The sequence below is a fragment of the Arthrobacter sp. BE255 genome, assembly GCF_031457335.1.
Lineage (GTDB): Bacteria > Actinomycetota > Actinomycetes > Actinomycetales > Micrococcaceae > Arthrobacter.
This window is the reverse complement of the sequence record NZ_JAVDWK010000009.1, coordinates 113,420-169,550: the sequence shown is the minus strand read 5'-3', so window position 1 is coordinate 169,550 and position 56,131 is coordinate 113,420. Positions and strand designations below refer to the sequence as shown.

Sequence of the window (56,131 nt, the reverse complement as noted above, 5' to 3'; positions counted from 1 at the left end):
CTGGACTCCAGCTTCCACGCCGCGATCGCCCGCGCCAGCGGCAACAAAGTGTTCGCCAGCGTGGTCGCGGATATCCGGGGCGCCCTGGCCTTCCAGTCAGAAACCCTGAACATGGTGGCCGACCGGCAGCACGCCTCGGACATCGAGCACCAGCAGATCCTCGCCGCCATCGAGGCCGGCTCCGCGGACGCCGCGAGCAAAGCCATGGCCGAACACTTGCGCGCCGTCGGCGTTGCCCTCGACTCCATCCTCAACAAGTAACCCCACCCCTAGGACTCCATGCCAGCCCCTGCCATGCCCGCTGCCCAAGACGCTGCCCCCGGCACCTCCGCAGCCGAATCCGCGACGCTCCCGCAGCACGCACCCCTGGTGGTCGCCACCCGCGACGGCCTCGTGGAAAGCGTCCACTACGGCTCGGCCATCGCCACGGCACCGGATGGCTCAACCCTGGCAACGGCCGGCGACCCTCTGGCGCCGTTCTACCCGCGCTCTTCACTCAAGCCGCTGCAGGCCGTGGCCTTGGTCCGCGCCGGCCTGAACCTCCCCGCCGACCTGCTGGCCTTGACCGCCGCCAGCCACTCCGGCGGAGCCAAGCACCGCGGCGGCACCCAGCGCATCCTCGCCATGCACGGCCTCACCGCCGCCGACCTCGAGAACAGCACCGACCTCCCATACGGCACCACCGAGCGAGAGGACTGGCTGCGCTCCGGTTTCCACGCCACCCAGGTGACGCAGAACTGTTCCGGCAAGCACGCCGCCATGGCTGCCACCTGCGTCATCAACGGCTGGCCGGTCAAGGGCTACCTGGACCCCGCCCATCCGCTCCAGCGGCTCGTGGCCGCCACCATCACCGAGCTGACCGGCGAGGAACCGTTTGCCCTCAGCACGGACGGCTGCGGAACACCGCTCTTCGCCCTGACCCTCCGCGGCATGGCCCGTGCCTTCGGCCGCATCGCCATCGCCGCCGGGAACGCCGCAGGCAGCACCTCCGACGACGGCGGAAGCGTCCCGCCGTCTGCGGAAGCCGCCGTCGGACTCGCCATGCGGCAGCACCCGGACATGGTTGCCGGCGAACGCCGAGACGTCACCGACCTGATGCGGCTGCTCCCCGGGGCTGTGGCGAAGGACGGTTTTGAAGGTGTGCAGCTGGTGGGCCTGCCGGATGGTCGCGCAGTGGCCGTCAAAATCTCCGACGGCGGCGACCGCGCCCGGATGCCCGCCACCGTCCGCCTGCTCGAATCCCTCAGCGTGGACACCGCACCGCTCGCCGGCATCGCCACCGCCCCCGTCCTGGGCGGCGGCCGCAAAGTGGGGCTGCTTCAGCCCACAGACTTCCTCTCCACGCCCATCCCCACCCAGTAACTCCCCAGCCCCGAACGCCCAACCTCAACAACCAGTCCCAGACCGCCCGACCGCTCCGAAGGACACCCTCATGACGAATCCCCCCATCCCTGACCACCTGATCGACGGCGGCCATGCGCACGCCAGTGAGTCGTCGCTGCACGCGGAGGACAAGGGCTATCACAAGAACCTCAAACCGCGGCAGATCCAGATGATCGCGATCGGCGGTGCGATCGGCACCGGCCTGTTCCTGGGCGCCGGCGGCCGGCTCAACGCCGCGGGCCCGTCACTGGTCATCGCGTACGCCGTCTGCGGTTTCTTCGCGTTCCTGATCCTGCGGGCCCTGGGCGAACTGGTCCTGCACCGGCCCTCGTCGGGCTCGTTCGTCTCCTACGCCCGTGAATTCTTCGGCGAGAAAGCCGCGTTCGTCTCCGGCTGGTTCTACTGGATCAACTGGGCCACCACCACCATCGTGGACATCACCGCCGCCGCCCTGTACATGAACTTCTTCGGCCACTACATCCCCTGGATGGCGGCCGTCCCGCAATGGGCCTGGGCCCTGATCGCCCTGCTCGTGGTCCTCGCCCTGAACCTCGTCTCGGTCAAGGTCTTCGGCGAACTCGAATTCTGGTTCGCCCTGATCAAAGTCGCCGCCCTGGTCGTCTTCCTCATCGTGGGCACCTACTTCGTCATCTTCGGCACCCCCGTCGACGGCCAGCCAGTAGGCATCAGCCTGCTCACCGACAACGGCGGGATCTTCCCCAACGGCCTGCTGCCCATGATCATCCTCATGCAGGGCGTCCTGTTCGCCTACGCCTCCATCGAACTGGTCGGCACCGCCGCCGGCGAAACCGAAAACCCCGAAAAAATCATGCCCAAAGCCATCAACTCCGTGGTCTTCCGCATCGCCGTGTTCTACGTCGGCTCCGTCATCCTCCTGGCCCTGCTGCTGCCCTACACCTCCTACGAAAAAGGCGTCAGCCCCTTCGTGACGTTCTTCGGCTCCATCGGCATCCAGGGCGTGGACGTCATCATGAACCTCGTGGTCCTCACCGCCGCACTCTCCTCCCTCAACGCCGGCCTGTACTCCACCGGCCGGATCCTCCGCTCCATGTCCGTGAACGGCTCCGCCCCCAAATTCGCCTCCCGCATGAACAAAGCCGGCGTCCCCTACGGCGGCATCGCCATCACCGCCGGCGTATCCCTGCTCGGCGTCCCGCTGAACTACCTCGTCCCCGCCCAGGCCTTCGAAATCGTCCTGAACATCGCCTCCGTCGGCATCATCATGACCTGGGCAACCATCGTCCTGTGCCAAATCCAACTCAAACGCTGGGCCGACAAAGGCTGGCTCACCCGCCCCTCCTTCCGCATGTTCGGCGCCCCCTACACCGGCTACCTCTCCCTGCTCTTCCTCCTCAGCGTCCTGATCATGGTCTTCATCGACTCACCCCTGACCATGCTCGTCACCGCCATCGCCTCCGCCCTCATGGTCGCCGGCTGGTACGCCTGCCGCCAACGCATCCGCGACATCGCCGAAACCCGCGAAGGCTTCACCGGCACCGCCCCCGTCATCGCCAACCCGCCCGCGGAAACCTTCAAGAAGTAGCCTCCCGCCAGCCGGGAGAAACGGCCCGACGGCGGCACCCCAGGTTCTGTTTGCGCGGAACCGGGGGTGCCGCCGTCGAACGTTAACAGGGCATTGACCGCCCCACTGCGCAGGCGTAGTTTACGAAGAGGCGGGCCCGCTGCAGTGCCCGGCTCCCGGCTGCCGTCACGCAGCCTGACTGTCATGAAGCACGCCACGGTGGAGCGTGGTGCACCGGTCTCGCAACTTCTCAATCGGGCATGGCCAGCTGGCGGGGCCGTTGTGCCTGGACACCAAGCAGACAGCTTCGGAGTTCACCATGAACAGCAGTTCGCTGCAGTCCCTGCAGGAAAAAGTACGCGGGCCCCTCATCACGGCAGACCACGCCGGCTACGACACAGCCCGCGCCGTTTACAACGGGATGATCAACAAACGGCCAGCCGCCGTCCTGCAGGTTTCCCAAGTGGCCGATGTGATGGCGGCCGTGAATTTCGCCCGGGACGCGGGCATGGATGTGGCCCTCCGCGGCGGCGGACACAGCGCCCCCGGCTTCGGCACCTGCGAGGGCGGCCTGGTGATCGATTTCGTCAACCGCCGCGGGGTTCGGGTGGACCCGTCCACCGTCACAGCACGGGCTGAGGCCGGCGCCACGTGGGCGGACTTCAACCACGCAACCAACGCCTTCGGCTTGGCCACTACCGGCGGCATCATCGGTTCCACCGGGGTGACCGGCCTGACCCTGGGTGGCGGCATCGGCTACCTCGCGCGGAAATACGGACTGTCCTGCGACAACCTGACGTCCGCGGACGTGGTCACCGCCGACGGGAAATTCCGCATCGCCAGCGCCACGGAAAACGACGACCTCTTCTGGGCCCTGCGCGGCGGAACCGGCAACTTCGGGGTGGTGACTTCCCTGGAATTCGACCTGCATCCGGTGGACGTCATCTACGGCGGCGTGGTCATTTACCTGCTCGAACACGCCGAGGCCGTGGGGCAGCTCTACCGGGAAACCCTCGCGTCGGCACCCGAAGACCTGGGCATCTTCCTCGGCGTCCACCAGGGCCCTGAAGTACCCTTCCTGCCGGCCGAACACCACGGACGTCCCGTGGTGGTCATCGTGGGCGGCTGGACAGGCCCGCAGGACGAGGGAGCGCGGCAGTGGCAGCCGTTCCTGGACGTCGCCCCCGTGGCAGGCTCCTTTGTAGGGCCGCTCCCCTACCCCGTCCTCAACACGCTGTTCGACGAGTCCCTGCCCAAAGGGCTGCAGGCGTACTGGAAGGCCGAATTCCTGCCCACCATGAGCGATGAGGTCATCAAAGTGGCCAAGCAGTTCGGCGAAGGTGTGCCCAGCCAGCAGACGGCCAACCACTTCTACGCCATCAACGGCGCAGTACAGAGGGTGCCAAAGGACGCCACGGCCTTCCCGTACCGCGATGCCGACATCGCAGCCGTCATAGCCGGCATGTGGGAGGACCCTGCCGACAATGACGCGAACGTCAAATGGGTGCGCGACTACAGCGCCGGGCTCCACGCGTACAGCGCCGGCGGCGCGTACATCAACTTCATGGACGCCGATGACCAGTCCAGGATCAAGGACAACTACGCCGGAAACTACGGCCGGCTGGCCAGCATCAAGGCGAAGTACGATCCGGACAACCTCTTCCACATCAACCAGAACATCCGGCCAGCCGCCTGAGGCGTCCGGACCCTGCTGTCATGCAACGCTCCCGCAACCCTGTGCCGCGGGCTGATCGCCTATGCTCAGCAGAGTGCTTCACCACGCTGCTGAGCCGTTAAGGTCCACAGCCAGACGACGCAGTTCAACGACGAACCACCCGGGAGACACGGCATGACCAACTGGCGGATCAGGGATTTCCACTCGGCGGACCTGGACGGGATCCTGCATCTCTGGGAATCCCTCAAGGCCACGAACGTGGAGCCCGTCTATGCACTCTCCGAGGTCCTGGCGTCGTGCGAAAAGGACCACGCGGTGGTGGCGGTCCAGGGCGACATGGTGGTGGGCGCCGCCGTCGGCCGCGCGGCCCACGACCAGGGCTGGATCGTTTTCCTGGCCACGTTGCCTGAGTACCGGGGCCGGGGGATCGGCACGTCGCTGCTCGCCGCCGTCGAAAACCGGATGGCCCCGCACGGGCTCAATAAACTGTCCGCACTGATGCCTGAGTCCGAAACCCGGGTGGAGGCGTTCCTCAGCCGCGGCTTCGCGCTGAAGAAGAACCTGCGGTACTTCGAGCGGACCATTCCCGTGCAGCGCCAGGAACTGGGGGCCCTGGGCCAGCTCGGCGGCCGCATCCTGGCCCGGGACCTGTGGGAGAACGTTGCCGGGATGCGGAACGAGAAGGAGCTGCTGGAGCGGCGGCTGGTGCTTCCCCTGGCCGAAGCCGACCTCGCTGATGAGTACGGCGTGGTGCCGCCGCGCGCAGTTGTGCTTTTTGGTCCTCCCGGAACGGGCAAGACCACCTTCGCGAAGGCGATCGCGTCCCGGCTTGAATGGCCGTTCGTGGAGGTTTTCCCGTCCCGGCTGGCCTCAGACCCCAAGGGCCTCGCCGGTGCGCTGCGCGAGACATTCCTGGAGATCGCCGAGCTGGAGCACGCCGTGGTGTTCATCGACGAGGTGGAGGAGATCGCGTCGCAGCGGTCGGGCGAGCCGCCGTCGCCCCTGCAGGGCGTGACGAACGAGCTCCTGAAGATCATCCCGGCGTTCCGCGAACAGCCCGGCCGCCTGCTGGTGTGCGCCACCAACTTCATCCGCGCCCTGGACACGGCGTTCCTTCGCCACGGCCGGTTCGACTACGTCATTCCCATCGGCCTGCCCGACCGCCAGGCCCGCGAAGCCATGTGGCAGCGCTTCATCCCGGCTACCGTGGTGGACGATGTTGACGTGGAGCTCCTGGTGGAACGGACCGAGGGCTTCTCCCCCGCGGACATTGAGTACGCCGCCCGCAGCGCCTCCCAGCGTGCGCTGGAAAAGGCAGTGTACGACGACGGCGGCGCGGCTTCCGGCGGCAGCGTTTCCGTCCGCGAGGCGGTCCGGAAGGGGCCCTCCACCCAGGACTACCTGGACGCGATCGGGGAAACCCGGACTACCGTCAGCGTTGAGGTCCACCAGCAGTTCCTCGAGGACATCGACGCGCTCGGCCGGGTCTGACCCCCGGCCCAAGGGCGCCGGACGCGGCTCCGACACAGTGGAGCCGGGACCTCGCCGACGGTACGTTTGAACCATGTCCTCAAACCCACTTCGGCATGCCTTCTCCCGCATGGGCGGCCGGGATCCGCATGAGAAGCACCGTGCAGCCACGCCGCTGGAACTCTTCTTCGACCTGACGTTCGTCATTGCCTTTGGCGTGGCCGGCAGCCAGTTCGCGCACGAGATCGCAGAAGCCCACTTCGGTGCCGGGCTGCTGGGCTTTTCCTTCGCGATGTTCGCGGTGATCTGGGCTTGGATCAACTTCACCTGGTTCGCTAGCGCCTACGACACCGACGACTGGGTATTCCGCGTCGTCACCATGGTCCAGATAGTCGGCGTCCTGATCCTGGCGATGGGTATTGAACCCATGTTTCACTCCATCGTTGAAGGTGACCACGTCGACAACAGGGTGATTGTCGGCGGCTATGTGCTCATGCGCCTGGCCTTGGTGACGCAGTGGGTGCGGGCGTCCAGGCAGGACCCTGCCCGCCGCGACACCTGCCTGCGCTACGCGAAGTACCTGGCCGTGGTTCAGCTTGGCTGGATCGTGGTGCTGATCATCGAGGCGGACGTCGCCACCACGTTCCTCATGACAGTGCCCTTGGTGGTACTGGAGATGGCCACGCCATACGCCGCCGAACGCAAGGCCAGGACGCCCTGGCACGCGCACCATATCGCCGAGCGGTACGGCCTCCTGGCCATCATCGCGTTGGGCGAGTGCCTCATCGGCGCCATCGAAACCCTCCGCGCCGTCGTTGCCCACCATGGCTGGAGCGTCGATGCGGCGCTCGTGGGATTCGGCGGCACAGCCCTGGCCTTCGGCATGTGGTGGATCTACTTCATGCTTCCCGCGGGGCGCGCACTGCACCTGCGCCGGCACCGGTCATACCTCTTCGGCTACGGTCACATCCCCGTCTTCGCTGCCATCGCCGCAACCGGCGCCGGACTGCACGTGGCGGCCTACTACATCGACCACGAAGCCCACATCAGCGCCGCCGTGGCCGTGGCAACTATTGCCGTCCCAGTCGCGTTGTTCAAACTCTCGCTGACGTGGCTTTACAGCGTGATGGTCGGCGCCGACCGCACCATTATCACCGTGGCCGCAGGGGTGCTGGTGGCGCTGGCTGGCTCAATCGGCCTGGCGGCAGCCGGTGCCTCAATGCCCGCGTGCCTGCTGGTCATCGTGCTGGCCCTCGCCGTTTCGATCATCATCGATGAGCGCCGTGGCGCTGAACGGCTGCATCAGGCACTCGAAAAACTTGAGGCCGGGACTACCGCTCCGCGTCCCTAGCACTGTCTGCCGGCTCTGGTGTCTGGAACAGTTCGACCACCGGGGCAGTCCCGGCCACCGGGGCGTCGTCGTAGGCCAGGTTCTCGTAGTCGGTGTCGTCCTCGTCATCCAGTCTGTCGTCCAGTTCCTCCAGCAGCCAGGGATTTACCCGCGCCAGGATCTTGCGGATTTCCTCCACCTCGACGGCGGCATAAAGCACCGGACGGGCATCACGGTACTTCGTGACGGGTGGCTTGTCCGGCCACTTCTCCGCCAGCGCTTTGACCCGCTCGGGCAGTGAGTTGTGGGCGTTGTCTGCGATCTTGACCAGCGCGGCGTCGTGGTCCTCGGCGATTTCCAGGATTCCGGAGGCGTAGTCGTCAGGATTCTCGTGCAGCCGGTTGGTAACCCGCTCAATGATCCCCACGGCACGCTCGGAGACGCCCATGTCCAGCAACGCCTGCCGGGTAATGGGAGTGTCTTCGGCGATGTCGTGCAGGTACCCGGCGATCCGGATGTCGTCGTCGAAATCAGCCAGCGCATCCCCCACCGCGATCACATGGTCCCGGTACGGCCGCTTGAGCTTGTCCTTCTGGCGGTTATGGGCCACTTCCGCCAGGACCTTGGCGGTCTCAACGGTGAATCTGGGCGCGGAGCTGTGCTCCGTGGGGTGCTGGTCTGACATCCCTCAAGCCTACGCGCCCGGCCAGACCCAGGCCTCCCGGGGGAGGCTGTCCGGGCGGAACGCGGCGAGTGCCTGATCCAGCGTTCCGGCCGGCAGCCCGAGGGACGCCAGAAGGTGGTCCCGAACGCGGGCGACAGATACGCCGGCGAGTGCGAGGTCGCCCAGCGTGACCGCGCCGTCGCGCTTGGCCAGCCGGACGCCGTCGGCATTGACCACCAGCGGAACGTGGACATATTCCGGAACGGGCATATCCAGCAGCGAAGCGAGATATGCCTGCCGCGGCGTGGACGGCAGGAGGTCGTCCCCGCGGACCACCTGGTCAATGCCCTGGGCGGCGTCATCGACCACCACAGCCAGGTTGTACGCCGTCACGCCGTCGTTGCGGCGGAGGACAAAGTCGTCCACAATGCCGGTGAACGCGCCGTGGAGAATGTCGCTCACGGTGTATTCCGTGACTCCGGACCGGAGCCTCACGGCGGCCGGCCTCATGGACCGCTTGAACGCGACCTCTGCGGGGTCGAGGTTCCGGCATGTTCCCGGATAGGCGCCCTGGGGGGCGTGCGGAGCCGACGGCGCCTCCTGGATCTCCCGGCGGGTACAGAAACACTCATAGGTCAGGCCTGCATCCGTCAACCGCCCGATCGCGTCGGCGTAGCCGGCACCGCGGTCGGTCTGTCGTACGACGCCGCCGTCCCAGTTAACGCCGACTGCCCCAAGGTCGCGGAGCTGCCCGGCCTCTGCCCCGGCCCGCGCGCGGTCCAGGTCCTCGACCCGCAGCAGGAAATTGCGGCCGGTGGACCGGGCGAACAGCCAGGCGAGCATTGCCGTGCGGAGGTTGCCTACGTGCAGTTCACCGGAAGGGCTGGGGGCAAAGCGGCCGGCGGAAGTCATGGATCAACCCTATGCCGGACAACACAAAAGCCCCTCAGCTACCGACGACGTCGCAGGATCCGACGTCGGGGGCTCAGGGGCTCTTGCCGTGTTTGCTTCAATGACCGTGGTGTGAACAAGTGTCAATCAGCGGCGGCCTCCTTGCGGGAGGCGGTGTCCAGTTGCCGGGTGGTGTGCCGGGAGCCTGTAGCCTGCGGGGATCGGCGGTAGCCTCTGCCCTTGTTGCCACAATTTGAACAGAAGCCATACAGTTGGCACAACCGGCAGGCGGTCGGTTGGACAATCTGACTAAGAGCCGCCACCCGAACCGACAGGAACTGATCAGATTGCAGCAACTGGACGCCACCGATAAGCGGATCCTCAATGCCCTCGACGAGGACCCGCGCGTTCCCATCATGGTTCTGGCCCAGCGGCTTGGCCTGGCGCGCGGGACGGTACAGTCGCGCCTGGAGCGGATGACGGCGTCGGGAGCCCTCCGGCCCAACAGCAGCCGGGTACTCCCGTCAGCCCTGGGGAGGGGCGTGGCGGCAGCCGTGAGCGCGGAACTGGACCAAAGCCACCTCAATGAAGCCATCGCTGCCCTCCGGGAAATTCCCGAGGTCCTGGAGTGCCACGCCCCTGCCGGTGACACCGACCTGCTGATCCGGGTGGTGGCCACCAGCCCTGACGATCTCTACCGGGTCTCCGAGGAAATCCGGCTGTGCCCGGGAATCGTGCGCACCTCCACCAGCATGTTCCTGCGCGAGGTCATCCCGTACCGGACCACCGGGCTGCTGCGGGACTGACCGGACCGTTCAGCGCCGGGCACCCACCCTGCACGGGGAGCTCTCCCCATCGCCCTCCCCGACCCAACGCAGCTAGGCTGGCACGGGAATCCATTCAGGGGGAAACATGGCGGGGAACTTTTACGGCGGCGACGTGGCCCAGCTGCGGCGGCTTGCCAAGGACCTGGCAGGCGGTGCCAACAGGCTGACCCTGCTCGGCCAGCAGCTCAGCGGTGCCATCAGCACCGGCGCCTGGAAAGGGCACGACGCCGAGCGGTTCCGCAGCGACTGGACGTCATCGCATATGAAACTGCTGAAGTCCGCGACGGCGGGGCTGGAGGCGGCATCCAAGACGCTTTTCGCCAATGCCGACGAGCAGGAAAAAGCCAGCAGCGGCGGCGGTTCGGGCGGCAGCGGCCCGGGGGGCGGCGGAAATGGCGGCAACGGCAGCGGCCCGGCAGAAGGCGCCGCCCAGGACCTGACGGACCGGCTGAACAGCATGAGCGCCGAAGAACGCCTGGAGTATCTCGGCAGCGACGAATTCAAGCAATGGGCCGCGGACAACCCTGAGGGCGCCAAAGCCGCCATGGACGCCGCCGCCGACTCCGGCCTGATCGGGAAGAACTCAGAAGAATACGCGGATTTCCTCAATTCCTATTGGAACAACCAGGCCATGCTGGACATGGGCATCGACCCTTCCAGCTGGGACACGTCCAAGGGGACAGAGCACAACTGGGAGACCATCAAGAAGGTCTACGACTTTTACGGCCAGGCCTACCTGTCCAACCCGGACCTGCAGTGGGCCGGGATGGCCAACATGATCGGCCCGTCCTTCGCCGGCGGCTTCAAGGACATGGCCATGCTGCGGGACCTCGCGCAGCAGATCGCGGACAATCCGGCCTCGGACGTCCCGCTTCCCATCCTGGACCAGATCGAACAGCTCGCCGGAATGACCGACGCGGAGATCCGTTACTACGAAACCAGCATGCTGGACATGAACAAGGAGATTTTCCTCGACCAGGCCCGCCAGCACGAGGCCTACATGAACGGCGGAATCGACGAGATCAACCGGCTGCAGGACTCCGGCGCCATTGATTCCAAGACTGCGGAGGCCTGGACCAAGATCGATTCCGGCGATCCCGACCTTATCCGGGAGGGAAACACCTCCCTGCTGTACCGCGAGCAGAACGAGATCATCGCGGACGACTACGACAACATGCGAAACCACCCTGGCGGGGAAGCCGTGACGTACCTGGTCACCCTGGCCGGCGAGCCGTCCATTCCCGGGGCGAAGAGCTACGCGGAGGTCTTCCCCTACAGCTTCAGCGTGGAGAGCCCCGGGCCGGAAAACGTCCCGTTCACCAACTGGGACAACCCCACCCAGTTCCGCACCGACTTCACCACCGGGTTCCCGGACGGGAACATCTCCAACGCCGACCAGCGCTGGGAACTCATCCGGCAGGACACCCTTCCGGCCTACCAGGACCTGCTGGCGACGGATCCCGCACGGGCTGAGCAGATTATCGCCTCCGACTTCAACGACCGCGTGGACCAGCACCGGCCAACCAACAACATCCCCGGGATCATGGACCGCTTTGTGGATGGCTTCGGCGCGGAGGTGCACCAGTGACGTCCGCAACCGCATCCTCGCGCCTGGGGCGGCAGGCCGCCGTCGTACTTCTTGCACTGTCAGCTTGCCTCGCCATGCCCGGCTGCCAGATCAGCGGCACCACCACCGAACCGACCTCTCAAGGGAGCACCATGAGCACCTCGGAATTCTCCACCCTCGACGCCGCCGGAGTGGCCGCCATCCGGGAGGCCAAGAACGCACGGCTGGACATGAGCTCGGGACGGCTGGAAAAGGCGGCCGTACGGGTCACCGAAGACAGCTACGGACCGGAGATCAACACCCGGGACTCAGGAAAGATCAAATTCACCATCGTTGCGCCGACCGGCGAGATCAGCGGGGAAACGGACCGGATCCGGTTCAACACCACTGACAAACGTCCGGACTTCAGCGAGGTCACCTACTTCCTCACCGCTGGCTCGGCGGACGAGTACTTCGGGCTCATCCGGGACGGCGTGGAGCGGTACGGGATCGACGCCGACTCCGCAGAACGCTGGATCGCCGGCGCCCAGCGGGACCCGGAACGAAAGAGCGACTTCTCCATCACCTCCGGCACCGCCACCGGGCTGGAAGTGAACTACGACCTCCGCTTCGACGGCACCAAGGACACCCAGGTGATCATCGTGCATGTCAGTCCTGCGGCGTAGCTAAAGCGGCGCGGCTAAACCGGCGGGCCGGCGTTGGACTTCAGGTTCTTCATCACCAGGGTGGACGTCAGCCGCTCAACACCCGGCAATGATGTGAGCTCGGCGTCGTAAAAGCGCTGGTACGCCGGCAGATCCTCGGCGATGACTTTCAGCAGGTAGTCCGGCGAACCGAACAGCCGCTGCGCCTCCACAATGTTGGGGTTGTCCGCCACCCGGTTCTCGAAGATCTCCATGGTGGGGCGGTCCACCTGACGCAGCGTCACGAACACAATCGCCTCGAACCCCAGCCCCACGGCCGCCGGATCAATGTCCGCCTTATAACCGCGGATCACGCCCGAGGACTCCAAATCGCGCAGCCGCCGGTGGCACGGGGCGACGGTCAGGCCCACCTTTGCGGCGAGGGCCGTGGCAGTCATCCTGCCGTCCTCTTTGAGGTAACGCAAAATACTTCTGTCAATGTGGTCAATCACGCAATAACCTTACCGAACCGGCCCCTTCCTGCGAGAAAAAGGGGAGCACTTATGGCATCAAAGTTCATAGGGTTTGTCCTGTAGCCATCTGACAGGAGTAACCCGTGAACGCCCAACTGTTTTTCGCCTTTATCGTGGTGGCTGTCGCCCTCGCCTGCACGCCCGGCGTTGACTGGGCATACTCCATTACCGCGGGCCTGCGGCAGCGCAGCTTTGTGCCGGCAGTGGCCGGACTCTGCGGCGGTTACGTGCTCCACACCCTCCTGATGGTGGCGGGCCTGGCGGCCCTGCTGGCCGGCATGCCTGGAGTCCTGGGCTGGATCACGGTAGCCGGCGCCGGCTACCTCCTGTGGCTTGGCGTCAGCACCCTCCGCTCGTGGCGCGGCGCCTCCTTCACTGCGGCAGACGCCGTCGGAAGCCCCTCCGCCAACCAGTTCCGGACGTTCCTCCAGGGCATGGGGACCAGCGGCATCAACCCCAAGGGCCTGCTGTTTTACGTGGCCCTGGTGCCGCAGTTCGTCAGCCCGGACGCGTCGCTGCCCGTACCCGTGCAGTCGGGGCTGCTGGGCCTGACGTTTGTGCTCCTCGCCGGCATTGTCTACACGTGCGTGGCACTCCTTGCCCGCAAACTCCTGCAATCCCGGCCGGGTGCAGCACGCAAGGTAACGCTCGCCAGCGGCGTGATCATGGTTGTCCTTGGCGTGGTGCTCCTGTCCGAGCAGCTGGTCCCGCTGTTCATCTCCTGACCCGCAACCGGTGCGGCTCCGGAATGCTACGGGCGGCGCTCCATGAACCACTCCGTAAACTCCGAGGCCCGCCCGTCGGGAACCAGCCGGATGACCCACAGGTTGTCATAGCTGGGCCTGTCCCCCAGGTAATGCGTGTACCCCTGCACGAAGGCCAGGTCGCCGTCGGAGCCCAGCAGCGTCCACTCGAACGTCCACTCGTCAGGCTCATCGCGGGCAGCCAGCCAGCGTTCCACAATCTGCTCGCGCCCGGTCCACGGGTCCCTGTCGTGCGGGCGGGTGGCGTAGACGGCGTCCTCGGTGAACAATGCCCGGATGTCGTCGGGCCCGTTCGTGGTCCATGCGCTGATGTACTTTTTCATCCAGGACCGGGCTGCGTCGCTCATTTCTCCGTTGTACTCCCGCCCGGGTCGCCCCACAAGGGCGCCGCCGCGGAACGGCTTATTCGCCGTCGAGTTTCTCCCACTCCTGTTCCCACAGCCGGCGCTCCTCCACGTCCTTGCGGATGACTTCGAAGGTTTCGAGCTCGGCCGGCCTGCCCCGCAGCCAGTCCCGCGGATTGAGGGATTTCATGCCGTTGTCCAGCAGCAGGAAGGCGCGGTCGGTCATGGCGTCGTTTCGCAGCATCATGTCGGTTTTCCGGCGGCGAAGGACTTCCCCCAGGGTCTCCTCAGACTTGGTCCGGGCACCCAGGCGCCGAAGCGCGCGGGCACGTATCAGCAGCAGGGCGGCGGAAAGGTCATCGGAGTTGAGCAGTCCCTCAGTCCAGATCACCACCTGCTTGTCCCGGCCCAGCGCAAACGCCGCCGAACAGCGTGCCAGGGCAGCAGGCAGTGACGGCGGCAGCTGGGCAGAGGTCTGCAGGGCGGCTTCCTGCTGGCCCGTTTCCCGCAGGCAATGCGCGAGTGCCAGGAATACTGCTTCCTCGCTGAACAGAACGGGAACCTCGACGCGTTCGGCGACTTCGACCCTGGTGACCACCCGGGCAAGGTAGACAGTGGCGTACTGGTTGGCGTCGTCGCCGTTCCTGATGGACAGCCCGCGCTGCAGGAGCTCGGAGGCGCGCAGGTAGCCGCCGTGCTTGTAGGCCAGCAGCCCGGCCATGAGGTAGCAGAGTCCGGCCCACGTGGGATATGTGCGGGCCAGCGCGATAAGCCGCTCGGGCTGCCTGGCCCCGAAGATGGCTTCGTGGACCGCCTTGGCCGTCTTTCCGGAGAGCATTTTGAGCCGTGGAACGTTGCCGTCAACGGAAAGGAACGCCTGGTTCCGGACGCCGAGGACGCTCTGCAGGATCCCGCCGACTCCGTCAGCCAGGTCACGGACCGCCGTACGCAACTGGACCGGTCCGAAGGGCGTCAGGTCCCGGGTGTCCCGATAGATCGGTGTTAAAGCATCCCCCGCGGTCATTTCTCCATGCTAGCCGGGAGCTGCGGCCGGCCGGGGAACCAGCGGCACCCGTCAGGAGGTGGCCACGGAAACCCAGAGCCCGATCACCCACGTGCTCGCCGCCAGGCAGGCCAGCCCGAACTCCACCAGCATGCCCAGCCCGGTGGCCTTGAGGGCCGCCCAGCTGGTGGTGGTGGCAGTGCCGAAGTTCCGCGTGCGGACCAGTTCGCTGAGCAGCAGGCCGGCGGCGAAACCCACAAACAGCCCCACCACAGGAATGATGAACATGCCGGCAACGCCGGCCACCAGGCCGATCACCACACTCCGGCTGGGGATGCGGTGTTCCCGGAGCTTGCGTCCGGTCAGCACGGCACTCGCCGCCATTCCTGCAAGGACAAAGACCAGGCCAATGCCAAAAACCACCCAGCCGGCCGTTCCCGCCCCGCCCCAGATGGCCCACGCCAGCAGGCTGAGCCCGATCAGGATGCTGCCGGGAAGAACCGGGATGATGGTGCCGGCCACGCCTACCAGGATTGCCAGGCCGCACAGGATGGTCACCACGGTTTCCGAGTTCATGCCCCTCAGTCTAGGGCGGCCGCCCTGCCGGCCCGGACCGGCGGTCTTAACCCCCGACGGCGGCACTTCTCCCGGGAGGGGAGGCACCGCCGTCGAACGTTATGGCAGGCTGCGGCTGCGGCGGTTACTCCGCTTCCACTGCCGCGGCGACAGCTGCGGTCACTGCCGGGGCCACGCGCGGGTCCAGCGGGCTGGGCACGATGTAGTCCGCCGACAGGTCATCTTCGGCCAGTTCCGCGATGGCGCGGGCCGCTGCGATCTTCATGGCGGGCGTGATCCGGCGGGCGCCGGCGTCCAGTGCCCCGCGGAAGATTCCGGGGAAGGCGAGCACGTTGTTGATCTGGTTGGGGAAGTCGCTGCGGCCGGTGGCCACTACGGCTGCGTACTTGGCGGCAACCTCGGGCAGCACTTCGGGGTCCGGGTTGGAGAGCGCGAACACGATGGAGTCGGCGTTCATCAGCTTCAGGTGCTCTTCGTCCAGCTTGGAGGAGGAGACGCCCACGAAGACGTCGGCGCCAAGCAGGGCGTCGCCGGGGCCGCCGTTGATGCCGCGAGGGTTGGTGCGCTGCGCGAGCTGGGCCTTCTTGCTGGCCGGGTCGGCGGCGATGTCCGCACGGTCGCGGTTGATAACGCCCTTGGAGTCGAGCAGGACCACGTCCTGGATGCCGGCGGCGAGGAAGATTTCGGCAACGGCGATGCCGGCGGCTCCGGCGCCGGAGACCACCACGCGGAGGCTTTCCAGTTCGCGGCCGGTCACTTTGGCTGCGTTGGTCAGCGCGGCCAGGGCCACCACGGCGGTACCGTGCTGGTCATCGTGCATGACCGGGCAGTCCAGCGCCTCGATGAGCTTTTCCTCGAGTTCGAAGCAGCGGGGCGCGGAGATGTCCTCGAGGTTGACGGCGCCGAAGCTGGGGCGCAGCCGGACCAGCGTCTCAACGATCTCGTCCACGTCGGTGGTGTTCAGCACCAGTGGGATGGAATCGAGGTCGCCGAACGTCTTGAACAGCGCGGACTTGCCCTCCATGACCGGCAGGGAAGCGCTGGCGCCGATGTTGCCCAGGCCCAGCACAGCGGTGCCATCGCTGACCACAACCACCAGGCGCTGGGCCCAGGTCAGGGTCTTGGCCAGTTCCGGGTTGGCGTGGATGGCGCGGCTGACCTCAGCCACTCCGGGCGTGTAGGCGATCGAAAGGTCGCGCTTGTTGGACAGCGGGACGGTGCTGGTGATCGAGAGCTTTCCGCCCTGGTGGGCGTCGAAGATCTCCGCTTCGGTCAGGGCCGTTGCTGCGGAATTGTCGGTGGATGCGATTGCGTCAATGGACACGTCGTTGTCTCCTGGGGCTAGCCGTGGGCGCACGGCGCAGAAAGGCTCAAGCACATGGAGGCTCGAGGTGGTGGATTCGGCGCTTCGCGGGCCCAAGGGTGGCGGGCCCGGGGTGAAGCCCTTGCAGGTGCGGGTTGCCAGCCACTCCGGTTCTGCAATGGTAAACACGCTGAGCCGGCCGAAATTGCCGCGCAATCCTGTCCGCGGCATGACAAAACGATTATTCAGCCAGATTTGTGATCCGGATCACGCCAATAAGGCTGATTTAAGCCCACATTGGTCTAGACCGGTTACGCGGATTTGTGCACGGAATACGACCCGGACGACGCGGGAACCACCAGTGAGCAGGCCTTCTTCAGGTCTTCTTCGGCTTCAAAGAGGGACAAGCGCCGGTTCCGGACGGACTGGACCAGACCAGTGACAGTCAGCAGCAGGACCCGGGCCGCGGTGTCGTTGCTGGCCGTCGCCACGGCTTCCTGGCTCAGCGCGTCAATCTCCCGCAACAGCACCGTGGTGTCCCGGTCCTTGAGGTATACGCCGCGGGTGAGGCACTGCTCCACCGCCGGCTGCATCACGCGCATGTGGAAGATCTCCATCACCACACCGGACACGGCGCGCCCCCGGAAGCGGGCCGATTCGCTTCGCGTGCCGGCCTGGAGCTCGTCCAGCTGGTGGCGGTACAGGGCCAGCATCAGGTGGGTGGCGGACGGAAAATACCGGTAGAGCGTGCCGAGCGGCACGTCTGCCTTGGCTGCAACTTCGGACAGCTCCACTGCATCCAGCCCTTTGCGGGCGAAGCCGCCGGCGGCTTCCAGGATCCTGGCGTAACGCAGTTTCTGGCGCGGGGCAGAGGGCCTTGCGGCCATGGGCGGATGGTCTGAAATGGTCTCGGGCATCAGGATTCCGGGGTTGTGTTCCTATGGTGAATCAGCAGGGAGCGTCCCCATCCCGTGCCGCCTGCAGTCCGCTCCAACTATACGGATATGCCCGAGGGGTGGCTAGCCGGTTCGATCGTTGGAGTGAGACGATATGGATGCCATGATGTCTGGGGATTTAATGGCGGGCCCCGGTGACCTTATGAAACGGGACCGTGCGGAACACCGGTTCTTCTGTCGGGGAACTCCAAGGGCTGGTGCGAAGGATCCTGGATGCCGGTGCAGGCTGGAGTGCACCCGTTACCAGGAGCTGCTGGAGTCTTTATCACCGGCGGCTGCAGCTACTTTTCAAAACTGAAAATGAGGTCTCAGAATGAGCAGCATCATAAGTGCGAAATGGGCAGCACGCCTGCTGTCCGGCGCAGCCGTGGCAATTGCGGCCGCTTTCGCCGTTTCCGGAGCGGCCAACGCCAACAATGACCCGGATAATCCCGTGATCAACGGGCAGCCTTTCGTCGGATCAACCCTGACAGTGGAGATCGACCCGACGTCCTACCGGGGCTGCGGGGCAGCCGCCGGTCCGGACTACCGCATCTATTGGACCCGCGACGGCGAGATCATGCCAAGCCACGGAACGTGGTGGTTTTACCATCTGAGCGAAGAGGATCGTGGCAGCAAGATCGAAGCGCACGTGGCCAGCAACTACCCCTGCGAGCCCATGGTTGTCCACAGCGGGCCAACGCCTGCGATAGCGGCCTCCAACCGTGCCAACGGATTCACGGGCCGTGGCGCATCTGAACTCCTGGCCCGCACGTCCAGCGGCACGCTGAACTTGTATTCAAAGGTGAACGGCGCCTGGGAAGCGCCACGGACAGTCGGATGGGGCTGGGACGTATTCACGCAGCTCCTCTCCCCTGGCGACTTCGACGCTGACGGCAACAGCGACGTTCTCGCCCGCGACGGCGCGGGCCGGCTTTTCCTGTACGGCGGAACGGGCGACGGCGGGATGTTTCCAGGGGAGCAGATCGGCAGCGGCTGGAACGTGTTCGAATCAATATTCAGCCCAGGAGACTTCAACGGCGACGGCACCAACGACGTCCTTGCCACCGGCTTCGATGGAACACTTTATTTGTATCCCGGAGACGGAGCCGGGGGCTGGCTGCCGCCATCGGTAGTGGGCAGTGGGTGGGGTGTGATGGACGCCATTCTCACCCCAGGCGATTTCGACGGCAACGGCACCGTGGACTTGGCTGCCCGCGACGGAAGCGGCGCGCTGCATCTGTACAACACGGACGGGACGGGCGGCTGGGGCGGCATCAGCACCATCGGCCAAGGGTGGGATGTCATGCGCATCATTGGCGGCGCCGGAGACTTCAATGTCGATGCAACCAACGACGTTTTCGCCATCGGCTCAGACGGACGCCTGTTTGCCTACTATGGCAACGGCGCTGGTGGCTGGACAGGCGTTGAAGCCATAGGACAGGGGTGGCAGGTCTTTACGGCAGTCTTCTAGCGAACCTGCTGGCCTACTGTAAGCAATTCAAGGGGATTCAATGGTTTACTGCGGCTCATGGGTTAAAGGACGTTCACCACGCAAGGGCCGCGCACGGCTCCGCGAAGGACCGTCACGCGGCACTGTACGAGGCACGACGGCGGCGCTGCTCTGCGCGCTTTTGATCGCCTTCGCCCTGGTCCCGCTGACGCCGGCTGCAGCCCTGGCGAGACCTGTGCTGACGCACTTCGAGCGCACCTCCCCGGACACCATCAACGCCGGGGATACCCTGACCATCGAGTTCAGCACTGATATCCCGGTGGCCTCCGGGACCCTGAAACTGTCTAACGGGCTGTACCCTCACCGGGACTTCAATTGGGGAAACGAAGAAGGGCCCGAACTGACTCAGCACGTCATCATCGTGCCCACCGATGCCGGCTCGTGGCTGGGCCGCCGCTATCTGGTGGAATCCTTGTCGTTCCGGTATAGCGACACGCATCTGGGTGCAACGATTCACCGGAGCCATCCTGGGGGCGAGTCGTTCGCCGCCGCAGATTTCACCGTCATCAATTCCGAGCTCACTGCAGACCGGCCCGAGCTGGCTGAAGTCGAGGTCACCTCGGACTACGTGCTCGCTCCGGGTGAGGCCGCGGTTGTTGCTTTCGGCCTCACGGCACCCGCTCAGAGCGTCAAACTCCATTACAAGGACGAGTCCTTGCTGAACAGCAAGGTCCTCGAATGGACGGGGAGTCCCGGACCCGGCCCGTTTACGGGCGAGGTGAGCATGCCCATCGAGGCCGGCTTCTTCGAGAGTGAATATGAGCTCCATTCTGTTCAGGTGTTCTACCTTGGCGGCCAGGCCCAATACAGTTTCGCCCGGGAGTCCTGGCCAATTGGGGGTGGAGACTTTTTCGTGGTGAACCCCGATAATCCGCTGCAAACCTTCGAGAATCTCACTCCCCCTGAGATTTCGATTAATGATCCCGCGAACGCCGAAAACCGCTTGGAATTCACCCTCGGTCATACATCAGGCACCTGGTCAAAGACGCCGACATCATCGTTTGGCAGGTGGCGACGGGATGGCGCATATCACTGCGGTTCCATGTTTTGTAATAGCGCCTATTATGTGACATCGGCCAGCGACCTGGGATCGGTAGTGGACTTCGAACTGACCGTGATGCTGGAAGGTCACAAGGCGTTGACGGTCCTGTCGAATCCGATGTACTTCTCCCGTACGGGGCCCGCAACTGTCGTCGGCAGCAACCGCGTCGGGAGTGAGCTCAGGGCCAGCTTCGATCCTTCGACCGTCACCCCTATGCCCGAGGGGGCGGCCCGTGCGGTCGTGTTCGAATGGAAGGATGCCGCGGACCCGGCGAACGTCCTGGCCACGGGCGACACCTACCAGCCGACCCTGGCGGACGTCGGACGCACCGTCCATGCCGTGGCCGTCGTCGAGTTCGATGGCCAGACCGTCGCCCGGGTGGTCAGCAACAATATTGGCCCGATTGCACAGGCATCGCGGCTCAGCGACTTCAATAACGACGGATCCAACGATCTTTTTGCTGTGGCCCAGAACGGTGTCATGCGGATGTATGGGGCCAGCGCGTCCGGCTGGGCATCTCCTGCGGAGGTCGGCTGGGGCTGGGACATTTTTAGTCTCGTCTTCTCACCGGGTGACTTCAACGGCGACGGCAACGTCGACGTGATGGCACGGGACTCCGGCGGCGATCTGTTGCTCTATGAGGGAGATGGCCGCGGCGGCTGGCTGCTGCAGGCCTCAGTCGTGGGAACAGGCTGGTCCGTGATGACGGACATCATGGGCCCCGGAGATTTCAACGGGGACGGGACAAGCGATGTCCTCGCCAAAGACAGGGACGGCAGGTTGCTGCTGTATCCGGGAAACGGCGATGGCGGCTGGCTCGCCCCCAGCCAAGTGGGTTACGGGTGGAACATCTTCAACAAGGTCTTCGCCCCCGGCGATTTCGACGGCGACGGCGGACCTGACGTCATGGCACGCGACGGCAAGGGCGACCTGGTCCTGTACCAAAATGACGGAAACGGGAACTTTGTTGGCCTCTACACCATCGGAACAGGCTGGGACGCGCTGGCCACTTTCGGGAGCATCGGCGACACCGATGGCGACGGCTGGCTCGATCTCTACGCCATCGACCATGGTGGACTCCTGATGGCCTATCACCACAACGCCACCGGCTGGGAAGGCCCTCATCCCATCGGCCCTGGCTGGAACACCCTGAAGTTCGTTTTCTAGCTAGCCGCCGGCAAACAGCGGTGTCTTTCGCTACAGGGTGTCAGTCATGGGGCGCTCTGCATCAGTCAACGCCCTTAATCTTCACCACAAAGACCGCGCCGAGCAGGCCGATCACGGCGGCCGTGACGAACAGCGTGAGGTACCCGCCGAAGTACGTCACGGCAAGGAAGGCCAGCACCGGGGCGAACACCTGCGGAAGGGAGTTCGCAACGTTGATAATGCCCATGTCCTTGCCCCTGTCGGCGGCCTCTGGAAGGACCTGCGTCAGCAGCGCAAAGTCCACTGCCAGATAGGCGCCGAACCCCACACCCAGGATGCCGGCGCCCACGAGCGCGCCGGTCCAGACCGGGAAGAATGCCATGGTCAGTCCCGCCGCGGCAATGATGGCGGAGGACCCGATGACAAACGGCTTCCGCCGGCCCAGCCGGTCGCTCCAGGGCCCCGCCAGCACCGCAGTGATCATCACCATCACCGCATAGATGCCGGTCAGGGTCAGGACTCCCAGGGCCGGGTCGTCGTGCTTGAGGACGTCCCGGAGGAAAAAGAGCAGGTACACAATGGTCATCTGGTTGCATACATTGACCAGGAAGCGGGTGAGCCAGGCCCAGGCGAAGTCCGGGTGGCGGACGGGGCTGATCCAGAAGCTCCGGACAAATTCACCCAGCCGGAAGGGAACCTTCTGCGACTCCGGCAGCCGGGGATCATTGCTGTGGAACAGATAAGGCAGGACCGAGACTATGAGCGCCGCGGCGCACAGGGCATACCCCACCATGTAGTTGCCGCTGACCACGGCACCGAACACGGCACCGATCAGGATTCCCACCGTCTGGCCCATGGCAGCCAGGCCGCCCACTCCGCCGCGCTGCAGGACGGGGACACGGTCCGGGACAGCAGCCGTGATGGCGGCGTAGGCGGCGTTGGCCCCCAGCTGCACCAGGCACCAGAACAGCACCATCAGGGCTACCGTCGTGGCGCCCGACAGGGCCAGGAGCGCAGCCGTTGCCAGGATTGCACCGGCCAGGACCCACGGTGACCGGCGGCCGAAGCGCGAGGTGGTGCGGTCCGAAAGAGCGCCAAACAACGGATTGGCCACCAGGGACACCGCGGCGCCGCAACCCGTGACGAGGGACAGGATGGCTTCCTTGTTGGCCTCGTCAATGCCGATGGCCTGCTGGCCGATAAAAACGTTGATGGGCCCAAAGAAGGCGGCGTTAATGCCAACGTTGACCAGCACCAGCCCGGTGACCCAGCGGGCGGTGACCTTTGTCGTGGGCTCGGCGAGCGCCGCCGTCGTGCCGTCCGCCGCAGCGCCGGGATCCGGCGGTGCGGGTGTGTTGGACAGGCTCATGGCTGGTTCCCCCTGAACGGTTGGCGATTCTGAAAATCAGACTATCGTGGGCATCATCGCCCCGCTTGTCGTACGGCAAACTTCCTGCCGATACAGCCGGAAACCCCCGAGGAGAACGCATGACTACAGCCCCAGGAAACCAGGCCGGCCAGGCCGTCAACACGGCCGATCTTTATGACGAGCGCGGGGAGGAACTCGCCTCAATATCGCTCCAGTTCCAGCCCCTCGGCGGCCGCTCCCACTTCAGCGGACAGGTCCGGACCATCCGCTGCTTCCAGGACAACGCCCTGGTGAAGTCGACCCTGGCCACCCCCGGACACGGCAATGTCCTGGTGGTGGACGGCGGGGGTTCCCTGGCCACGGCGCTGATGGGGGACATGATCGCCGAAAGCGCCGTGGCAAACGGCTGGGCCGGCGTCGTGATCAACGGCGCCATCCGCGACCGGGAGGCCATCGCCCAACTGGACCTCGGCGTAAAAGCCCTGGGCAGCAACCCGCGAAAGAGCTCGAAGGCCGGTGCCGGCGAAGTTGACGTGGACGTGGTGATCGACGGCGTGACCATCCGGACCGGTGCCATGATCTGGTGCGATCCGGACGGCATCCTCGTGGAGCAATAACGCCCGTCGCGGACATGACTGCAAAAGAAATCTGTGGCCCGGGGAATGAAACGGGACGTAACATAGTTACCGAAAGCAACTATCAAGCTTGATCCCATTTCTTCCCTGGAGCAGTCATGTCCAAAACAACCGCCGTGCGAGCCGCCGGCGAAACCCTGACACAGCGTCAGATCGTCACCGTCATGGTGGGACTCATGCTGGGCATGTTCCTGGCATCCCTGGACCAGACCATCGTGTCCACCTCGATCTACACCATCGCCAACGACCTGGACGGGCTCTCGCTCCAGGCGTGGGCCACCACCGCGTACCTCATCACCTCCACGGTCAGCACCCCGCTGTACGGCAAGCTGAGCGACATCTTCGGCCGCCGTCCGCTGTACCTGATCGCGATCGTGATCTTCCTGGCCGGTTCGCTGTACGCCGGCTCCGTCCACTCCATGACGGAACTGGCCATCGCCCGCGGCGTCCAGGGCCTGGGTGCCGGCGGGCTGCTGGCCCTCGCGCTGACCATCATCGGCGACATCGTGTCCCTGAAGGAGCGGGCCAAGTACCAGGGCTACTTCATGTCCGTGTTCGGCATCTCCTCCGTGCTCGGCCCCGTGGTGGGCGGCGCGTTCGCCGGCTCGGCCAACATCCTGGGCTTTGACGGCTGGCGCTGGGTGTTCTTCATCAACCTGCCCATCGGTCTGGCCGCACTGACCGTGGTCTTCCTGTTCCTGCACCTGCCGGCCAAGCACGTAAAGCAGAAGATCGACTACTTCGGCGCCGCCGCCATCACCCTGGCCATCGTCCCGCTGCTGCTGGTGGCGGAACAGGGCCGCAGCTGGGGCTGGGCCTCCATGAACTCCTTCCTCTGCTACGGGCTGGGCGTTGCGGGCATCGTCTGGTTCCTGCTGGCCGAAAAACGTGCCGGCGACTACGCCCTGATCCCGCTGCGGCTCTTCCGGAACGCCACGTTCGGCCTGTCCTCGCTGCTGAACTTCATCATCGGCATCGGCATGTTTGGCGCCATCGCCATGCTCCCGATGTACCTGCAGCTGGTGAAGGGCCTCACGCCCACCGAAGCGGGCCTGATGATGATCACCTTCACCCTCGGCATCCTGACCGGCTCCATCACCGCCGGCCGCACCATCTCGTCGTCGGGCACGTACCGGGTCTTCCCCATCATGGGCACCGCCATCCTGACCGCCGCGGCGCTGGTCATGGGCCTGTCCCTCGGCGTCGACACCGGCCTCTGGGTTCCCGGCGTGATCGCCGTGTTCTTCGGCATGGGGCTGGGTTTCTGCATGCAGCCGCTCACCCTGGCCATGCAGGTGTCCGTGCCGCCAAAGGACATGGGCGTGGGCACGTCCTCCGCCGCCTTCTTCCGTTCCATGGGCGGCGCGGTGGGCACGGCAGTGTTCATCTCCATGCTGTTCAGCGTGGCCGCGGGCCGGATCGCGGACGGCATGAAATCGGCTATGGGGAGCGCCGACTACCAGGCAGTCCTCAAGGACCCTGCCGTCGCAGGTGATCCGGCCAACGCCAAGCTCTACGAGTTCTTCCAGAACGGCGCCTCGAACGATTCGCTGAACGACACCAGCTGGCTGCACTCCGCCAACAGCGTGCTCACCCGGCCCATCACGGAGGGCTTCGCCTACGCGATCGACACCGTGATGCTCACCGCCGCTGTGCTCACCGGCATCGCCTTCCTCATCAGCTTCGCGCTGCCGAACAAGAAGCTGACCGATCCGAAAGCCGCTAAAGAGCCGGTAGCGGCCCACTAAGGTCCCCGGCTCTGAAACAGAGGACGACGACGGCGGCGCACCCGCCGTCGTCGTCTTTCTGTTTCAGGGGGCAAAGGCCCTGAGTGGAACCGCGGGCGGTGACGTGCCACACTGTGTAGCGCGTGTGCGCCGGCCGTCTGGGCCGGTACCGCAGCCGACGACGTCCGCACCGCATCCAACCAAACCCCAAACCCAGGGAGCACCATGTCCACCGCCAAGGAGCAGACAACCGCCAAAATCCCGCAGCGGGTGATCTGGCTGGCACTCGCAGGCGCGGTGGGTGGCTTCCTGTTCGGCTTCGACTCCTCCGTGGTAAACGGCGCAGTCGATGCCATCAAGGACGAATTCGCACTCTCTGAGGCCGTCACCGGCTTCGCCGTGGCCATCGCCCTGCTGGGCTGCGCCGCGGGCGCCTTCCTCGCCGGCAAGGTTGCCGACCGCTACGGCCGCATCCCTGCCATGAAGCTCGGTGCGCTGCTGTTCCTGGTCAGCGCCATCGGCACCGGCTTCGCGTTCGGCGTCTGGGACCTGATCTTCTGGCGCCTGGTGGGCGGCCTGGGCATCGGCCTGGCCTCGGTGATCGCGCCGGCCTATATTTCCGAGATCTCGCCGCGCCAGGTCCGCGGCCGGCTGGCCTCGCTGCAGCAGCTCGCCATCACTACGGGTATCTTCGCCGCGCTCCTGTCCGACGCCCTGTTCGCCACCAGCGCCGGCGGCGCGGACCAGGCCTTCTGGCTGGGCCTCGAAGCCTGGCGCTGGATGTTCCTCGCTGCAGCTGTCCCGGCCGTGGTTTACGGCTGGATCGCCTACACCCTGCCGGAATCCCCGCGGTTCCTGGTGTTCCAGGGCAAGGAGGACGAAGCACGCACGGTGTTCGACTCCATCGCCCCGTCCGAGGACACCGACCGGCACATCCGCGAGATCCAGGACGCGATCGAGGAGGACAAGCTGGCCGGCCAGAAGGGCTCGCTCCGCGGCAGGACCTTCGGCCTGCAGGCAGTGGTCTGGATCGGCATCATCCTCTCCGTCCTGCAGCAGTTCGTGGGCATCAACGTGATCTTCTACTACTCCACCACCCTGTGGAAGGCCGTCGGGTTCCAGGAAAAGGACTCGCTCACCATCTCCGTGGCAACCTCCATCACCAACATCCTGGTGACCCTCGTGGCCATCGCCCTGGTGGACCGGATCGGCCGCCGCCCCATCCTGCTGGCCGGCTCCATCGGCATGGCCGTCTCGCTGGGCACCATGGCCGTGGCATTCTCCTCCGCTGTGGGCTCAGGCTCCGAGATCTCCCTGCCGGGCGCCTGGGGCCCGGTGGCTTTGGTTGCCGCCAACATCTTCGTGGTCAGCTTCGGCGCGTCCTGGGGCCCGCTGGTCTGGGTGCTGCTTGGCGAGATCTTCCCGTCCCGGATCCGTGCCCGCGCCCTGGGCCTGGCCGCAGCAGCGCAGTGGGTGGCCAACTTTGCCATCACGCTCAGCTTCCCCGTGATGGCCGCGGCTTCCTTGCCCCTGACCTATGCCATGTACGCGCTGTTCGCGGCGGCGTCGTTCTTCTTTGTGATGTTCAAGGTGCCGGAGACCAACGGCATGTCCCTGGAGCAGGCCGAGACGCTGTTCGTGCGCAAGGGCTCCGCCGCCTGACCCGACCCTCTCTCACTTTCTGCAGGTTTTTACCGGACGCTCTTTCACTTTCTGCAGAGAAACGGCAAACCCTCCTTCACTCGCTGATGTGAAGGAGGGTTTGCTGTTCCGGCGGCACTGCGCCCGGTTACACGAGGTGCGGCTCGTGCGCTATCAGGTACTTCCGGCCACCCAGCACAATGCCGATGGCAGCCACCATCGCCAGCGCCCCGCCAAAGAACGGGACCTGCGGACCGAGATGCTCGCCCAGCTGCGCCGCGGCAAACGGGGCCAGCGCCCCGCCCATCCAGCGCACAAAGTTGTAGCCTGCTGAGGCCACGGGCCGCGGCGAGTCAGAAACACCCATGGCGAGTTCGGTGTAGATGGTGTTGTTGATGCCCAGCAGCGCCCCGGACACAATCACCAGAACGACGACGGCGGGCACCGAGTGCCCCGCGGCCAGTCCCAGCCCGATCAGGTCCAGCATGAGGACCAGCAGGGTTCCGGTCAGGACCCGGGTGGCCCCAAAGCGGTTCTGCAGCGCGGGCGCCACGAACACGGAGAAGACCGCCACGGCAACGCCCCAGCCAAAGAACACGCCGCCGATCCCGTAGGCATCCATCCCAAGGATGAACGGGGTGAACGCCAGGATGGTGAAAAAGCCGTAGTTGTAGAAGAGCCCGCTGGCCGCGGTGGTGCGCAGTCCCCTGTGTCCCAGTGCCAGCAACGGATCCCGCAGCCGGACCTTGCGCGCGGGGAGCGCAGTTTTGGGAAGCAGCACCACGAGCGCCACAAAGGCCGCGGCCATGAGAGCGGCGGTTCCGAAGAACGGTGCGCGCCACTGCCAGCCGCCCAGCAGGGCACCCAGGAGCGGGCCGAGGGAGATGCCCAGCCCCAGCGCTGCCTCATACAGGATGATCGCCGTGCCGGCCCCGCCGCTGGCCACGCCGACAATGACCGCCAGGGCGGTGGCCACAAACAGGGCATTGCCCAGGCCCCAGCCGGCGCGGAACCCTACGAGCTGGTCGACGCTGCCCGACAATCCGGAGAGCGAGGCGAAGACGACAATGACGGCGAGGCCAATCAGGAGCGTTTTCTTGCCGCCGATGCGCGAGGAGACGAATCCGGTGATCAGCATGGCCACCGCCGTCACCAGGAAGTAGCTGGTGAAGAGCAGGGAAACCTCGCTGGGGGTGGCATCCAGGTTCAGCGCGATCGCGGGCAGGATGGGATCCACCAGCCCTATTCCCATAAAGGCGAACACCGCCGCCAGGGCCGTTGCCCAGACGGCTTTGGGCTGCCTGAGCAGCGAAGCCTTTTCAGCCTCGAGGGTTGCTTCTGCCGGCAGTGTCTCTGCGAGCTGGCCGTTCATGGAGGATGCTCCTAAGTGAGTGCTTGATCAGTTCTGGATGGTGGCGTTGATCTTGTCGATGACGGGCAGGGCGGCCGCCAGAGCGGCGCGGTCAGCGTCGCTGAGGGAGCTGAGGATGCCCGCCATCACAGCGTTGCGGTTCTTGTTGGCGGCAGTGACGGCGGCCCGGCCATCGGCGGTGAGCACCACACGGACGGCCCGCGAGTCCTTGGGGTCAGGTTCGCGCCGGGCAAGGCCTGCCCGCTCCAGCTTGATGATCTGCTCCGTTGCGCTGGGCACCCTGACGCCCAGGTTCCGCGCGATCTCCCCCACCCGGACGCCGTCGTCCAACAGCATTTTCAGTGTGCTGAGCTGGGCTGCGCTGAGTTCGCCGTCGGAGTCGAGCCGCCGGACAAGGTAGACACTGTGGCGGAGGGCCTCGCGGAAATCGCTTGCAAGGGCCTGGAGTGCGTCATCATTTTGGGTCTTCATCGTTAGGTAGCCTAACAGTTAGGCTACCTAACGGTCAAAGATCAGAGCGTGAGCTTCATCCCCTCGTGGCTGGCATCAAACCCGAGCCGCTCGTAGAACCGGTGGGCCGCGGTCCGGGATTTGTGGGTGGTCAGCTGCATCATTGAACAGCCGCGCCGCCGGGACTCATCGATGGCCCATTGCACCATCACGTTGCCAATGCCCTGACCACGAAGGCTGCCCGCCACCCGCACACCCTCGATCTGCGAGCGCCACGATCCTTGCCGCGAGATGCCGGGGAGGAAACTCAGCTGGAACGTGGCAACCACGGGACCTACGGCATCCCCGGATGTCGCCAACTCGCCCACCACCAGAAGATGGGACGGGTCGGCCTCGATCGCTTCAAAGGCGCGCTCGTACGGTGCCATGTCCTCGCCGCGTTCACGGCCGGCACCCAGCGAATCGTCGGCAAGCAGGCCCACGATGGCTGGCAGATCGGCGGGCGAGGCGAGGCGGAGACGGAAGGTCCCGACGTCGACGTCGGCAGTCAGCAAAAGGGGCAGGGCACCTGGGTTCCGGGTCACCCCACCAGCATTCCACAGCCCTGCAGGCGTGCGTGTACGGTGGAAAAGCTGATTTTGTAACCGCCGTCACCCAATCCGGCGGACCACTCGAAGGATTTTGCACATGTCTGAGCAGACCACCACGGGGCAGAGAACTGCCTCCAGCCGGGACAGCGAGCCCCACCTTTCACGTTCGCTGAGCAACCGGCACATCCAGCTTCTGGCCATCGGCGGTGCGATCGGCACCGGCCTGTTCATGGGCTCCGGCAAGACCATCTCGGTGGCCGGGCCGTCCGTGATCTTTGTGTACATGATCATCGGCTTCATGCTGTTCTTCGTGATGCGGGCCATGGGGCAGCTGCTGCTGTCCAACCTGGACTACAAGTCCTTCAGCGACTTCGCCGGTGACCTGCTGGGTCCCTGGGCGGGCTTCTTCACCGGCTGGACCTACTGGTTCTGCTGGGTGGTGACGGGCGTGGCCGACGTGATCGCGATCGCCGGTTACGCCAACGAGCTGTGGCCTGGGATCCAGCTCTGGATCCCAGGCATCGCCACGATCGTGATCCTGCTTCTCCTGAACCTGCCCACCGTGAAAGCCTTCGGGGAGACCGAGTTCTGGTTCGCCCTCATCAAGATCGTGGCCATCGTGGCGCTGATCGCGGTGGGCCTGGTCATGATCTTCACCGGCTTCACGTCGGACGCAGGCACGGCGAGCTTCACCAACCTGTGGAGCCACGGCGGGTTCTTCCCCAAGGAGTTCATGGGCTTCGTGGCGGGCTTCCAGATCGCCGTGTTCGCATTTGTGGGCATCGAACTGGTGGGCACCGCCGCCGCCGAAACCAAGAACCCGGAGCACAACCTGCCCCGGGCCATCAACGCCATTCCCCTGCGCGTCATGCTCTTCTACGTAGGCGCCCTCATCATCCTCATGTCCGTCACCCCGTGGAGCGAGTTCCAGGCCGGCCACAGCCCGTTCATCGGCATGTTCTCGCTGGCGGGCCTCGGCATGGCCGCGATGGTGGTCAACCTGGTGGTCCTGACGTCCGCGATGTCCTCCGCCAACTCAGGGATCTACTCCACCTCGCGCATGGTCTTCGGCCTGGCGAACGACGGCGACGCCCCCAAACTGTTCGGCCGCCTCTCCAGCCGCAAGGTCCCGCAGAACGCCCTGTTCCTCTCCTGCGTGCTGCTGCTTGCCGGTGTGGCCCTGCTCTACGCGGGCAAGGACGTGGGCGTGGCCTTCGACATGGTGACCACTGTGTCCGCCGTCTGCTTTATGTTCGTCTGGTCCATCATCCTGGCCAGCTACCTGGTGTTCCGGAAGCGCCGGCCCCAGCTGCACAAGGACTCGTCATTCAAGATGCCGGGCGGCATTCCCATGGTGTGGGTGGTTTTCGCGTTCTTCGCGTTCCTCGTCTGGGCGCTGACAACTCAGCCTGACACGCTCACTGCCCTGCTGGTGACGCCGGCCTGGTTCGCGGTGCTGGGAGTTGCGTACGCCGTGGTCCGGAAGTCGCCGCTGCACCAGGCCCGGGTTGCTGAATGGAAAGCAATGGCCGACGCCGAAACGTCCTCGGTCTCCACGTCCGCCTGATCCAGCACCCCAAACGCTCTATCACTTTCTGTGGCTTTTGCCCGAACCCTCTCTCACCTCATGTGAGGTGGGGGGAAGGTTTCGCCTTTCCTGCCCGGCCGCGGGGGCGTTCCTTGTGCGCCGCGGAAAGCCGTGCTTGGCTGAAGTGCCGGTGTTGGCAAGAAGAAACTCAATTGGGGGAGGGTCCGGAATGGATCAGAACGCCGTCTCAGGCTTATCGAGGACAACCCTGCGGGCGGGGATCATTGTGGGCGCCATCGGGGCGTTCTCGGTCATCCTTGCTCCGCAGGTCATGCAGTCGCTGCAGTTCGGACCGGCTTATTCCCAGGCCCTAGGCTTCGTCCTGCACGTGGCATTCCAGCTGGTCACACTGTTTTTCCTGCCGTTTTCAGCCGCCCTCGTGGCCGCTTCCCTGGTGATGCGCCATCTGGACTTTACGCTGGCGCGGGCAGGTGCGGCCCCCTCCGCCGGCCGGCAGCCCCCGCGGGACTAAGCGGGCCCCTGCCGCAACGCACGACGCCGGCACTCGGGGTGAGTGCCGGCGTCGTGATTGCAGGGTGGTTCCGGAAAAAGCCGCAGGATCTGCGAGAGGGTTCCCGGAAAACCCGCAGGTAGTGAGAGAGCGTCGCGGGGTGGGTCAGGCGGGGGCCTTCGCCCCTTCCGCCTGGCGCTCCTCGACCAGGGTGGAGACGGCGTCGAACAGCGGATGGTCGGGAGCGAGCCCCGTGATCCGGGCGGTGGCGTCGGCCGGTGCGGAGGATGCCAGGATCTGGGCGAGCTCGGTGGCCTCGGCGTCGCTGGGGTCGGTGAAGCGCAGCGCCGCGGCGATCGCGCCCAGCAGCGCTTCGGGCACGATCCCGCGCTCGGCCAGCTCCGCGGCCGGGCCGATGAACCGTTCGTGCCGGCTGAGCTTGCGCAGCGGGGCGCGCCCCACCCGGTTCACGGTATCCGGCAGGTGCGGGTTGGAGAACCGGACCAGGATCTTCTGGACGTAGGCCTCCTGCTCGTCGTTGCTGAAGCCGTGCTTTGCCACGAGGAGCTGCTTGGTTTCCTCCAGGACCGCGCGGACGTCCTCCGCCACGTCCTGGTCGGCCATGGCGTCGGAGATCTTTTCCAGGCCGGCCTCAAAGCCGAAGTACGCCGCTGAGGCATGCCCCGTGTTGACCGTGAACAGCTTCCGTTCGATGTAAGGCGAAAGCTCGTCCACGAAGGTGGCCCCAGGAATTACCGGTGCCGCGCCGCCGAACGCCGTCCGGTCGATGACCCACTCGTAGAATGTCTCCACTGTGACGTCCAGGCCCTGTCCGGGCTCCTGGTTGGGCACGATCCGGTCCACGGCGGTGTTCGCGAACACCGCCGCGGAGTCGAGGGAGCCGGCGGCGTTGTCCCAGAGCGCGGCGACCTCATCGCGCAGGATGTCCGTGGCGTTGATGGCGTTCTCGCAGGCCATGACCTGCAGCGGCGCCAACCCGGCTTCCCGCGACGCGATGCCCCTGGTGATGGCGGGCGCCACGAACTTCAGGATGTGCGGCCCCACGGCGGTGGTGACGATGTCCGCCGTCGCGATCTCCCGGACCAGTTCCGCGTCCTGCGTGCCGGAGTTCAGCGCCCGGAAGTTGTCAACGGTCCGCACCGTGGGGTTCTCCCCCACCTCGTGGACGTTGTAGCTGTCCGCTGCTGCCAGCTGGCCGATGAGGTCCTCGGCAACGTCCGCGAACACCACCTCATACCCGGCCTGGTGCAGCAGCAGCCCGACAAAGCCGCGGCCGATGTTTCCGGCTCCGAAATGTACTGCCTTCACTATGCGTTGACCTTTCCGAACAGCTCCAGCACTTCATCCACGGACGTTGCGGCCTCCAGCTGGGCCACCTGGGCCTTGTTGGTGAAGACCTTCGCAATCGAGGACAGGATGTGGAGGTGTTCGTTGTTGATTCCGGCGACGCCCACCACGAACTTGACCTGCTTGCCGTTCCAGTCGATGCCCTCGGGGTAGCGGATCACGGAGACGGCGGACTTCATGATGTGGTCCTTGGCGGCGTTGGTGCCGTGCGGGATGGCCAGGTAGCTGCCCATGTAGGTGGACACCGACTCTTCACGCTCGTGCATTGCGGTGATGTACCCCTCGTCGACGGCGCCGCGGGCCAGCAGGAGCCGTCCGGCTTCGTCGATGGCGGCATCGCGGGTGGTGGCGGTGCCGTTGAGGATGACGCTGTCCGCAACCAGGATGTCGGACGGCACGACGGCGGCGGGCGCCGCGGGCGCTCCGGCGCCTTGGGCGGTGTCCGCCGGAGTCCCGGCAGCGGATGCTTCCGGAGCGTTGCTCTTCTTGACCAGCTCAACAATCTCGTCGTACCGCGGGCTGCTCATGAAGTTGTCAACGGAGTAGTGCACGGCGCTCGACGTCGCAGGCGTGGCCCGCTCCGTCAGGTCCTGGTGCGTGATCACGACGTCGTAGGTGTCGCTCAGGTTGGCGATGGCGGCGTTGGTGACCTTGACGTCCGGGAAGCCGGCCGCCTTGATCTTGTTCCGCAGCACCGAGGCGCCCATGGCACTGGAGCCCATGCCGGCGTCGCACGCGAACACAATGTTCCTGACCGGACCGGCCAGCACGGCAGTTCCCACCCCGGCACCGGCCGCGCCGGCGCCCGTCAGTGTGGAAGCGACGGAGCTCTTCTTGCCCTTCATCGCCTCCATCCGGGCGGTTGCATCGGTGAGGTCCGTTTCGTCGCTGTGCTTGGTGGTCTTAAGGATCACCGACGCGACCACGAAGGAAACTGCTGTGGCGAGCAGGACCGCGAGGATCACGCCGATGTAGCTGTCGCGGGCGGTCTGGGCCAGCACCGCGATGATGGACCCGGGAGCGGACGGCGCCACGAGGCCGGAGTTGGTGATGGCCAGGGTGGCAATGCCCGTCATGCCGCCTGCGATAGCTGCCAGGATCAGCAGCGGGCGCATCAGGACGTACGGGAAGTAGATTTCGTGGATGCCGCCGAGGAAGTGGATGATGGCCGCACCCGGGGCGGACGCTTTCGCAGCACCGCGGCCGAAGAACATGTAGGCGAGCAGGATGCCGAAGCCCGGGCCGGGGTTGGCCTCCAGCAGGAACAGGATGGACTTGCCCTGTTCCAGCGACTGCTGGATGCCCAGCGGGGTCAGCACACCGTGGTTGATGGCGTTGTTCAGGAACAGCACCTTGGCCGGCTCAATGAAGATGCTGGTCAGTGGCAGGAGGCCGTTGCTGACCAGGAACTGGACCACGTTGCCGGCGGCCGTGCTGAAGGCGGTGACCAGCGGGGAGATCCCGTAGAAGCCCAGCATGGCCAGCAAACCGCCCCAGATGCCGGCGGAGAAGTTGTTCACCAGCATCTCGAAGCCGGGGCGGATCTTGCCGTCCCAGAGCGCATCGATCTTCTTCATGGTCCAGCCGCCCAGGGGGCCCATGATCATGGCGCCGATGAACATCGGGATGCCGGCGCCCACGATCACGCCCATGGTGCCGATGGCACCCACCACGCCGCCGCGGACGTCATAGACCATCCGGCCGCCCGTGTAGGCGATCAGGAGGGGCAGCAGGTAGGTGATCATGGGGCCAACGAGGCCAGCATAGGGAACACCCTCGGCATTGGCGCCGAAGCCGCCCAGTGCAGGGACGGGGATCCAGCCCTTCTCGATGAAGAGAGCCGTGATGAGGCCCCAGGCGATGAACGCCCCGATGTTGGGCATGATCATCCCGGACAGGAACGTCCCGAACTTCTGGACGCCAACCCGCACGCTGGTGCGGGGTTTTGCAACTGTCTGCGTTGCCATGTGATTTCCTAACCGTGATTCCTGCTGCTCCGCAGGATGGTCCGATATTTCGACGACGGTACTGCCTGTGCAAAGGGTGGTGCAGTGTGGCTTGGGACCCGCTAGCTGCTGGTGGAGATCCGGTGAAGCCATTCGAGGAAGAGTTTGAGTTCCGAGCTTGAGAGCTGGTCTGAGTGCGATGCCTGAAGTGCGGCATTCAGGGCAATCGCTGCCACCACCACCGAGGACTTCCCGGAGTCATCAGGACTGCCGCCGGCAGCCTGGTCCGCGGACACCGCAAAAATCATGGCGTCCCGCGTCATGGTGGACAATTCAAGGTTCCGTTCGGCGGCAGGCTCCGCAATGAGCATGAGGGTCACCCCCACGTTGGCGGCCAGGATGGACCTGGCTGCTTCCCGCGGCTGGACGTTCAGCTGGCCTGCCACTGCTGCCTTGTTCAGCATCTCCTCCATCAGGGCCTCGGCATCGGCAACGATGGCGGGGCGGCTTTCAGGACGGATATTGCCGAACATCACCAGGTACAGCTCCGGCTGGTTAAGCCCGAACTGGACGTGGTTGTCCCACATCCGCCGGATGTCCTCCAGCGGGTGCCCGGACGGGGCGAAATCCCTCTCACCCGCGACATATTCTTCAAATCCCGCGGCGACAACGGCGTCGAAAAGACCTTCCTTGTCACCGAAGTGGTGGTACAGCGTGGGCGCGGTGACGCCTGCCAGCTGCGTGATCTGGCGGGTGGACACCGGTGAGCCCGCAGAGTTTGCCAGCAATTCGGCCGCCGCACGCAACAGTCGCATTTTGGGGGGAAGCTGGCCATCCAAACTCATAACCGCTACCCTATCACCTATAGCATTGCTATATGAACTGAATCACATACAATTTTTTCAGGCACGTTTCGCGCCACCTGACGTAGCAGTCACGGCGCCCCCGGCATGGCGCCGGGAACCTTGGCGGGCCTGGCTATCGGCAGAGAATGAGGACCTTCAGTGCAGAACTTCCCAGGAGTTGGCGTCAGCCCCGGCCGCATCATCGGCACCGTCCGGCAGATGCCTAAACCGATCAGCGAACCCCCGGCAGGCGAACAGCTGGGTGCGGGGACCTCTGCGGAGGACGCCACGGCGGCCCTCAAGGCAGCCTCGCAGGCCGTCCACGACGAACTCAAGGCCCGGGCAGCGCACGCCACGGGAGACGGCAAGGCCGTCCTGGAAGCCACTGCGCTGATGGCCAAGGACACCATGCTGATCAAGGGCGCCGCCAAGCTCGTGGCCCGCGGCCTCTCAACCGAGCGTGCCATCTGGGAGTCCGGTTCCTCCGTCTCGGAAATGCTCCATAACCTGGGCGGCTACATGGCCGAACGCGCCACCGACGTCCTGGACGTCCGTGCCCGGATTGTGGCCGAACTTCGCGGCGTGCCCGCCCCCGGCATCCCCACCTCCAGCACGCCGTTTGTGCTGGTGGCCGAGGACCTGGCCCCGGCCGACACCGCCACCCTGGACCCCAACAAAGTCCTGGCACTCGTGACAGCGGGCGGCGGACCGCAGTCCCATACGGCCATCATCGCGCGTTCGCTGGGCCTGCCGGCCGTCGTGGCTGCCGTGGGAGTGGACGAACTCGCGGACGGCACGGAAGTCTACGTTGACGGCGCCGCGGGCAACATCACCTCCGACCCCGACGACTCGCTGCGTGCCGCAGCTGATGCCTGGGCGGCCACGGCTTCCCTGCTGGCCGAGTTCAGCGGCACGGGCACGACGGCGGACGGCCACCTGGTGCCGCTGCTCGCCAACGTCGGCGGCGGCAAGGATGCCGAGGCGGCCGCGAAACTGGGCGCCCAGGGCGTGGGCCTTTTCCGGACCGAGTTCTGCTTCCTGGAGCGGGACTCCGAGCCCTCCGTGGAGGAGCAGGCCGCGGCCTACAAGAGCGTTTTTGATGCGTTCCCGGGAAAGAAGGTGGTCCTGCGCACGCTCGACGCCGGCGCCGACAAGCCGCTTCCGTTCCTGACGGATTCCACGGAGCCCAACCCGGCCCTGGGCGTCCGCGGCTACCGCACGGACTTCACTACGCCCGGCGTCCTGGACCGCCAACTGGAGGCCATCGCCCTGGCCGAGCAGCAGTCCGAAGCCGATGTGTGGGTCATGGCCCCGATGATTTCGACGGCGGAGGAAGCCGCCCGCTTCGCGTCAATGTGCGCCGACGCCGGCATCAAAACGCCCGGGGTGATGGTGGAGGTCCCGTCCGCCGCGCTCACCGCCGAGGCCATCCTGCGCGAGGTGGGCTTCGCCAGCCTGGGCACCAACGACCTCACCCAGTACGCCATGGCCGCGGACCGCCAGCTCGGCCCGCTCGCCAACCTGAACACGCCGTGGCAGCCCGCCGTGCTGCGCCTGGTGGGGCTCACGGTGGAAGGCTCCCGCGCGGAAGGCCACAACAAACCTGTGGGCGTCTGCGGCGAGGCGGCCGCCGACCCCGCCCTCGCCGTCGTCCTTACCGGCCTGGGTGTGACCACCCTGTCCATGACTGCGCGGTCGCTGGCTGCCGTGGCAGCTGTCCTGAAGACTGTGACCCTCGCCGAGGCACAGCAGCTGGCCAAGCTGGCGCTGTCCGCACCCAGCGCCACCGAAGCGCGCGCCTGGGTCCGCGAAAAGCTGCCCGTACTCGAAGAACTCGGACTCTGACGCGGTTCCCCGCGCCAACACCTACAGGAGAAACAATGCCCGAACGCATCGCCACCATCGCCAGCCGCTCCGGCCTGCACGCCCGTCCGGCCGCTCTTTTCGCCGAGGCGGCCGGCGACGTGGGAGTGGAAGTCACCATCGCCATGCAGGGCGAACCCGCGGATGAGGCACTGGATGCCTCCAGCATCCTCTCGCTGATGACGCTGGGCGCGGCCAAGGGCGACGTGGTGGTTCTGCGCGCCGAAGGGGACGGGGCCGACGCCGCGCTCGATTCCCTGGTCAAGCTTCTGGAAACGGACCTCGACGCCGAATAGGGCCGGACGCAGTACCGTCAGGGGAAGTACCGTCAGGCCGGAACGCCGAAGCCATCTGCGGCGCGGACCCAGCCGCTGATCGCCGCGGCGGTGGCCTCCGATGCCGTGTGCTGCAGAACGTGGCCCGCCCCGGGGATCTCCGCGAAGCTGCCTTGCGGCGCCAGCGCAGCGAGCCGTTCGCACCACGGGCGGCGCGCCACCGGGTCACCGCTTCCGCGCATCACCAGCACCGGCTGGCTGACCCCCTGGATCCTGGCGTCGATGGGATATTCCATCATGACGGGCAGCTGGGTCAGGTACCAGCGCGGACCGGCCCGGAAGTAGTCTCCGAAGACGATGGCGTTCGAGGACGGGGATTCGCTGAACAGGGCGTCACGGGTCAGTGCCAGCGCCTGGCGCGGCACCGACTTCCTGGTGCTGTCCACCACCGGGCCCATCAGGACCAGGCCTGCCACCAGTCCGCGCTCCTGGAGGCCCAGCTCCACAGCGTACTGGGTGCCCATGGAGTGCCCGATCACCACACAGGACCGGACTCCGGCGTCGGCCAGCACGCTGTTCACAAAGGCCGCGTACTCCCCCACGGCCACCTGGCGGCCGGGCCGCGGGGCGTCACCGAAGCCGGGCAGGTCGAAAGTGTAGACATCCGCCTCCAAGGCCGGCTCGCGGTGCAGCCGTGCGAAATAGCGGTGCGAGACGCCGATGCCGTGCAGCAGCACGTACGTGCGGCGGCTGCCGCCCCTGCTGTCCCGCGGCGGCGCCGAGGCGTAGACCCGCCCGGTCAGGCCGCCCGACGTTACGTCCAGGCCATCACCAAGTTTCATCAGGCGAGCTTACCGCCACTGCTTCGGCGGGACAGGGTTAGGCTGTTGCCCATGGCACTGATAGCTCCCCGGATGACCGCCGGCCTGCCGGTTGAGGATGCAGAGAAACTGCAGCGTGCGCTGGAGGGCAGCCATGACATCACTGTTTTTGTGGACGGCACCGTCCACCGGCTGCCTCCGCAGGCGCGGGACGCCGTCGTTGATCTGCTCAGCCGCTTCAGCCGCGGCGAGGCAGTGGCCGTCAGCAGCGTGGAGGAAGTGCTCACTACCTCCCAGGCGGCGGAGCTTGCCGGAATCTCCCACACATTTCTGCGCAACATGACCGACCGCGGCGAAATACCGGTGGAGTACCGCGGCACGCACCGCAGGATCAGGCGGGCGGCGATCACGGCCTGGCTGGAGCAGCAACGGAAGACGGAGCAGGCGAAGCAGCGGGCAAGCGAAAATGACGGTTCCGCCGCCGCTGAATGACGGAGTGATAAGGATCAAGCAACGATCTCGGCCAGGCCTTAAGACAGGCAAGCGAGCGGGGTTAGGCTTGAATTGTGGCGAAATTCAGAGGGTTGCACGTGGTGGCGGGCATTGCCGCCATGCTGGTTGCCGCCATGCTGGGATCAGCCATGCGGCTGAACAACACAGCCGTGGTGATGTCCAGCTGCGTCGTGTTCGTGGCCGTTGCCATGTGGGCCGACAGTGCCATCTCCAAGCGACGCCGTGAAGCGTCGAGCCTGTCCGAAACCCTGACCCTGCAGCAGGCAGCCTCCCTTGACCAGGCCACCTCGCTGGAACCCGGCCACGAAGCAGCTCCGGCCAGCCGCCAGGACATTCCACAACGAGGGACCCAGGATCAATCCCTGGCGCCCGGGGAGCCGTCCAAACATGAAGGAAACGCCGCCTAGGTTCCGGGTCCGTGGGTTCCGGGTCGCCTCAGTCCTGGGTCCCTAAATCCTGGGCCGTGCCGCCCAACGGCGCATCTTCAGGGCGGCATGCAGCTCAAGCCTGGGCATGCCCTTGAGCGGATCCACCCCCAGCAGGGCGCGGATGCGGCCGAGGCGGTTGTAGATGCTGCTGCGGTGAAGGTGAAGTTTGGTGGCCACGTCCTGCACCGCCCCGTCGTTGTCATACAGCAGTTCCAGGACAGGAATGAGTTCACCGTTCCGGTCGTGGTCCTCGAGCATGCGGAAATAGACCGACCCGGAATCCGCCCAGGCGCCCGCACCGCCGCCGGCCGAAGCCAGCAGCTGATAAACCCCGGTGGCCCGGCAGTCCACCAGCTCGCCCAACTGCGGATCCACCGCTGCGGCCTGTGCGGCCTGCTTGGATTGCCGGTACGCCTCGGCGAAATCACGCGTCCTTGCGAAGCCCTCGCTGATTCCCAGGATGATGCGGTGCACCGGACGGCCGGATCGTTTGGCCAGTTCCAGCTGATAGTGGACCAGCACCTGGGCGTGGTTGGCCCGGCCGGTGGACTCCTTGAACAACACCACGGAATGCGTCTCGGTCCCCGCGCTGAACAGTGCCGGGTCCACCCCGATCGTGGCCTGCAGGGCTGCCGACCGGTGGATCAGCGTGGACGCGATGGGGTCCGGCCCTCCCGCCCAGCCGTCAGCGTCCAGGATCGTGATCATCTGCCACGGCCCCTTGCCCTGGATTTCCTTCCACCCGGCAATGGCCGCCACGGCGTTGGCTTCACCGGAACAGGCCGCCAGGAATTCCCGCTCACGGCCGCGGCGGAACTCCGATTCCGCAGTGTTGGAGTCCAGCAGCAGCCCGGAGAGCAGCTCGATCTCGTGGTTCACTTCCGGCAGCTGGGTGAGGATCGCCGTCGGGTTTTCCTCTGCCGAGTCCTGCTGGACCCACAGATAACCCACCCGGAAGCCGCGCACCATCAGCGGGACGCAGACGCGGCCCAGCATGCCAAGCTCCGGGTTGGCGGGGATGACGACGGGGCGGACCGCCGTCGCGATGCCGTGTGACAGCTGCCAGGCGCTGACGTCCACGGGGACTCGTTTGCTCAGCAGGAAGTTGACCCGGACCCGGTCCGCGTGGGACTGGTTGGAGCTGTAGGCGAGCAGCAGGCCGTCCAGGTCCTCCAGCGAAAGTCCCCGTCCAAGCTTCTGCGCCACCCGCTCCACAAGCTGTTCCACATCCTGCTGCTGCATGGGCCAACAGTACTGCCGGGGTGTGCGATTCCGCGAACGGACACGAGGCGACACCTGACGCTTGCACGCTGGACAAATGTCGAGGCGACTTTCCTAAAATCCGCGAAATGACGCGGCCGGGCTGGCGGCGGCTTTGGGGTTTCATGTCGCGTGCCTCACAACCGGATTTATTCTGGAATCACAACTTCCCCCGCAATGCAAGGGCCTTTCGGGGCCCGTGAAAATGGAGCCCAGAATGATTATCGGTGTCCCCAAAGAGATCAAGAACAACGAATTCCGCGTGGCCATCACCGCGGCCGGCGTGAACGAATTCCGCACCCACGGCCACACCGTCCTGGTGGAGCGCGGCGCGGGCCTGGGCTCAGGCATCACGGACGAGGAATACGCGATCGCCGGGGCCGAAATCGTCGCCGACGCCGACGACGTCTGGGCACGCGCCGACATGGTCATGAAGGTCAAGGAACCCATCAAGGCGGAATACCACCGCTTCCGCAAGGGCCTGATCCTCTTCACCTACCTCCACCTCGCAGCCGAGCCCGAACTCACCCGGGAACTGATCAACTCCGGCGTTACGGCCATCGCCTACGAAACCGTCCAGGAAGGCCGGACCCTGCCGCTGCTGGCCCCGATGTCCGAGGTCGCAGGCCGGCTCTCCGTACAGGTGGGCGCCACGTCGCTGATGGCCCCTGCAGGCGGCAAAGGTGTGCTGCTCGGCGGCGTTCCCGGCGTCCGCCCGGCGAAGGTCGTTGTGCTGGGCGCCGGCGTGGCAGGCACCAACGCCGCAGCCATGGCCCTGGGCCTTGGCGCCGACGTCACCATCCTGGACATCAACATCAACCGCCTGCGCGAACTGGATGCCCAGTACCAGGGCCGCCTGAAGACGGTCGCGTCGAACAAGTACGAGATCGAGAAGTCCGTGGTGGACGCGGACCTGGTGATCGGTTCCGTCCTGATTCCGGGCGCCAAGGCTCCCAAGCTGGTCAGCAACGAACTCGTGGCCCGGATGAAACCCGGCTCCGTGCTGGTGGACATCGCCGTGGACCAGGGCGGCTGCTTCGAGGACACCCACCCCACCACGCACCAGGAACCTACGTACAAGGTCCACAACACGATCTTCTACTGCGTGGCCAACATGCCCGGTGCCGTCCCGAACACGTCCACCTACGCCCTGACCAACGTCACCCTGCGGTACGCAGTCTCCCTGGCCAACCTGGGCGTCAAGGCAGCCTTCGACCGGGACCCCGCCCTCGCCGCCGGCCTCAACATCGCCGCCGGCCACGTGGCGCACCACTCCGTGTCCGAGGCACACAACCTGCCGCTCGTAGCGGACTGGCACGAACTGGTTTCCGCGTAATCCGCTAGGTTGCCGTCTGAACGGCAGTCATCCAACGCGTGCTGGCTCCTTCGTCGCCTCTGACGCACGCTTTCTGGATGGCTGCCGTTCAGACGTTAAATGCCGTACTGGGCGGAAGCCAGTTCGCGTGCTTTTTCTATTAGTTTGAGGACTTCTACTGGTCCTGCCGGGTCTACTGGCACGGGGAGGGACGAGGTGGCGCCGCCGTCGAGGAGCTTGTCTGCCAGCAGCCGGTAGAACTCGGGGTAGGCGCCTCGTTCCGTGGGCAGCGGGTCCAGGTGCCCGTCACGGCCCAGGACGCCTGCCCACTCCGGCGCCTCGACGCCGAACTCCGCGTCCAGCGGGCTGCCGCCGGCCACGATGTACGGCTCCTGGGGGTCGATCCCATGCTTGGTGAACGCGCCGGTGGATCCGAGGATACGGAAGCGCGGACCCTGCTGGGCGCAGACCATGTTCATGCTCAGGTGGCTGGTCACCCCGGAATCGTGGGTGAGGACCAGGAACACGTCATCATCCACCTTCTCGTGCGGACGCCGCGCCTGCAGTTCCGCGTGGGTCACGGTGGCCGGTCCGAACAGCAAAAGTGCCTGGTCGATCAGGTGCGTGCCCATGTCGAACAGCACGCCGCCGCCGTCCGCTGCGGTGGCCTGGGCCTTCCACGCCTTTGAAATATCGGGGGACCAGCGTTCAAAGCTGGACTCGAAGCGGGTCACGCTTCCCAGCGCTTCACTTGCCAGCAACTTCCGGACAGTCAGGAAATCGCCGTCCCAGCGCCGGTTCTGGAAAACGGTCAGCACCCGCCCCAGCCGCTCGGCAAGGGCGATCAGTTCCTGGCCTTCGGCGGACCGCACCGCAAAGGGCTTGTCCACCACAACGTCCAGCCCCGCCTCGAGGGCGGCTTTGGCCAGCGGATAGTGCGTCGCGGGAGGCGTGCCCAGCACCACGAGGTCAAGGTCCCCGGCCAGCGCAAGGACGGCGTCGCCGTCGGCCACTGTTTCGACGCCCGGATACCGCTCGACGGCTGCGGTCTGCCGGCCGGCGTCGGATGTTGCGATGACGTCCAGCGAGTAGCGGCTGTCCGCCGCGATAAATGGCGCGTGAAAGACGCTCCCCGAAAGTCCATAGCCGACGACGGCGGTGCGGATGGTGCGTTCAGCAACAGTTCCGGTCATAAGGGCTAGGCTACCCCCGCGCACCCTCTCTCACTTCCTGCGGGTTAAGACCAAACGCTCTCTCACTCACGGCCGATGACTGCGGCCGAAAGTGAGAGAGCGTTGGCGAAAAACCTGCAACAAATGAGAGAGCGTTACAGGGGAGGGGCTACTTCTTGACCCAGCCCAGCGTGGTCCAGTCCGGAACCTGCGAGAGGCTCTGGAACAGGGACGGGCCGTAGTTGGCCAGGCCCGTGCGGACGAAGGAGATCTGCGGGCCGTTCATGACGACACCCATGGAGAAGTACTTCGCCATGTGCTCCTTCTCAACTTCCATTGCTGCCTTGTTGCGCTCGGCGTTGTCCTCGATGGAGGCGAGGTCGGCGATCTTCTTGTCCAGCTCGGCGTCGCCCAGGCCGTTCTCATTGACCTTGGAGTCGTAGTACTGCTTGACGGCGTCGGTGGCGTCCGGACCAACGGTGTAGCCGGAGACGCTCATGTCGAAGTCGCGGCCGCCGATGACCTTGCCGAAGTCGGCGGAGGCACGCTGGTCGATGCCAACATCCATGCCGCCGGCCTGGAGCTGCTTCTGCAGGGTCTGCGTGAAGGCCAGGGTGGTGGGATCGTCACCGAAGTTGCTGATCTTGAAAGCAGCGGGAACGCCGCCCTTCTCCATGATTCCGGCAGCGTTCGGGGCGTAGCCGGCGTCGGTCAGGACCTTCTTGGCAGCGTCCGGGCCGGTTTCCTTCACCGGGTAGTTGTCCTGGTAGTACTCCGAGAACGGCAGGACCATCATGGAGCCGGAGCTGGGCTCTTCCCAGTTCAGGCCGTTGAAGCGGACCTTGCGGAGGGCCTCGCGGTCCACGGCGGCGAAGATGGCCTTGCGGACCGCCACATCCGTGATCTTCTGGGCGTTGATGTTCATGCCGCCGGCGAAGAGGCGCTGGCCGCGGCGGACTTCGGAGTCCTTGGTGCCCTCGAGCTGCTTGTAGAGGGAGATGGTGTTGGCGGACATGCCGTCAATTTCACCGTTCTTGAAGGCCGCGATCTGGGCGCTGGTTTCCAGCTGGCGGAAGACCACGCTGTCCAGGACCGGCTTGGTGCCCCACCACTTCTCGTTGGGGACGAGGGTCACGGTCTTGGCTGCGGCGTCGTACTGGTCCAGCTTGAAGGGACCGGCCATCCATTCCGGATGCATGTTGCCCACGAATCCTTCGTTGAAGATTGCCGGCGTGTTGACAGCCGGGTGGATCAGGCCGAAGAAGAGCGAATCCACCGGGTAGACCGGCTGGCTGGTCTTGACGATGATTTCCTTGTCGCTGCTGCCCGCTTCGACGGACTCCACGAATTCGTAGGCACCGGAGCTGACGATGTCGTAGCCGGCATCAGGGCTCTTGAGGATGTTCCAGGTGTTCTGGAACGCCTTGATGTCGATGGGTGTGCCGTCGTTGTAGGTGGCTTTGTCATTGACCTTGATGGTGACGGTCTGCTTGCCGTCCACCACCTTGCTGTCCACTGACTCGCAGAAGTCCTTGTTCGGCGTGGCCTTGCCGACGAAGTCCACCTTCCAGCAGCCGCCAATGCCGCCGCTCGTAACCGCAACCGGATTGATGGGTGCCATCAATGCGGAGTTGTCTGAGCTGTTGCCGTTGTTGGAGAAACCATTGAAGTCCGGCCCGATGCTGCCCAGCGGCAGGGTGACCTTGCCGCCCTTCTCAAGATCCGCGACCGGCTTCTCATTGATGCTGATGAGCTTGGAGAGGTCGCTGCCTGCCTCCTGGCCCTTTGCCGTTTCGGGTCCGGTGGACGTGCCTCCACCGCCGCAGGCAGTCAGCGTCAAAGCAGCCGCAATGGCCGCCGCTCCGCCGATCTTGGTCAGATTCTTCATGGTGTTCCCTTCATTCGTGCGAGTGGTGGTGCTTGTGATGGGTCGAAAAAATCTAGGGTGCATGGGGTTCCGCCGTTCCGTGGACCACCAGCATGTCCTCGTCCAGCTCCCCGTCCGGGAAGAAACACGCGAACTGCTGGTCGGGCGGGTCTACCCGGCCAGACTCCAGGGCCTGTGCCGCGGCCGACGCCGGAACGGTTTCCAGCGGCGGTTCAAGGGTCAGGCATTTCTCCTGCTTCGCCGCGGGAAGCGCCGCGAAAACGGGGCAGCGGGTGGCGAAGTTGCAGCCCTGGGGAGCATCAAGGGGCGAGGGCAGGTCGCCCTTAAGGATGATGCGCTCCCTGGTGCGCTCCACCTGTGGATCGGGCACCGGGATGGCCGACAGCAGCGCCCGCGTGTACGGATGGCGTGGGTTGTCAAAGACCCGGTCCACCTCGCCGATCTCCACGATCTTGCCCAGGTACATCACGGCCACCCGGTTGGAAATGTGCCGGACCACCGAGAGGTCATGGGCAACCATCAGGTAGCTGAGGCCCAGCTCGGCGCGCAGCTGGTCCAGCAGGTTGATGACGCCGGCCTGGACCGAAACGTCCAGGGCGGACACCGGCTCGTCGAGGACCACAAGCTTCGGGTTCACGGCCAGGGCACGGGCAATGCCCACGCGTTGCCGCTGGCCGCCGGAGAACTGGTTGGGGAACCGGTTGACGTGGTCGGGCTGCAGGCCCACCAGCTTCATCAGTTCCATGATCCGCTTCCTGATGGCCTGTTTATCCAGGCCGGCATTCTGCAGCGGTTCGGCCAGGACCTCGTACACCGTGAACCGGGGATCCAGTGCCCCGGTGGGGTCCTGGAACACCATCTGCAGCTCCCGGCGCATGGCGCTCCTGGCCTTGCCGGTGGTGGCTTCCTTGTTGCTCAGGCCGCCGATGACCACCTCGCCGTCCTGGTCCTTGTGGAATTCCATGATTTCCAGGAGTGTGGTGGTTTTCCCGGAGCCGGACTCCCCCACGATGGAAAAGCACTCGCCCTCGCGGATGTCGAAGCTCAGGCCGTCCACGGCCTTGACGGTGCCGATGCGCCGCTTCAGCAGGGCGCCCTTGGTCAGCGGGAAGTGCTTGCGTACGTCCTTGAGCTCCAACACTGTGGCGCGCTCCCCGCGGGGGATGGCGTCGAAACGGGACACCGGCACCGGGGGTGCGGAGAAGATTTCCAGGACGTCCGCGTCCGAGCCCAGCGCCTCGGACTTGATACAGGCAGCCTTGTGTCCCGGCTGGCCGCCGGCGGGAAGCAGTTCCGGCTCGCCGTCCCTGCAGGCATCCGTGACCAGCGGGCACCGCGGCGCGAACGAGCAGCCGGTTGGTGTGTAGATGAGGTTGGGCGGGATGCCGTCGATGGGCACCAGTGAAGTCTTCTCCGCCACATCCACGCGCGGCACCGCCCCGAGCAGGCCCATCGTGTACGGCATCCTCGGGTCGTAGTAGATGTCATCCACCTGCCCGGTCTCCACGGGCCTGCCGGCGTACATCACCATGATGTCGTCGGCGATGCCCGCCACCACGCCCAGATCGTGGGTGATCATCACGACGGCGGCGCCGGTCTCCTCCTGCGCCGTGTGAAGCACCTCCAGCACCTGGGCCTGGATGGTGACGTCCAGTGCCGTCGTCGGCTCATCCGCGATCAGCACGCGCGGGTTGTTGGCGATGGCGATGGCGATCATGACGCGCTGGCGCATGCCGCCGGAGAACTCATGCGGAAAAGCCTTGAGCCTGTCCTTCGGGCTGGGAATCCCCACCATTGCCAGGAGTTCGACGGCGCGGGCTTCTTTCGCCTGCTTGCTCATCGTCGGGTTGTGGATGGTGAGGGCCTCGGTGATCTGGGTGCCAACCGTAAAGACGGGCGTCAGGGACGAGAGGGGGTCCTGGAACACCATGGCGATGTCGTTGCCCCGGTACGCGCACATCGCCTTGTCATTGAGGCCCAGCAGTTCCTTGCCCATCAGCCGCACGGATCCGGCGATTTCCGCCGTCGGCGGCAGCAGGCCCATGATGGCCAGTGAGGTGACGGACTTTCCGGAGCCCGATTCGCCCACGATGCCCAGGGTCTTGCCCGGCATCAGGTCGAAGTCGACTCCGCGGACGGCGTGCACCACTCCGTTCTCGGAGTTGAACCGGACGTTCAGGTCCCGGACTGACAGGACGGCGTCCGACGGCGAATAGAGGCCCGCGACCTGAAGCCGTTCGGCGGCCGAGTGTGATGTGGGGTCCGCCGGTTCGAGGTACGTTCCGCTGCTCATTTCGCCGGCTCCTTAGCGCTGCTTTTCTTCTTGGCTTTGCCGGCGGAACTGGAGCTGGGGTCGAACGCGTCCCGCAGGCCGTCGTTCATCATGGCCAGGGAGCCGGTGAGCAGGAACATCACCGTCAGGGGGACCCAGAACATCCACGGGAAGGTCTGGACCTGTGACGTGGCGCCGCCGATGAGCACCCCCAGGCTGACGTCCGGGACCTTGATGCCGATGCCGATGAAGGAGAAGGCGACTTCGGCCAGGATGGCGCCGGTGACGCCGCGGGTGATGTCGAGGACCAGCAGGGATCCGATGTTGGGTACCAGGTGGCGCCAGACAATCCTGCGGGGCGGGACGCCCATGTACTGGGCAGCCTTGACGAAGTCCCGCTGCATCAGCGACATGGACAGGGAACGGATGAGGCGGGCGGTGCCCATCCAGCTGAAAACCAGGAGCACGATGATCAGGAGGAGCCAGCTGGGCAGGTTCTTCTTGAGCCCGTCCCCGCCGCCGCTGGTGGCCACCGCCACCACGAGAAGGGCAGGCATCATGATGAGCGCCTCGAGGACAAAGAGCATGACCTTGTCCACTTTGCCGCCGAAGTAGGCCATGGTGCAGCCGTAGACCGCGGCGATGAGGACGGAGACCAGGCCGACGATCAGGCCGATCAGGATGGAGATCCGGGTGCCCTCCACGGTCATGGCAAACAGGTCGATTCCGGCCTGGGAGGTGCCCAGGTAGTGGTCGGCGGAGGGCGGCATACCGATGTTGAACGGGTCGATGGTCTCCTTGTCCCAGGGGGTCAAGTACCCGCCGACAAACGAGAAGAGGGTCAGGCCGAGGAAAATGAGGAGGCCGGCTACGGCGGTCCTGTTCCGCATGAACCTGCGGAAGATGATGGTGGATTTGCCGATGATGACGTCGGCGCTTTCCAGGTGCGCGTCCTGGGCCACGGCTGCCGGGTCAACGGCGTTGAGGTTGGTCATGGCTACTGCACCCTCACTCTCGGGTCAACAAGCGTGGTGGCGAAGTCGGCCAGGATGGCGCCCAGGGCGAAGATGACCGAGCCGTACGCCAGCGTGGCCGTGGCCGCGTTGACGTCCTGCAGCGAGATGGCGTCGATGCTCCAGCTGCCGACGCCGGGCCAGGCGAAGATCTTTTCCGCGAAGAAGCCGCCCGCGAAGATGGCAGGGATGGTGAAGGCGATGCTTTGGGCCACGGGGATGAAGGAGACGCGGAGGGCGTGCCGGGAGATGGCCTGGTTCCGGGTCAGGCCCTTGGCGCGGGCCGTGCGGACGAAATCCGCGTTGACGTTGTCCAGCAGGTATTGCCGCTGCGCGATCTGGTACGAGCCCCAGCCCACCAGCGTGATGGCCACGGTAGGTACTGCGTAGTGTGCCAGCATGTCCAGGGACTGGGCCCAGCCCGGTTCCATTCCGGGCGTCGAGATGCCCGTGACGAAGAAAATCCGCTCACCAACGGTTTCGTTGATGTTGATGGCACCCAGCTGCACCAGGAAGTAGGCGATGGGTGCAGGCACGATATAGGCGAGGTAGCTGTACGACGTGATGACCCGGTCCTGGAACTTGTACTGGCGGGCCGCCGAGTACACGCCGAGGGCGACGCCGATCACGAGCGTCAGGATGATCGAGGCGAGGAACAGCCGGGTGGAGATCCAGACGCGGTCGCCAAACTCGGCGTTGATGAAGGCGCCGTTGGGGCTGCGGCCCCAGTCCCACCGGGTCACGATGCCCGTCAGCCATTCCAGGTAGCGTTCCCACGGGCTAAGGTCCGGGTCCAGCCCCTTGAGGCGCATGGAGTTCGCGACCTGCTCGGGAGTGGGGCGGGGAATCCGCTCCTGCTCCAGCAGCGCGGGCTTGAGGGAGCTGACCGCCAGGAAGTATCCGGCCGAAGTGGTCAGGAAGATCATAAAAACATACGTGATTCCGCGCTTGGCGAGGTACCGGAGCATGTGGCAGCTACTTCTGAATCGCCGCTGCCAGGTGCTCATCCTGAAGTATCAGGGGACGCCGGGGCGTTGGTTCCGGGGCGTTCGCCGTAAGTGCAATCACGAGCTTGATCCTTCCGTCGTCCCCGGCCAGGCAGGGGATGCGCCGCCACTTCCGGGTTCTTCACCAGCGGGTAGCTGGCTTCCCGCAGCCGTTGCCGGCCAGGCCCTGGTGGACTATGTTGCGGGTCACATTCCAGAGGAAACTACCACATGGAATGGGACAAAAACCGGGCAATGCCGCGGAAACCACGCGCCCCGTATCAGATCGTTATGAATAATTCTGTGGAATTGATTTGACTGGACGATTGCATGGCCTGAGGCGTAATCTACGCCCCGCGCACCACCCGTGTGACTAGTTCCCGCCAGGATTCGGCCAGCCGCCCGGGTTCGATGCCATGGATCCGGACCGCATGCAGCAGCCGCTCCGGGTCCAGCGTGGCACTGAGGGCCATGGCCATCAGGCGGGGGTCCGCGTCCATGCCTTCCTCACGGAGCAGCAGCTCGATATGGCGGTGCCACAGGACGGCGGCCGGAACGTCAAAGCGGTTGTGGGCAGACTCGTCGGCGGCGCGGGCAAGTTCCCCGTATTCCAGCACGTAGGCAATGCGGGCCGCGCCGAAGGCGACGAGCCGCTCGAGGCCCGGAGCGCCCGGGCCCAATGGCGGCGGGCCGAACATAAACCGGGACTGGAACTCTGCCTCGGCGTCACTGAGGAGTGTCATCATGAGGCCGGCCCTGCTGCCGAACCGGCGGAAGACGGTCCCCTTGCCCACGCCGGCACGCTCGGCGAGCCTGTCCATGGTGAGCCCGTCGGCGCCGCATTCCTCGATCAGTTCGCGCGCGGCCCCCAGCAGGCGCTCACGGTTCCGGGCGGCGTCGCTGCGCTCGGTGACCGGTCCGGACAGGGATCCGGGGCGCAATGGGATGAAGCTCACATCCCACATTCTAGACCCCGGGAATAATATCCGGACCGTAGTCCGTTTAGACGGTGAAGGCCTCAACAGCCTGAGTTTCCGAACCAGCCTGCGGACCTGCCGCAGCCCAGACCCAGGAGCCACCATGTCACAGAGCACCGTCCTTACCCTCGTCGGCAGCCTCCGCGCCGAATCCACCAACCAGAAGCTCGCCGAGGCCATCGCGCTGAACGCGCCGGAGCACGTTGACGTGGTCATCCACGAAAGCCTCGGCAATATCCCGTTCTACAACGAGGACATCGACGTGGAAGGCCAGGTCCCCGCCGCAGCCGCCGCACTGCGCGCCGCCGCCAACGAAGCCGACACCCTCCTGCTCGTCACTCCTGAGCACAACGGCACCGTGCCGGCGTCCCTGAAGAACGCCATCGACTGGCTGTCCCGCCCCTTCGGCGCCGGCGCCCTGGCAGGCAAGCCCACCGCCGTCGTCGGTACCGCCTTTGGCCAGTTCGGCGGAGTGTGGGCCCAGGACGAGGCCCGCAAGGCTGTCGGCATCGCCGGCGCCCAGGTGCTTCAGGACGTCAAGCTGGCGGTTCCGGGCTCCATGGTCCGCTTCGCTGAGCTGCACCCGAAGGATGACGCTGAGGTTGTGGAGCAGATCAAGGGTGTCTTTGAGGCCCTCGACGCTGCACGCACCGCCGCTGCCGCCGCCTAACACTGATACCGAAAGCCCCGCATGTCGCAAGGTGTGCGGGGCTTTCGTTATGGCTCCGTGAACCGCAGGCCCCAGCGGTGTGGCCGCGTGACCAACTCTTGACCCAACCGGTACCGCACCGGCATTCCCTGTCCTGCGGGGCCGCCGTAACGTTAAATGCACGGAACTTTCCGGACGGAATCGCGGTGCTGGGATGGCAAGCAGGCGAAGCGCCACACAACGGGCGGCGGCGGCAGCGCTGGCCCTGGTGCTTCCGCTGTGGCTGGGGTCCTGCGCCGCCGGCACTGACTTCCCGGCCGGAACGGCCGCCAGCGAACGGACAGCCGCGCCGGACGAGCCACTGAGCCCCGCCCCCCAGCCGCAGGCCGCACCACCGGCCGGGTCACTTGGAAGCGCCGGCCCAACGGCGAGTCCGGCGCCTTCCGGCGGCGCACCGGCCGGCGCCCCTTCGGACGGGGCGGGCACACAGCCGGGGAACACGCCGTCCGCAGGCTCGTCGGGCCCGGCCGCCGGTTCCGGCAGCGCCGGCCAGGCCCAGACCACCGTCCCGGGAACGGGGCCCGCAAAGGGTCCGACGCCGTCCAGCCAAACTCCTGCTCCCGACGATCCTCCGCGCGGCAATGCGGCCGGAACCCAGGCAGTCACGGCCTACTACGTCCTCCTTGACGACGGCGGCAGCAGTGGCGTCAGGTTCGGCTGCAACGACAGCCTGGTGGGCGTCAGGCGCGCCAACGCGGAGTCCGCCAGCCCGCTCCCGGCGGCGATCGGCGCGCTGCTGGACGGATCCGCGCCACCCATCGCGGATGTCTACAACTCACTGTCCGGCTCCGCCCTGGACTTCCTTTCCGGCAGCTTCGATGGCACCACGGTCACGGTGTATCTGGCAGGAACCATCCGGCCCGGCGGAGTCTGCGACATTCCGCGGATCGAAGCACAGCTGACCCAGACTGCGGTTTCGGCTGTCGGCGCCATCCGGGCTGAGATCTACGTCAACGGCGTGGGACTGGCCGAAGCCCTGAGCCTGAAGTAGGACCGCGCCATCCCGGACTATCCGCCGAACAGGGCGTCCATGGCCGCGTGGCTGCGCGCCCCGGCCAGCCCCGACCAGTTCCCGTCGCCCAGTACCTCCCCGGCTACCCGGGACACCGTTGCATAGGCCGCCTTCGCGGTGTTGCCGCCGATGCTGATCCGCTGCACGCCGGCGTCGTGCAGCTCACCCACCGACGGCGCCCCGACACCGGCGAGCGCGTTCAGCGGCGCATCAATGCGGCGCGACAGTTCATGCAGCACGTGCAGGTCTGTTACGCCGGGAACAAAGATTCCGCTCGCGCCGGCGGCGAGATAAGCCTCGGCCCTGCTGACCGTCTCCTCAAAAGCCTGTTCCGGATAGGCGCCGGAAAGGTACGTGTCCGTCCGGGCATTGATGAAGAGGTCGACGCCGGCAGCCTGGGCGGTCTCCCGGACCACGTTCAGGCGGCGGCACTGTTCGCCGACATCCGTGAGCGGGTCATCTCCCGAGTCCTCGAAGTTGATGCCGACGGCGCCCGCGTCCAGCACCGCCAGGATGGTGTCCCGGAGCCGGCGGTGGTCATAGCCCAGGCCGTCACCCGCATAGCCCGTTTCGACGTCGGCCGTGACCGGCAGCGACGTGGCCGAGACGATCCGCGCCAGTGCTGCCATTGCCAGTCCTGCCGGGATCCTGTTGCCGTCGGGAAAGCCCATGCTCCAGGAAATGGCTGAGCTTGAGGTGGCAATCGCCGTGGCCCCGGCTTCCTCCACGAGTTTCGCGGACGCCGCATCCCAGACATTGACCAGGACCAGCGGCTCGCGGCCGTGGTGGAGTGACCTGAATGCTGCGGCCAGCGGTATGGACTGCGGGGGTGTCGTCATCCGTCTATTCCAGCCCTTCCGCCCCCGGACGTAAAGCTTCCGCCTGCTCATCGTGGCTCATTGATAAACAAGTGTTGCCTTATCAGCAACTGTCGGCTGTATCCTGAAGGTGTGACCCACGAAACACTTGATGCCGCAGCAGCGCTGCTGCCAGCAGAAGCCATTGACGCTATCGAACGCGCGGCCACGTCCGCACACCGCCACGAGGACCTGTTCTCGGAGCGCGCCGCCAACATCAAGCAATCCGCTGTCCGCGACGTTTTTGACATCTCGATGCGGCCCGGACTGGTCTCCCTCGCCGGCGGGAGCCCCTACCTGCAGTCGCTGCCCCTGGAACGGCTGGCCCGCACTGCGGCTGGCATCATCGCCGAGGATGGCCTTACCGCCCTGCAGTACGGCGGAGGCCAGGGCATGGAGGAACTGCGCGGACAGATCTGCGAAGTGATGGCGGCCGAAGGCATCCTCGATGCCCTGCCGGAGAACGTGGTGATCACGGCGGGCTCGCAGTCGGCCCAGGACGTGGCCACCAAGGTCTTCTGCAACCCTGGGGACGTAGTCCTGGTGGAGAACCCCACGTACGTCGGCGCGCTGAATACCTTTGAGGCATACCAGGTCCAGGTGGAAACCGTGGAGATGGATGATCACGGACTGGTCCCCGAACTGCTGGGGGCGAGGATCGCGGCGCTGCAGACCGCGGGAAAGAACATCAAGTTCCTGTACACCATTCCCAATTTCAACAACCCGTCCGGGATCACGCTCGCGCAGGACCGCCGGCAGCAGATCGTGGATATATGCCGCAAAGCGAATATTCTGGTGCTGGAGGACAATCCGTACGGGCTGCTGCGGTTCGACGGCGAGCCGCTGGCACCCCTGCGCGCGGCCAACCCGGCCGATGTCATCTACATGGGCTCGTTCTCAAAAATCTTCGCCCCCGGCCTCCGCATCGGCTGGGCACTGGTACCCGAGCACCTGCAGCGGCGCTATTACCTCGCCTCGGAGGCCGTCACACTGTGCCCGCCGACGCTGAACCAGATGCTCGTGTCCGCATACCTCCGCGACTACGACTGGAAGGGCCAGATCCAGACCTACCGGGTGCTCTACGCCGAACGATGCCAGGCGATGCTCGCGGCCCTGGCCGAGCACATGCCCGACGGCGCAAGCTGGACCAGCCCGGAGGGCGGCTTCTTCGTCTGGGTGACGCTCCCCGACGGCGTGGACACCTACCCCCTGCTGAAGAAGGCGATCGACGCCGGCGTCGTCTTTATCCCCGGCGCCGCCTTCACCCCGTCCGATGAGCCATCCAACAAACTAAGGCTGGCGTTCAGCGCCGTCCCGCCCGACGCGATTACTGAAGGTGTCCGCCGTTTGGCCCCCGTACTGCGGGAAGCCATCGCCGCGCTGTAGCCTTGGCCAGACTGGATCAGGCGCCACTTACCGAAGCAAAGGAGCAAAGATGAGCGGAATTATTGTTGTTGGGGTTGACGGCAGCGGAACTGCCAAGAAGGCCGCAGAGGCCGCAAGGGACCTCGCGGCCGCCGTGGGCGCGTCACTTCACGTGGTCTCCGCGTTCGACAGTGACCGCACCGAAGTGTTCGGCAGCGGCAGCGACCAGTGGATCGTCTCGGATGCAGACGGCGCGGAGAACGTGGCCCGGACGGTGGCGGACTCTCTCGCCGGCGACGTCAAGGTGACATACTCGGCCGCCCGCGGAAAGCCTGCCGAAGCACTCATCAAGGAAGCCGAGCGCCTGAGTGCCCGGATGATCGTGGTGGGCAACCGGCGGATGCGCGGAATCGGCCGGGTCCTGGGCAGCGTGGCCAACAGCGTGGCACATAACGCCACGTGCGATGTCTACATCGCCAACACCTACGACGCCGACTGACCCGAGCACCGAATCGGGACACCACGCACCGCCCGTACGGTGGCGTGCGTGGTGTCCCTTCTCACCCTCGGAACGCCGTTTCCGCTGCGCAGCCGACGATAAAATTGAAGGGCCCCCAAAGGTGCGGACAACCACCAACCACACCACTTAAGGGGTCCCCTTGATCACTCTCCAGCGCCGCCAGCTTGTTGGCCACGACATCCTCCTGGCCCGGCACGGCAACCACATCTGCTCCATGCGGGTGGACCGTGGAAACGGCCGCGTTGTGGCCCTGCTGGACGACGGGACCGTGGACAGCGCCCCCAACCTCATCTCCCCGGGGCTGCGCCTCCCGGAAACCTTCCGCAGTGTGGTCCGCGAGGACTGGAAGTTCTTTGCGGCGCTCTCGGCGATCGGCACCGGCGTGGGCGGGCTCATCATGGCAGTTGCCTGGAACTTCAGCGCCACGGCCATCAGCCCTGAGACCATCCAGCTGATGTCCACCTACGCGTCCTACTGACCGACTGGCCGGCGGCGGCGCTCCGGCGGCTAGACCAGCCAGCCCTGCAGCAGCCACCAGAAGCCCGACATCACCAGCCCGCCCACGAGCGACCCGGCCACCACCTGGCCCGCGGTGTGGGCCCGGAGGACCACCCGGGACCAGCCCACCGCAGGTATCAGGACCAGCAGCGGCAGCCAGGCCGGCCCAAGCATCAGCACGGTGATAACGGCCGACGACGATATCGCCGCAGCGTGTCCGCTGATCTTCCAGAAGGGGCTCACCGCCCCGATCACCACAATGCCGCCGACGATGGCCAGCACCATCACCACAACACTCCGCGGCGCACCGGTCACGTCAAGAACCAGAAGTCCTGCCAGCACGGACGCGAGTGCCATCAACAACACGGGCGCCCGCTGCCTGCGGTCGCTGACATGGTGGTCCGTGACCTTGCCCAGCTTCACCAGGACCAGCAGCAGCACCAGGGGCAGGACGCACACGAACAGCGCAGCCAGGGCCCCGTAGCCGATCGTTCCCGGGAAACCGGGTTCGGTGAGGGGGCTGACCAGCAGCTGGACCGACACCACCACCGGGGGCTGGAGAACCTCGGTCAGCCAGCGGGCCGTCCGGTTTTTGATGCGTAATGCTGAATCGGCCAACGGGCCTCGTTGGTTGGTCTGCTGCTCCTGCATCGTGGTTTTAGTCCAGCAGGAGCGCCGGCTCCTCAAGGATGGCGGCGACGTCGGCCATAAAGCGGGCGGACAGGTCACCGTCCACCACGCGGTGGTCGAAGGACCCGCCCAGGGTGGTGATCCAGCGCGGGATGACTTCGCCGTCCAGCACCCACGGCTTCTGCTTGATGGTTCCGAAGGCGACGATGGCCACCTCGCCGGGGTTGATGATGGGCGTCCCCGTGTCGATGCCCAGGGCGCCGATGTTGGTGATGGTCAGGGTGCCGCCCTGCATTTCGGCCGGCTGGGTCTTTCCGGCCCGGGCCGTGGTGGCCAGGTTGTTCAGCGCCAGGGCCAGTTCCTTGAGCGAGAGGTCCTGGGCATCCTTGATGTTGGGCACCATGAGTCCACGCGGGGTGGCGGCGGCGATGCCCAGGTTCATGTAGTGCTTGACGTGGATCTCCGCCGCGTCGGTGCCGCCGGCGTTGTCCACCCAGGTGGCGTTGACGCTCGGGTTACGGGCCGCGGCCCAGATGACGGCCTTGGCGAGGATCAGCAGCGGCGAAACCCTGATCCCTTCGAAGTCACGGGAGGCCTTGAGCCGCTTGACGAACTCCATGGTCCGGCTGGCGTCGACGTCCAC

The 56,131-nt window shown here is 65.8% G+C and carries 53 protein-coding genes (2 of these 53 cut by a window edge); 27 read left to right on the top strand and 26 right to left on the bottom strand.

Annotated elements, in window-relative coordinates; genetic code table 11:
- From J2X42_RS15970 to J2X42_RS15945, 6 genes are all read left to right on the top strand, one after another.
- On the top strand, positions 1–261 hold the end of the coding sequence (locus J2X42_RS15970) for a FadR/GntR family transcriptional regulator (RefSeq protein ID WP_396134090.1). The gene continues 498 nt to the left of window position 1, outside the view; the window shows 261 of its 759 coding nt (coding positions 499–759); its start codon lies beyond the left edge, outside the window; the stop codon is at positions 259–261.
- An 18-nt stretch (positions 262–279) separates the two neighbouring features.
- Positions 280–1,362 (top strand): asparaginase, encoded by a 1,083-nt coding sequence (locus J2X42_RS15965; RefSeq protein WP_310166739.1) that lies wholly within the window; start codon positions 280–282, stop codon positions 1,360–1,362.
- A 70-nt stretch (positions 1,363–1,432) separates the two neighbouring features.
- Positions 1,433–2,947 carry an amino acid permease gene (locus J2X42_RS15960; protein WP_310166738.1) on the top strand — a complete coding sequence of 505 codons (1,515 nt, stop codon included), beginning with the start codon at positions 1,433–1,435 and terminating at the stop codon, positions 2,945–2,947.
- Positions 2,948–3,245: 298 nt separating this feature from the next.
- A complete protein-coding gene (locus J2X42_RS15955; RefSeq protein ID WP_310166737.1) occupies positions 3,246–4,622 on the top strand; it encodes an FAD-binding oxidoreductase in 1,377 nt (458 codons plus the stop codon).
- 153 nt (positions 4,623–4,775) lie between these two features.
- Positions 4,776–6,092, top strand: a complete 1,317-nt coding sequence (locus J2X42_RS15950) for an ATP-binding protein (protein ID WP_131135418.1) — start codon at positions 4,776–4,778, stop codon at positions 6,090–6,092.
- 73 nt (positions 6,093–6,165) lie between these two features.
- A complete protein-coding gene (locus J2X42_RS15945; protein ID WP_310166736.1) occupies positions 6,166–7,422 on the top strand; it encodes a low temperature requirement protein A in 1,257 nt (418 codons plus the stop codon).
- On the opposite strand, the gene J2X42_RS15940 is transcribed toward J2X42_RS15945, so the two are convergent.
- Both J2X42_RS15940 and gluQRS read right to left on the bottom strand, forming a co-directional pair.
- On the bottom strand, positions 7,403–8,086 hold the full coding sequence (locus J2X42_RS15940; RefSeq protein WP_310166735.1) for a phosphohydrolase: 684 nt from the start codon (positions 8,084–8,086) through the stop codon (positions 7,403–7,405). The two genes, J2X42_RS15945 and J2X42_RS15940, sit on opposite strands and share 20 nt — an antisense overlap.
- Positions 8,087–8,095: 9 nt before the next feature.
- Positions 8,096–8,977: a tRNA glutamyl-Q(34) synthetase GluQRS gene (gene gluQRS, locus J2X42_RS15935; protein ID WP_310166734.1), complete on the bottom strand. Its 882-nt coding sequence runs from the start codon at positions 8,975–8,977 to the stop codon at positions 8,096–8,098.
- A 326-nt stretch (positions 8,978–9,303) separates the two neighbouring features.
- Here gluQRS and J2X42_RS15930 point away from each other — a divergent pair, with 326 nt between their 5' ends.
- The 3 genes from J2X42_RS15930 to J2X42_RS15920 all read left to right on the top strand — a co-directional run bounded on the left by J2X42_RS15930 (position 9,304) and on the right by J2X42_RS15920 (position 12,015).
- On the top strand, positions 9,304–9,762 hold the full coding sequence (locus tag J2X42_RS15930) for an Lrp/AsnC family transcriptional regulator (RefSeq protein WP_252564471.1): 459 nt from the start codon (positions 9,304–9,306) through the stop codon (positions 9,760–9,762).
- 106 nt (positions 9,763–9,868) lie between these two features.
- Positions 9,869–11,371, top strand: coding sequence for a WXG100 family type VII secretion target (locus J2X42_RS15925; RefSeq protein ID WP_310166733.1), 1,503 nt, complete (start codon positions 9,869–9,871; stop codon positions 11,369–11,371).
- Positions 11,368–12,015: a hypothetical protein gene (locus J2X42_RS15920; protein WP_310166732.1), complete on the top strand. Its 648-nt coding sequence runs from the start codon at positions 11,368–11,370 to the stop codon at positions 12,013–12,015. Before J2X42_RS15925 ends, J2X42_RS15920 begins: the two co-directional genes overlap by 4 nt.
- A 14-nt stretch (positions 12,016–12,029) precedes the next feature.
- On the opposite strand, the gene J2X42_RS15915 is transcribed toward J2X42_RS15920, so the two are convergent.
- Positions 12,030–12,485 carry an Lrp/AsnC family transcriptional regulator gene (locus J2X42_RS15915; protein ID WP_310166731.1) on the bottom strand — a complete coding sequence of 152 codons (456 nt, stop codon included), beginning with the start codon at positions 12,483–12,485 and terminating at the stop codon, positions 12,030–12,032.
- Between the two features lie 104 nt (positions 12,486–12,589).
- Here J2X42_RS15915 and J2X42_RS15910 point away from each other — a divergent pair, with 104 nt between their 5' ends.
- Positions 12,590–13,231 carry a LysE family translocator gene (locus J2X42_RS15910; RefSeq protein ID WP_310166730.1) on the top strand — a complete coding sequence of 214 codons (642 nt, stop codon included), beginning with the start codon at positions 12,590–12,592 and terminating at the stop codon, positions 13,229–13,231.
- 26 nt (positions 13,232–13,257) lie between these two features.
- Here J2X42_RS15910 and J2X42_RS15905 read toward each other — a convergent pair whose 3' ends face one another.
- The 5 genes from J2X42_RS15905 to J2X42_RS15885 form a co-directional block, all read right to left on the bottom strand.
- Positions 13,258–13,617, bottom strand: a complete 360-nt coding sequence (locus tag J2X42_RS15905) for a nuclear transport factor 2 family protein (protein ID WP_310166729.1) — start codon at positions 13,615–13,617, stop codon at positions 13,258–13,260.
- Between the two features lie 55 nt (positions 13,618–13,672).
- Positions 13,673–14,638, bottom strand: coding sequence for a hypothetical protein (locus J2X42_RS15900; protein ID WP_310166728.1), 966 nt, complete (start codon positions 14,636–14,638; stop codon positions 13,673–13,675).
- A gap of 51 nt (positions 14,639–14,689) precedes the next feature.
- Positions 14,690–15,193: a DUF456 domain-containing protein gene (locus J2X42_RS15895; protein ID WP_310166727.1), complete on the bottom strand. Its 504-nt coding sequence runs from the start codon at positions 15,191–15,193 to the stop codon at positions 14,690–14,692.
- A gap of 124 nt (positions 15,194–15,317) precedes the next feature.
- On the bottom strand, positions 15,318–16,517 hold the full coding sequence (locus tag J2X42_RS15890; protein WP_310166726.1) for an NADP-dependent malic enzyme: 1,200 nt from the start codon (positions 16,515–16,517) through the stop codon (positions 15,318–15,320).
- 290 nt (positions 16,518–16,807) lie between these two features.
- Positions 16,808–17,413 (bottom strand): TetR/AcrR family transcriptional regulator, encoded by a 606-nt coding sequence (locus tag J2X42_RS15885; RefSeq protein ID WP_310166725.1) that lies wholly within the window; start codon positions 17,411–17,413, stop codon positions 16,808–16,810.
- Positions 17,414–17,765: 352 nt separating this feature from the next.
- Here J2X42_RS15885 and J2X42_RS15880 point away from each other — a divergent pair, with 352 nt between their 5' ends.
- Together J2X42_RS15880 and J2X42_RS15875 are read left to right on the top strand one after the other, a co-directional pair.
- Entirely contained in the window at positions 17,766–18,905 is a 1,140-nt protein-coding gene (locus J2X42_RS15880; protein WP_310166724.1) for a VCBS repeat-containing protein, read from the top strand.
- 40 nt (positions 18,906–18,945) lie between these two features.
- Positions 18,946–21,153: a VCBS repeat-containing protein gene (locus tag J2X42_RS15875; protein WP_310166723.1), complete on the top strand. Its 2,208-nt coding sequence runs from the start codon at positions 18,946–18,948 to the stop codon at positions 21,151–21,153.
- Positions 21,154–21,214: 61 nt separating this feature from the next.
- On the opposite strand, the gene J2X42_RS15870 is transcribed toward J2X42_RS15875, so the two are convergent.
- Entirely contained in the window at positions 21,215–22,501 is a 1,287-nt protein-coding gene (locus tag J2X42_RS15870; RefSeq protein WP_310166722.1) for an MFS transporter, read from the bottom strand.
- Positions 22,502–22,620: 119 nt separating this feature from the next.
- Here J2X42_RS15870 and rraA point away from each other — a divergent pair, with 119 nt between their 5' ends.
- From rraA to J2X42_RS15855, 3 genes are all read left to right on the top strand, one after another.
- A complete protein-coding gene (gene rraA, locus J2X42_RS15865) occupies positions 22,621–23,118 on the top strand; it encodes a ribonuclease E activity regulator RraA (protein WP_310166721.1) in 498 nt (165 codons plus the stop codon).
- A gap of 116 nt (positions 23,119–23,234) precedes the next feature.
- Positions 23,235–24,884, top strand: coding sequence for an MDR family MFS transporter (locus J2X42_RS15860; protein WP_310166720.1), 1,650 nt, complete (start codon positions 23,235–23,237; stop codon positions 24,882–24,884).
- 111 nt (positions 24,885–24,995) lie between these two features.
- Positions 24,996–26,525, top strand: a complete 1,530-nt coding sequence (locus tag J2X42_RS15855; RefSeq protein ID WP_310166794.1) for a sugar porter family MFS transporter — start codon at positions 24,996–24,998, stop codon at positions 26,523–26,525.
- A 127-nt stretch (positions 26,526–26,652) separates the two neighbouring features.
- On the opposite strand, the gene J2X42_RS15850 is transcribed toward J2X42_RS15855, so the two are convergent.
- The 3 genes from J2X42_RS15850 to J2X42_RS15840 are packed head-to-tail and all read right to left on the bottom strand — an operon-like array spanning position 26,653 to position 28,910.
- Positions 26,653–27,876: an MFS transporter gene (locus J2X42_RS15850; RefSeq protein WP_310166719.1), complete on the bottom strand. Its 1,224-nt coding sequence runs from the start codon at positions 27,874–27,876 to the stop codon at positions 26,653–26,655.
- Between the two features lie 27 nt (positions 27,877–27,903).
- Positions 27,904–28,347: a MarR family transcriptional regulator gene (locus tag J2X42_RS15845; protein ID WP_310166718.1), complete on the bottom strand. Its 444-nt coding sequence runs from the start codon at positions 28,345–28,347 to the stop codon at positions 27,904–27,906.
- A gap of 41 nt (positions 28,348–28,388) precedes the next feature.
- Entirely contained in the window at positions 28,389–28,910 is a 522-nt protein-coding gene (locus J2X42_RS15840; protein WP_310166717.1) for a GNAT family N-acetyltransferase, read from the bottom strand.
- A 103-nt stretch (positions 28,911–29,013) separates the two neighbouring features.
- Here J2X42_RS15840 and J2X42_RS15835 point away from each other — a divergent pair, with 103 nt between their 5' ends.
- Together J2X42_RS15835 and J2X42_RS15830 are read left to right on the top strand one after the other, a co-directional pair.
- A complete protein-coding gene (locus tag J2X42_RS15835) occupies positions 29,014–30,483 on the top strand; it encodes an amino acid permease (RefSeq protein WP_310166716.1) in 1,470 nt (489 codons plus the stop codon).
- Positions 30,484–30,673: 190 nt separating this feature from the next.
- A complete protein-coding gene (locus J2X42_RS15830) occupies positions 30,674–30,976 on the top strand; it encodes a hypothetical protein (protein ID WP_310166715.1) in 303 nt (100 codons plus the stop codon).
- Between the two features lie 144 nt (positions 30,977–31,120).
- On the opposite strand, the gene J2X42_RS15825 is transcribed toward J2X42_RS15830, so the two are convergent.
- From J2X42_RS15825 to J2X42_RS15815, 3 genes are all read right to left on the bottom strand, one after another.
- Entirely contained in the window at positions 31,121–32,284 is a 1,164-nt protein-coding gene (locus tag J2X42_RS15825; RefSeq protein WP_310166714.1) for a mannitol-1-phosphate 5-dehydrogenase, read from the bottom strand.
- Positions 32,284–34,290 (bottom strand): PTS mannitol transporter subunit IICBA, encoded by a 2,007-nt coding sequence (locus J2X42_RS15820; protein WP_310166713.1) that lies wholly within the window; start codon positions 34,288–34,290, stop codon positions 32,284–32,286. Before J2X42_RS15820 ends, J2X42_RS15825 begins: the two co-directional genes overlap by 1 nt.
- A gap of 101 nt (positions 34,291–34,391) precedes the next feature.
- Positions 34,392–35,114 carry a TetR/AcrR family transcriptional regulator gene (locus tag J2X42_RS15815; RefSeq protein WP_131135388.1) on the bottom strand — a complete coding sequence of 241 codons (723 nt, stop codon included), beginning with the start codon at positions 35,112–35,114 and terminating at the stop codon, positions 34,392–34,394.
- A 159-nt stretch (positions 35,115–35,273) separates the two neighbouring features.
- Between J2X42_RS15815 and ptsP the strand changes: the two genes are divergently transcribed.
- Positions 35,274–36,959, top strand: coding sequence for a phosphoenolpyruvate--protein phosphotransferase (ptsP, locus tag J2X42_RS15810; protein ID WP_310166712.1), 1,686 nt, complete (start codon positions 35,274–35,276; stop codon positions 36,957–36,959).
- 35 nt (positions 36,960–36,994) lie between these two features.
- Positions 36,995–37,273, top strand: coding sequence for an HPr family phosphocarrier protein (locus J2X42_RS15805; protein WP_131135386.1), 279 nt, complete (start codon positions 36,995–36,997; stop codon positions 37,271–37,273).
- Positions 37,274–37,305: 32 nt separating this feature from the next.
- On the opposite strand, the gene J2X42_RS15800 is transcribed toward J2X42_RS15805, so the two are convergent.
- Complete coding sequence (locus J2X42_RS15800; protein WP_310166711.1) at positions 37,306–38,094, bottom strand: alpha/beta hydrolase; 789 nt, start codon at positions 38,092–38,094, stop codon at positions 37,306–37,308.
- A 51-nt stretch (positions 38,095–38,145) separates the two neighbouring features.
- Between J2X42_RS15800 and J2X42_RS15795 the strand changes: the two genes are divergently transcribed.
- Together J2X42_RS15795 and J2X42_RS15790 are read left to right on the top strand one after the other, a co-directional pair.
- Positions 38,146–38,565, top strand: a complete 420-nt coding sequence (locus tag J2X42_RS15795) for a helix-turn-helix domain-containing protein (protein WP_310166710.1) — start codon at positions 38,146–38,148, stop codon at positions 38,563–38,565.
- A 74-nt stretch (positions 38,566–38,639) separates the two neighbouring features.
- The gene (locus J2X42_RS15790) at positions 38,640–38,993 is read left to right on the top strand and encodes a hypothetical protein (RefSeq protein WP_310166709.1); all 354 of its coding nucleotides are present in this window, start codon (positions 38,640–38,642) and stop codon (positions 38,991–38,993) included.
- A gap of 42 nt (positions 38,994–39,035) precedes the next feature.
- On the opposite strand, the gene J2X42_RS15785 is transcribed toward J2X42_RS15790, so the two are convergent.
- The gene (locus tag J2X42_RS15785) at positions 39,036–40,256 is read right to left on the bottom strand and encodes a helix-turn-helix domain-containing protein (RefSeq protein ID WP_310166708.1); all 1,221 of its coding nucleotides are present in this window, start codon (positions 40,254–40,256) and stop codon (positions 39,036–39,038) included.
- A 235-nt stretch (positions 40,257–40,491) separates the two neighbouring features.
- Here J2X42_RS15785 and ald point away from each other — a divergent pair, with 235 nt between their 5' ends.
- Positions 40,492–41,610: an alanine dehydrogenase gene (gene ald, locus J2X42_RS15780; protein WP_310166707.1), complete on the top strand. Its 1,119-nt coding sequence runs from the start codon at positions 40,492–40,494 to the stop codon at positions 41,608–41,610.
- Positions 41,611–41,705: 95 nt separating this feature from the next.
- On the opposite strand, the gene J2X42_RS15775 is transcribed toward ald, so the two are convergent.
- The 6 genes from J2X42_RS15775 to J2X42_RS15750 all read right to left on the bottom strand — a co-directional run bounded on the left by J2X42_RS15775 (position 41,706) and on the right by J2X42_RS15750 (position 49,876).
- Positions 41,706–42,782, bottom strand: coding sequence for a Gfo/Idh/MocA family oxidoreductase (locus J2X42_RS15775; protein ID WP_310166706.1), 1,077 nt, complete (start codon positions 42,780–42,782; stop codon positions 41,706–41,708).
- A gap of 148 nt (positions 42,783–42,930) precedes the next feature.
- On the bottom strand, positions 42,931–44,649 hold the full coding sequence (locus J2X42_RS15770; protein ID WP_310166705.1) for an ABC transporter family substrate-binding protein: 1,719 nt from the start codon (positions 44,647–44,649) through the stop codon (positions 42,931–42,933).
- Positions 44,650–44,701: 52 nt separating this feature from the next.
- Entirely contained in the window at positions 44,702–46,942 is a 2,241-nt protein-coding gene (locus J2X42_RS15765) for an ABC transporter ATP-binding protein (protein WP_310166704.1), read from the bottom strand.
- Positions 46,939–47,916 (bottom strand): ABC transporter permease, encoded by a 978-nt coding sequence (locus tag J2X42_RS15760; RefSeq protein ID WP_310166703.1) that lies wholly within the window; start codon positions 47,914–47,916, stop codon positions 46,939–46,941. Before J2X42_RS15760 ends, J2X42_RS15765 begins: the two co-directional genes overlap by 4 nt.
- 2 nt (positions 47,917–47,918) lie before the next feature.
- On the bottom strand, positions 47,919–48,902 hold the full coding sequence (locus J2X42_RS15755; protein WP_310166702.1) for an ABC transporter permease: 984 nt from the start codon (positions 48,900–48,902) through the stop codon (positions 47,919–47,921).
- A gap of 365 nt (positions 48,903–49,267) precedes the next feature.
- A complete protein-coding gene (locus J2X42_RS15750; protein WP_310166701.1) occupies positions 49,268–49,876 on the bottom strand; it encodes a helix-turn-helix domain-containing protein in 609 nt (202 codons plus the stop codon).
- Between the two features lie 124 nt (positions 49,877–50,000).
- On the opposite strand from J2X42_RS15750, the gene J2X42_RS15745 reads away from it, so the two are divergent.
- Together J2X42_RS15745 and J2X42_RS15740 are read left to right on the top strand one after the other, a co-directional pair.
- Positions 50,001–50,567 (top strand): NADPH-dependent FMN reductase, encoded by a 567-nt coding sequence (locus J2X42_RS15745; protein ID WP_310166700.1) that lies wholly within the window; start codon positions 50,001–50,003, stop codon positions 50,565–50,567.
- Between the two features lie 193 nt (positions 50,568–50,760).
- Positions 50,761–51,597 carry a hypothetical protein gene (locus tag J2X42_RS15740; RefSeq protein ID WP_310166699.1) on the top strand — a complete coding sequence of 279 codons (837 nt, stop codon included), beginning with the start codon at positions 50,761–50,763 and terminating at the stop codon, positions 51,595–51,597.
- A gap of 17 nt (positions 51,598–51,614) precedes the next feature.
- Here J2X42_RS15740 and J2X42_RS15735 read toward each other — a convergent pair whose 3' ends face one another.
- On the bottom strand, positions 51,615–52,457 hold the full coding sequence (locus J2X42_RS15735) for an isocitrate lyase/phosphoenolpyruvate mutase family protein (RefSeq protein ID WP_310166698.1): 843 nt from the start codon (positions 52,455–52,457) through the stop codon (positions 51,615–51,617).
- A 111-nt stretch (positions 52,458–52,568) separates the two neighbouring features.
- Between J2X42_RS15735 and J2X42_RS15730 the strand changes: the two genes are divergently transcribed.
- The 3 genes from J2X42_RS15730 to J2X42_RS15720 all read left to right on the top strand — a co-directional run bounded on the left by J2X42_RS15730 (position 52,569) and on the right by J2X42_RS15720 (position 54,838).
- The gene (locus J2X42_RS15730; RefSeq protein ID WP_310166697.1) at positions 52,569–53,861 is read left to right on the top strand and encodes a PLP-dependent aminotransferase family protein; all 1,293 of its coding nucleotides are present in this window, start codon (positions 52,569–52,571) and stop codon (positions 53,859–53,861) included.
- Positions 53,862–53,910: 49 nt separating this feature from the next.
- Entirely contained in the window at positions 53,911–54,339 is a 429-nt protein-coding gene (locus tag J2X42_RS15725) for a universal stress protein (protein ID WP_310166696.1), read from the top strand.
- A gap of 160 nt (positions 54,340–54,499) precedes the next feature.
- Positions 54,500–54,838 (top strand): hypothetical protein, encoded by a 339-nt coding sequence (locus J2X42_RS15720; RefSeq protein WP_310166694.1) that lies wholly within the window; start codon positions 54,500–54,502, stop codon positions 54,836–54,838.
- Between the two features lie 29 nt (positions 54,839–54,867).
- Here the strand turns inward: J2X42_RS15720 and J2X42_RS15715 are convergent, their stop codons facing one another.
- Both J2X42_RS15715 and J2X42_RS15710 read right to left on the bottom strand, forming a co-directional pair.
- A complete protein-coding gene (locus J2X42_RS15715) occupies positions 54,868–55,509 on the bottom strand; it encodes a phosphatase PAP2 family protein (protein ID WP_310166693.1) in 642 nt (213 codons plus the stop codon).
- Positions 55,510–55,516: 7 nt separating this feature from the next.
- On the bottom strand, positions 55,517–56,131 hold the 3' end of the coding sequence (locus tag J2X42_RS15710) for a dihydrolipoamide acetyltransferase family protein (RefSeq protein WP_310166692.1). Its footprint extends 846 nt past the window's final position; only the last 615 of its 1,461 coding nucleotides appear in the window; the start codon falls outside the window, past its right edge — the gene reads right to left on this strand; its stop codon occupies positions 55,517–55,519.

What these genes read in the sequence shown, in the direction of transcription:
- J2X42_RS15965 (WP_310166739.1), top strand. Translation starts at nt 280, where the DNA reads ATGCCAGCCCCTGCCATGCCCGCTGCCCAAGACGCTGCCCCCGGCACC.
- J2X42_RS15960 (WP_310166738.1), top strand. Translation starts at nt 1,433, where the DNA reads ATGACGAATCCCCCCATCCCTGACCACCTGATCGACGGCGGCCATGCG.
- J2X42_RS15955 (WP_310166737.1), top strand. Translation starts at nt 3,246, where the DNA reads ATGAACAGCAGTTCGCTGCAGTCCCTGCAGGAAAAAGTACGCGGGCCC.
- J2X42_RS15950 (WP_131135418.1), top strand. Translation starts at nt 4,776, where the DNA reads ATGACCAACTGGCGGATCAGGGATTTCCACTCGGCGGACCTGGACGGG.
- J2X42_RS15945 (WP_310166736.1), top strand. Translation starts at nt 6,166, where the DNA reads ATGTCCTCAAACCCACTTCGGCATGCCTTCTCCCGCATGGGCGGCCGG.
- J2X42_RS15940 (WP_310166735.1), bottom strand. Translation starts at nt 8,086, where the DNA reads ATGTCAGACCAGCACCCCACGGAGCACAGCTCCGCGCCCAGATTCACC.
- gluQRS (WP_310166734.1), bottom strand. Translation starts at nt 8,977, where the DNA reads ATGACTTCCGCCGGCCGCTTTGCCCCCAGCCCTTCCGGTGAACTGCAC.
- J2X42_RS15925 (WP_310166733.1), top strand. Translation starts at nt 9,869, where the DNA reads ATGGCGGGGAACTTTTACGGCGGCGACGTGGCCCAGCTGCGGCGGCTT.
- J2X42_RS15905 (WP_310166729.1), bottom strand. Translation starts at nt 13,617, where the DNA reads ATGAGCGACGCAGCCCGGTCCTGGATGAAAAAGTACATCAGCGCATGG.
- J2X42_RS15900 (WP_310166728.1), bottom strand. Translation starts at nt 14,638, where the DNA reads ATGACCGCGGGGGATGCTTTAACACCGATCTATCGGGACACCCGGGAC.
- J2X42_RS15895 (WP_310166727.1), bottom strand. Translation starts at nt 15,193, where the DNA reads ATGAACTCGGAAACCGTGGTGACCATCCTGTGCGGCCTGGCAATCCTG.
- J2X42_RS15885 (WP_310166725.1), bottom strand. Translation starts at nt 17,413, where the DNA reads ATGCCCGAGACCATTTCAGACCATCCGCCCATGGCCGCAAGGCCCTCT.
- J2X42_RS15880 (WP_310166724.1), top strand. Translation starts at nt 17,766, where the DNA reads ATGAGCAGCATCATAAGTGCGAAATGGGCAGCACGCCTGCTGTCCGGC.
- J2X42_RS15875 (WP_310166723.1), top strand. Translation starts at nt 18,946, where the DNA reads ATGGTTTACTGCGGCTCATGGGTTAAAGGACGTTCACCACGCAAGGGC.
- J2X42_RS15870 (WP_310166722.1), bottom strand. Translation starts at nt 22,501, where the DNA reads ATGAGCCTGTCCAACACACCCGCACCGCCGGATCCCGGCGCTGCGGCG.
- rraA (WP_310166721.1), top strand. Translation starts at nt 22,621, where the DNA reads ATGACTACAGCCCCAGGAAACCAGGCCGGCCAGGCCGTCAACACGGCC.
- J2X42_RS15860 (WP_310166720.1), top strand. Translation starts at nt 23,235, where the DNA reads ATGTCCAAAACAACCGCCGTGCGAGCCGCCGGCGAAACCCTGACACAG.
- J2X42_RS15850 (WP_310166719.1), bottom strand. Translation starts at nt 27,876, where the DNA reads ATGAACGGCCAGCTCGCAGAGACACTGCCGGCAGAAGCAACCCTCGAG.
- J2X42_RS15845 (WP_310166718.1), bottom strand. Translation starts at nt 28,347, where the DNA reads ATGAAGACCCAAAATGATGACGCACTCCAGGCCCTTGCAAGCGATTTC.
- J2X42_RS15835 (WP_310166716.1), top strand. Translation starts at nt 29,014, where the DNA reads ATGTCTGAGCAGACCACCACGGGGCAGAGAACTGCCTCCAGCCGGGAC.
- J2X42_RS15830 (WP_310166715.1), top strand. Translation starts at nt 30,674, where the DNA reads ATGGATCAGAACGCCGTCTCAGGCTTATCGAGGACAACCCTGCGGGCG.
- J2X42_RS15820 (WP_310166713.1), bottom strand. Translation starts at nt 34,290, where the DNA reads ATGGCAACGCAGACAGTTGCAAAACCCCGCACCAGCGTGCGGGTTGGC.
- J2X42_RS15815 (WP_131135388.1), bottom strand. Translation starts at nt 35,114, where the DNA reads ATGAGTTTGGATGGCCAGCTTCCCCCCAAAATGCGACTGTTGCGTGCG.
- J2X42_RS15805 (WP_131135386.1), top strand. Translation starts at nt 36,995, where the DNA reads ATGCCCGAACGCATCGCCACCATCGCCAGCCGCTCCGGCCTGCACGCC.
- J2X42_RS15800 (WP_310166711.1), bottom strand. Translation starts at nt 38,094, where the DNA reads ATGAAACTTGGTGATGGCCTGGACGTAACGTCGGGCGGCCTGACCGGG.
- J2X42_RS15795 (WP_310166710.1), top strand. Translation starts at nt 38,146, where the DNA reads ATGGCACTGATAGCTCCCCGGATGACCGCCGGCCTGCCGGTTGAGGAT.
- J2X42_RS15785 (WP_310166708.1), bottom strand. Translation starts at nt 40,256, where the DNA reads ATGCAGCAGCAGGATGTGGAACAGCTTGTGGAGCGGGTGGCGCAGAAG.
- ald (WP_310166707.1), top strand. Translation starts at nt 40,492, where the DNA reads ATGATTATCGGTGTCCCCAAAGAGATCAAGAACAACGAATTCCGCGTG.
- J2X42_RS15775 (WP_310166706.1), bottom strand. Translation starts at nt 42,782, where the DNA reads ATGACCGGAACTGTTGCTGAACGCACCATCCGCACCGCCGTCGTCGGC.
- J2X42_RS15770 (WP_310166705.1), bottom strand. Translation starts at nt 44,649, where the DNA reads ATGAAGAATCTGACCAAGATCGGCGGAGCGGCGGCCATTGCGGCTGCT.
- J2X42_RS15765 (WP_310166704.1), bottom strand. Translation starts at nt 46,942, where the DNA reads ATGAGCAGCGGAACGTACCTCGAACCGGCGGACCCCACATCACACTCG.
- J2X42_RS15760 (WP_310166703.1), bottom strand. Translation starts at nt 47,916, where the DNA reads ATGACCAACCTCAACGCCGTTGACCCGGCAGCCGTGGCCCAGGACGCG.
- J2X42_RS15755 (WP_310166702.1), bottom strand. Translation starts at nt 48,902, where the DNA reads ATGCTCCGGTACCTCGCCAAGCGCGGAATCACGTATGTTTTTATGATC.
- J2X42_RS15745 (WP_310166700.1), top strand. Translation starts at nt 50,001, where the DNA reads ATGTCACAGAGCACCGTCCTTACCCTCGTCGGCAGCCTCCGCGCCGAA.
- J2X42_RS15740 (WP_310166699.1), top strand. Translation starts at nt 50,761, where the DNA reads ATGGCAAGCAGGCGAAGCGCCACACAACGGGCGGCGGCGGCAGCGCTG.
- J2X42_RS15735 (WP_310166698.1), bottom strand. Translation starts at nt 52,457, where the DNA reads ATGACGACACCCCCGCAGTCCATACCGCTGGCCGCAGCATTCAGGTCA.
- J2X42_RS15725 (WP_310166696.1), top strand. Translation starts at nt 53,911, where the DNA reads ATGAGCGGAATTATTGTTGTTGGGGTTGACGGCAGCGGAACTGCCAAG.
- J2X42_RS15715 (WP_310166693.1), bottom strand. Translation starts at nt 55,509, where the DNA reads ATGCAGGAGCAGCAGACCAACCAACGAGGCCCGTTGGCCGATTCAGCA.